Annotated in this window: 57 protein-coding genes, 1 tRNA gene, 6 pseudogenes and 1 riboswitch (1 of these 65 cut by a window edge); of the genes and pseudogenes, 43 read left to right on the top strand and 21 right to left on the bottom strand. The window is 39.1% G+C overall.

The genetic code is table 11. The features are described 5' to 3' along the window. Positions 1–256 precede the first annotated feature (256 nt). Entirely contained in the window at positions 257–892 is a 636-nt protein-coding gene (locus ACZYRN_RS05440; protein WP_488910478.1) for an NUDIX hydrolase, read from the bottom strand. A gap of 161 nt (positions 893–1,053) precedes the next feature. Between ACZYRN_RS05440 and ACZYRN_RS05435 the strand changes: the two genes are divergently transcribed. The 3 genes from ACZYRN_RS05435 (at position 1,054) to ACZYRN_RS05425 (ending at position 2,959) form a co-directional block, all read left to right on the top strand. Next, the gene (locus ACZYRN_RS05435) at positions 1,054–2,139 is read left to right on the top strand and encodes a branched-chain amino acid aminotransferase (protein ID WP_488910477.1); all 1,086 of its coding nucleotides are present in this window, start codon (positions 1,054–1,056) and stop codon (positions 2,137–2,139) included. 61 nt (positions 2,140–2,200) lie between these two features. Further along, a complete protein-coding gene (locus ACZYRN_RS05430) occupies positions 2,201–2,344 on the top strand; it encodes a hypothetical protein (RefSeq protein WP_488910476.1) in 144 nt (47 codons plus the stop codon). Positions 2,345–2,509: 165 nt separating this feature from the next. Beyond that, a complete protein-coding gene (locus ACZYRN_RS05425; RefSeq protein ID WP_488910475.1) occupies positions 2,510–2,959 on the top strand; it encodes a PepSY domain-containing protein in 450 nt (149 codons plus the stop codon). 707 nt (positions 2,960–3,666) lie between these two features. Here ACZYRN_RS05425 and ACZYRN_RS05420 read toward each other — a convergent pair. Further along, positions 3,667–3,945 carry a hypothetical protein gene (locus tag ACZYRN_RS05420; RefSeq protein ID WP_488910474.1) on the bottom strand — a complete coding sequence of 93 codons (279 nt, stop codon included), beginning with the start codon at positions 3,943–3,945 and terminating at the stop codon, positions 3,667–3,669. A gap of 410 nt (positions 3,946–4,355) precedes the next feature. Between ACZYRN_RS05420 and ACZYRN_RS05415 the strand changes: the two genes are divergently transcribed. Next, complete coding sequence (locus ACZYRN_RS05415) at positions 4,356–4,535, top strand: DUF3954 domain-containing protein (protein WP_488910473.1); 180 nt, start codon at positions 4,356–4,358, stop codon at positions 4,533–4,535. Positions 4,536–4,608: 73 nt separating this feature from the next. Here the strand turns inward: ACZYRN_RS05415 and ACZYRN_RS05410 are convergent. After that, a pseudogene (locus ACZYRN_RS05410) lies at positions 4,609–4,914 on the bottom strand (cupin domain-containing protein); the annotation flags it as partial. 205 nt (positions 4,915–5,119) lie between these two features. Between ACZYRN_RS05410 and ACZYRN_RS05405 the strand changes: the two are divergent. From ACZYRN_RS05405 to ACZYRN_RS05390, 4 genes and pseudogenes are all read left to right on the top strand, one after another. Continuing rightward, positions 5,120–5,632, top strand: a pseudogene (locus ACZYRN_RS05405) (DUF3189 family protein). Positions 5,633–5,880: 248 nt separating this feature from the next. After that, a riboswitch (cyclic di-GMP riboswitch) is annotated at positions 5,881–5,965 on the top strand. A gap of 38 nt (positions 5,966–6,003) precedes the next feature. Beyond that, the gene (locus ACZYRN_RS05400; RefSeq protein ID WP_488910472.1) at positions 6,004–6,132 is read left to right on the top strand and encodes a hypothetical protein; all 129 of its coding nucleotides are present in this window, start codon (positions 6,004–6,006) and stop codon (positions 6,130–6,132) included. 474 nt (positions 6,133–6,606) lie between these two features. Beyond that, complete coding sequence (locus tag ACZYRN_RS05395) at positions 6,607–7,353, top strand: MBL fold metallo-hydrolase (protein ID WP_488910471.1); 747 nt, start codon at positions 6,607–6,609, stop codon at positions 7,351–7,353. 90 nt (positions 7,354–7,443) lie between these two features. Continuing rightward, on the top strand, positions 7,444–9,402 hold the full coding sequence (locus ACZYRN_RS05390; RefSeq protein ID WP_488910470.1) for an FUSC family protein: 1,959 nt from the start codon (positions 7,444–7,446) through the stop codon (positions 9,400–9,402). Between the two features lie 110 nt (positions 9,403–9,512). Here the strand turns inward: ACZYRN_RS05390 and ACZYRN_RS05385 are convergent, their stop codons facing one another. After that, a complete protein-coding gene (locus ACZYRN_RS05385; RefSeq protein ID WP_488910469.1) occupies positions 9,513–10,592 on the bottom strand; it encodes a tyrosine-type recombinase/integrase in 1,080 nt (359 codons plus the stop codon). Between the two features lie 915 nt (positions 10,593–11,507). Here ACZYRN_RS05385 and ACZYRN_RS05380 point away from each other — a divergent pair. From ACZYRN_RS05380 to ACZYRN_RS05365, 4 genes and pseudogenes are all read left to right on the top strand, one after another. Next, positions 11,508–12,374 carry a PfkB family carbohydrate kinase gene (locus ACZYRN_RS05380; protein WP_488910468.1) on the top strand — a complete coding sequence of 289 codons (867 nt, stop codon included), beginning with the start codon at positions 11,508–11,510 and terminating at the stop codon, positions 12,372–12,374. A 265-nt stretch (positions 12,375–12,639) separates the two neighbouring features. Continuing rightward, a complete protein-coding gene (locus tag ACZYRN_RS05375) occupies positions 12,640–13,332 on the top strand; it encodes a hypothetical protein (RefSeq protein WP_488910467.1) in 693 nt (230 codons plus the stop codon). Positions 13,333–13,371: 39 nt separating this feature from the next. Continuing rightward, entirely contained in the window at positions 13,372–16,557 is a 3,186-nt protein-coding gene (locus ACZYRN_RS05370; RefSeq protein ID WP_488910466.1) for a biotin/lipoyl-containing protein, read from the top strand. A gap of 91 nt (positions 16,558–16,648) precedes the next feature. Further along, positions 16,649–16,847, top strand: a pseudogene (locus tag ACZYRN_RS05365) (DDE-type integrase/transposase/recombinase); the annotation flags it as partial. 91 nt (positions 16,848–16,938) lie between these two features. On the opposite strand, the gene ACZYRN_RS05360 reads toward ACZYRN_RS05365, so the two are convergent. Then, positions 16,939–17,937 carry a heme-dependent oxidative N-demethylase family protein gene (locus tag ACZYRN_RS05360; protein WP_488910465.1) on the bottom strand — a complete coding sequence of 333 codons (999 nt, stop codon included), beginning with the start codon at positions 17,935–17,937 and terminating at the stop codon, positions 16,939–16,941. A 235-nt stretch (positions 17,938–18,172) separates the two neighbouring features. Beyond that, complete coding sequence (hxlA, locus tag ACZYRN_RS05355) at positions 18,173–18,814, bottom strand: 3-hexulose-6-phosphate synthase (RefSeq protein ID WP_488910464.1); 642 nt, start codon at positions 18,812–18,814, stop codon at positions 18,173–18,175. Between the two features lie 378 nt (positions 18,815–19,192). On the opposite strand from hxlA, the gene ACZYRN_RS05350 reads away from it, so the two are divergent. From ACZYRN_RS05350 to ACZYRN_RS05335, 4 genes are all read left to right on the top strand, one after another. After that, entirely contained in the window at positions 19,193–21,145 is a 1,953-nt protein-coding gene (locus ACZYRN_RS05350) for an S-layer homology domain-containing protein (protein ID WP_488910463.1), read from the top strand. Between the two features lie 204 nt (positions 21,146–21,349). Beyond that, positions 21,350–22,285, top strand: a complete 936-nt coding sequence (locus tag ACZYRN_RS05345; protein WP_488910462.1) for an ABC transporter ATP-binding protein — start codon at positions 21,350–21,352, stop codon at positions 22,283–22,285. Next, on the top strand, positions 22,282–23,799 hold the full coding sequence (gene opuFB / locus ACZYRN_RS05340) for an osmoprotectant update ABC transporter permease/substrate-binding subunit OpuFB (protein ID WP_488910461.1): 1,518 nt from the start codon (positions 22,282–22,284) through the stop codon (positions 23,797–23,799). Before ACZYRN_RS05345 ends, opuFB begins: the two co-directional genes overlap by 4 nt. A gap of 341 nt (positions 23,800–24,140) precedes the next feature. Next, on the top strand, positions 24,141–24,302 hold the full coding sequence (locus ACZYRN_RS05335) for a hypothetical protein (RefSeq protein WP_488910460.1): 162 nt from the start codon (positions 24,141–24,143) through the stop codon (positions 24,300–24,302). A 222-nt stretch (positions 24,303–24,524) separates the two neighbouring features. On the opposite strand, the gene ACZYRN_RS05330 is transcribed toward ACZYRN_RS05335, so the two are convergent. Then, entirely contained in the window at positions 24,525–25,019 is a 495-nt protein-coding gene (locus ACZYRN_RS05330; protein WP_488910459.1) for a L,D-transpeptidase family protein, read from the bottom strand. Between the two features lie 161 nt (positions 25,020–25,180). Between ACZYRN_RS05330 and purT the strand changes: the two genes are divergently transcribed. After that, positions 25,181–26,347: a formate-dependent phosphoribosylglycinamide formyltransferase gene (purT, locus tag ACZYRN_RS05325; protein WP_488910458.1), complete on the top strand. Its 1,167-nt coding sequence runs from the start codon at positions 25,181–25,183 to the stop codon at positions 26,345–26,347. Positions 26,348–26,384: 37 nt separating this feature from the next. Here the strand turns inward: purT and ACZYRN_RS05320 are convergent, their stop codons facing one another. Continuing rightward, positions 26,385–26,948: an SLOG family protein gene (locus ACZYRN_RS05320; RefSeq protein ID WP_488910457.1), complete on the bottom strand. Its 564-nt coding sequence runs from the start codon at positions 26,946–26,948 to the stop codon at positions 26,385–26,387. 83 nt (positions 26,949–27,031) lie between these two features. On the opposite strand from ACZYRN_RS05320, the gene ACZYRN_RS05315 reads away from it, so the two are divergent. Continuing rightward, positions 27,032–28,906, top strand: a complete 1,875-nt coding sequence (locus ACZYRN_RS05315) for an ABC-F family ATP-binding cassette domain-containing protein (RefSeq protein ID WP_488910456.1) — start codon at positions 27,032–27,034, stop codon at positions 28,904–28,906. 119 nt (positions 28,907–29,025) lie between these two features. On the opposite strand, the gene ACZYRN_RS05310 is transcribed toward ACZYRN_RS05315, so the two are convergent. Next, entirely contained in the window at positions 29,026–29,730 is a 705-nt protein-coding gene (locus ACZYRN_RS05310; protein WP_488910455.1) for a hypothetical protein, read from the bottom strand. A 159-nt stretch (positions 29,731–29,889) separates the two neighbouring features. After that, positions 29,890–30,129 (bottom strand): hypothetical protein, encoded by a 240-nt coding sequence (locus ACZYRN_RS05305; RefSeq protein ID WP_488910454.1) that lies wholly within the window; start codon positions 30,127–30,129, stop codon positions 29,890–29,892. A gap of 252 nt (positions 30,130–30,381) precedes the next feature. Between ACZYRN_RS05305 and ACZYRN_RS05300 the strand changes: the two are divergent. From ACZYRN_RS05300 to xylB, 3 genes and pseudogenes are all read left to right on the top strand, one after another. After that, positions 30,382–30,846 (top strand): annotated as a pseudogene (locus ACZYRN_RS05300) (ATP-binding cassette domain-containing protein); the annotation flags it as partial. A 101-nt stretch (positions 30,847–30,947) separates the two neighbouring features. Further along, entirely contained in the window at positions 30,948–31,961 is a 1,014-nt protein-coding gene (locus tag ACZYRN_RS05295) for a zinc-dependent alcohol dehydrogenase family protein (protein WP_488910453.1), read from the top strand. 25 nt (positions 31,962–31,986) lie between these two features. Continuing rightward, positions 31,987–33,471: a xylulokinase gene (gene xylB, locus ACZYRN_RS05290; protein WP_488910452.1), complete on the top strand. Its 1,485-nt coding sequence runs from the start codon at positions 31,987–31,989 to the stop codon at positions 33,469–33,471. Positions 33,472–33,594: 123 nt separating this feature from the next. Here xylB and ACZYRN_RS05285 read toward each other — a convergent pair whose 3' ends face one another. Further along, complete coding sequence (locus tag ACZYRN_RS05285) at positions 33,595–33,840, bottom strand: YkuS family protein (RefSeq protein ID WP_488910451.1); 246 nt, start codon at positions 33,838–33,840, stop codon at positions 33,595–33,597. Positions 33,841–34,014: 174 nt separating this feature from the next. Between ACZYRN_RS05285 and ACZYRN_RS05280 the strand changes: the two genes are divergently transcribed. After that, positions 34,015–34,143 (top strand): YuzL family protein, encoded by a 129-nt coding sequence (locus ACZYRN_RS05280; protein WP_488910450.1) that lies wholly within the window; start codon positions 34,015–34,017, stop codon positions 34,141–34,143. A 112-nt stretch (positions 34,144–34,255) separates the two neighbouring features. Here ACZYRN_RS05280 and ACZYRN_RS05275 read toward each other — a convergent pair whose 3' ends face one another. Beyond that, on the bottom strand, positions 34,256–34,633 hold the full coding sequence (locus ACZYRN_RS05275) for a cytochrome-c oxidase (protein ID WP_488910449.1): 378 nt from the start codon (positions 34,631–34,633) through the stop codon (positions 34,256–34,258). Between the two features lie 219 nt (positions 34,634–34,852). Here ACZYRN_RS05275 and ACZYRN_RS05270 point away from each other — a divergent pair, with 219 nt between their 5' ends. Next, a complete protein-coding gene (locus tag ACZYRN_RS05270; protein WP_488910448.1) occupies positions 34,853–35,836 on the top strand; it encodes a cation diffusion facilitator family transporter in 984 nt (327 codons plus the stop codon). Positions 35,837–35,842: 6 nt separating this feature from the next. On the opposite strand, the gene ACZYRN_RS05265 is transcribed toward ACZYRN_RS05270, so the two are convergent. Then, positions 35,843–36,166 (bottom strand): hypothetical protein, encoded by a 324-nt coding sequence (locus ACZYRN_RS05265; protein ID WP_488910447.1) that lies wholly within the window; start codon positions 36,164–36,166, stop codon positions 35,843–35,845. A gap of 198 nt (positions 36,167–36,364) precedes the next feature. Here ACZYRN_RS05265 and ACZYRN_RS05260 point away from each other — a divergent pair, with 198 nt between their 5' ends. Then, positions 36,365–36,943 carry a spore coat protein gene (locus ACZYRN_RS05260; protein ID WP_488910446.1) on the top strand — a complete coding sequence of 193 codons (579 nt, stop codon included), beginning with the start codon at positions 36,365–36,367 and terminating at the stop codon, positions 36,941–36,943. 71 nt (positions 36,944–37,014) lie between these two features. Here ACZYRN_RS05260 and ACZYRN_RS05255 read toward each other — a convergent pair whose 3' ends face one another. Further along, positions 37,015–37,605: a YitT family protein gene (locus ACZYRN_RS05255; protein ID WP_488910445.1), complete on the bottom strand. Its 591-nt coding sequence runs from the start codon at positions 37,603–37,605 to the stop codon at positions 37,015–37,017. Between the two features lie 90 nt (positions 37,606–37,695). On the opposite strand from ACZYRN_RS05255, the gene ACZYRN_RS05250 reads away from it, so the two are divergent. The 12 genes from ACZYRN_RS05250 to ACZYRN_RS05195 all read left to right on the top strand — a co-directional run bounded on the left by ACZYRN_RS05250 (position 37,696) and on the right by ACZYRN_RS05195 (position 46,529). Then, entirely contained in the window at positions 37,696–37,944 is a 249-nt protein-coding gene (locus ACZYRN_RS05250) for a spore coat associated protein CotJA (protein WP_488910444.1), read from the top strand. Then, positions 37,937–38,200 carry a spore coat protein CotJB gene (locus ACZYRN_RS05245; RefSeq protein ID WP_488910443.1) on the top strand — a complete coding sequence of 88 codons (264 nt, stop codon included), beginning with the start codon at positions 37,937–37,939 and terminating at the stop codon, positions 38,198–38,200. The genes ACZYRN_RS05250 and ACZYRN_RS05245 overlap by 8 nt, the downstream gene beginning before the upstream one ends. A 24-nt stretch (positions 38,201–38,224) precedes the next feature. Next, entirely contained in the window at positions 38,225–38,794 is a 570-nt protein-coding gene (cotJC, locus tag ACZYRN_RS05240; RefSeq protein ID WP_488910442.1) for a spore coat protein CotJC, read from the top strand. Positions 38,795–38,903: 109 nt separating this feature from the next. Then, positions 38,904–39,935 (top strand): FUSC family protein, encoded by a 1,032-nt coding sequence (locus tag ACZYRN_RS05235; RefSeq protein WP_488910441.1) that lies wholly within the window; start codon positions 38,904–38,906, stop codon positions 39,933–39,935. Between the two features lie 126 nt (positions 39,936–40,061). Continuing rightward, positions 40,062–40,916 (top strand): dimethylarginine dimethylaminohydrolase family protein, encoded by an 855-nt coding sequence (locus ACZYRN_RS05230; RefSeq protein WP_488910440.1) that lies wholly within the window; start codon positions 40,062–40,064, stop codon positions 40,914–40,916. 236 nt (positions 40,917–41,152) lie between these two features. Then, positions 41,153–42,340, top strand: coding sequence for an acyl-CoA dehydrogenase family protein (locus ACZYRN_RS05225; protein ID WP_488910439.1), 1,188 nt, complete (start codon positions 41,153–41,155; stop codon positions 42,338–42,340). Between the two features lie 244 nt (positions 42,341–42,584). Beyond that, positions 42,585–42,950 (top strand): hypothetical protein, encoded by a 366-nt coding sequence (locus tag ACZYRN_RS05220; protein WP_488910438.1) that lies wholly within the window; start codon positions 42,585–42,587, stop codon positions 42,948–42,950. A gap of 609 nt (positions 42,951–43,559) precedes the next feature. Then, the gene (locus ACZYRN_RS05215; RefSeq protein ID WP_488910437.1) at positions 43,560–43,763 is read left to right on the top strand and encodes a DUF1657 domain-containing protein; all 204 of its coding nucleotides are present in this window, start codon (positions 43,560–43,562) and stop codon (positions 43,761–43,763) included. A 96-nt stretch (positions 43,764–43,859) separates the two neighbouring features. Further along, the gene (gene spoVAC / locus ACZYRN_RS05210) at positions 43,860–44,339 is read left to right on the top strand and encodes a stage V sporulation protein AC (RefSeq protein ID WP_488910436.1); all 480 of its coding nucleotides are present in this window, start codon (positions 43,860–43,862) and stop codon (positions 44,337–44,339) included. Beyond that, positions 44,339–45,349, top strand: a complete 1,011-nt coding sequence (spoVAD, locus tag ACZYRN_RS05205) for a stage V sporulation protein AD (RefSeq protein ID WP_488910435.1) — start codon at positions 44,339–44,341, stop codon at positions 45,347–45,349. Before spoVAC ends, spoVAD begins: the two co-directional genes overlap by 1 nt. Before the next feature lie 77 nt (positions 45,350–45,426). Continuing rightward, entirely contained in the window at positions 45,427–45,633 is a 207-nt protein-coding gene (locus ACZYRN_RS05200; protein WP_488910434.1) for a DUF1657 domain-containing protein, read from the top strand. 35 nt (positions 45,634–45,668) lie between these two features. Beyond that, a complete protein-coding gene (locus tag ACZYRN_RS05195; protein ID WP_488910433.1) occupies positions 45,669–46,529 on the top strand; it encodes a DUF421 domain-containing protein in 861 nt (286 codons plus the stop codon). Between the two features lie 70 nt (positions 46,530–46,599). Here the strand turns inward: ACZYRN_RS05195 and ACZYRN_RS05190 are convergent, their stop codons facing one another. Further along, the gene (locus ACZYRN_RS05190; protein ID WP_488910432.1) at positions 46,600–47,283 is read right to left on the bottom strand and encodes a DUF421 domain-containing protein; all 684 of its coding nucleotides are present in this window, start codon (positions 47,281–47,283) and stop codon (positions 46,600–46,602) included. Positions 47,284–47,422: 139 nt separating this feature from the next. Here ACZYRN_RS05190 and ACZYRN_RS05185 point away from each other — a divergent pair, with 139 nt between their 5' ends. Next, positions 47,423–48,052: an MBL fold metallo-hydrolase gene (locus ACZYRN_RS05185; RefSeq protein ID WP_488910431.1), complete on the top strand. Its 630-nt coding sequence runs from the start codon at positions 47,423–47,425 to the stop codon at positions 48,050–48,052. A gap of 250 nt (positions 48,053–48,302) precedes the next feature. Here ACZYRN_RS05185 and ACZYRN_RS05180 read toward each other — a convergent pair whose 3' ends face one another. Next, complete coding sequence (locus ACZYRN_RS05180) at positions 48,303–48,452, bottom strand: ribbon-helix-helix domain-containing protein (RefSeq protein ID WP_488910430.1); 150 nt, start codon at positions 48,450–48,452, stop codon at positions 48,303–48,305. Positions 48,453–48,535: 83 nt separating this feature from the next. Here ACZYRN_RS05180 and tnpB point away from each other — a divergent pair. From tnpB to ACZYRN_RS05155, 5 genes and pseudogenes are all read left to right on the top strand, one after another. Further along, positions 48,536–49,489 (top strand): annotated as a pseudogene (gene tnpB / locus ACZYRN_RS05175) (IS200/IS605 family element RNA-guided endonuclease TnpB); the annotation flags it as partial. Between the two features lie 205 nt (positions 49,490–49,694). Further along, complete coding sequence (locus ACZYRN_RS05170; RefSeq protein WP_488910429.1) at positions 49,695–50,654, top strand: aldolase catalytic domain-containing protein; 960 nt, start codon at positions 49,695–49,697, stop codon at positions 50,652–50,654. A gap of 225 nt (positions 50,655–50,879) precedes the next feature. Continuing rightward, positions 50,880–52,100 (top strand): annotated as a pseudogene (gene helD, locus ACZYRN_RS05165) (RNA polymerase recycling motor HelD); the annotation flags it as partial. Positions 52,101–52,150: 50 nt separating this feature from the next. Further along, on the top strand, positions 52,151–52,498 hold the full coding sequence (locus ACZYRN_RS05160; RefSeq protein WP_488910551.1) for a DUF559 domain-containing protein: 348 nt from the start codon (positions 52,151–52,153) through the stop codon (positions 52,496–52,498). Positions 52,499–52,651: 153 nt separating this feature from the next. Next, positions 52,652–53,485 (top strand): 3'-5' exonuclease, encoded by an 834-nt coding sequence (locus ACZYRN_RS05155; protein ID WP_488910428.1) that lies wholly within the window; start codon positions 52,652–52,654, stop codon positions 53,483–53,485. A 208-nt stretch (positions 53,486–53,693) separates the two neighbouring features. Here the strand turns inward: ACZYRN_RS05155 and ACZYRN_RS05150 are convergent, their stop codons facing one another. After that, positions 53,694–54,284, bottom strand: a complete 591-nt coding sequence (locus ACZYRN_RS05150) for a branched-chain amino acid aminotransferase (protein ID WP_488910427.1) — start codon at positions 54,282–54,284, stop codon at positions 53,694–53,696. A gap of 329 nt (positions 54,285–54,613) precedes the next feature. Here ACZYRN_RS05150 and ACZYRN_RS05145 point away from each other — a divergent pair. Beyond that, positions 54,614–54,687 (top strand) — tRNA-Arg (locus ACZYRN_RS05145). Between the two features lie 96 nt (positions 54,688–54,783). On the opposite strand, the gene ACZYRN_RS05140 is transcribed toward ACZYRN_RS05145, so the two are convergent. The 4 genes from ACZYRN_RS05140 to ACZYRN_RS05125 form a co-directional block, all read right to left on the bottom strand. Continuing rightward, the gene (locus ACZYRN_RS05140) at positions 54,784–54,984 is read right to left on the bottom strand and encodes a site-specific integrase (RefSeq protein ID WP_488910426.1); all 201 of its coding nucleotides are present in this window, start codon (positions 54,982–54,984) and stop codon (positions 54,784–54,786) included. Positions 54,985–55,656: 672 nt separating this feature from the next. Then, the gene (locus ACZYRN_RS05135) at positions 55,657–56,559 is read right to left on the bottom strand and encodes a sulfite exporter TauE/SafE family protein (protein ID WP_488910425.1); all 903 of its coding nucleotides are present in this window, start codon (positions 56,557–56,559) and stop codon (positions 55,657–55,659) included. 18 nt (positions 56,560–56,577) lie between these two features. Then, positions 56,578–57,198 (bottom strand): precorrin-2 dehydrogenase/sirohydrochlorin ferrochelatase family protein, encoded by a 621-nt coding sequence (locus ACZYRN_RS05130; RefSeq protein ID WP_488910424.1) that lies wholly within the window; start codon positions 57,196–57,198, stop codon positions 56,578–56,580. After that, a protein-coding gene (locus ACZYRN_RS05125) for a sirohydrochlorin chelatase (RefSeq protein ID WP_488910423.1) crosses the window boundary here: on the bottom strand, positions 57,183–57,671 show its 3' portion. It continues 261 nt past the right edge of the window; 489 of the gene's 750 nt are visible here — the last part of the coding sequence; the start codon falls outside the window, past its right edge; it ends in the stop codon at positions 57,183–57,185. The genes ACZYRN_RS05130 and ACZYRN_RS05125 overlap by 16 nt, the downstream gene beginning before the upstream one ends.

Here is a 57,671-nt window from a genome sequence, read left to right as displayed (position 1 = left end):
CACACCTCACCATCCAATAAAGGACGGGGTATGCTTGCCGTGGTACCACCTTTTTTGACGCCAAAGTGCGCCCGCTTAAGTCCTTAACGCGGAGAACGGCTTATGTTTGCATAAGCAATGTACGTACAGGGCAGGTTCAATGGTGTTTACCGCAGGAGCCTTTCAGCCGGGTGGGTTCCTTCTCTTATCCGGTTACATGCCATCTACTAATCCCATCATTTTGATATCCAGTTCTTTTTATTATCGTATAATCTAATTATTTGTCAAGTCTATCTGGGGACACTCGGATAATATCTAAAAAATGCTTTAATACACGAGCTGTCAATCCCCAAATAATTCGATTTTCATAAAAATAAAAGTATTCTTCCATTGATTTTGTTTGCCAGTTATAATCTTTGCCCTTGGCAATTAAATGGTAGGGAAAATCTTCTTCTGGTTCGGGTCGAAGTCTGACGTGATGCAGGGCAGGTTCTGTCTCTAACAAAAAGGAAAGAGGGACAGTGAAAATCTCATCAACTTCTGCTTCATTTAAATTTATTTCTTTTAAATCAATGAATCCTACATAGCTGAATATTATAGTACCAAACGGTGATAAGATAAAATCAAGTGGAAATAAGACCTGGATACTATCCATCGAAACCCCAAGCTCTTCATGTGTTTCGCGCACCGCAGCGTGATCGGGTCCTTCGTCATCCGGATCAATTTTGCCGCCTGGAAAACACACTTCACCTGGTTGACGCCGCATGAAGCGAGAGCGCACTTCAAATAATAGATGAATCCCGTCTTCTTTTTGGATCAGTGGCAGAAGCAAAGAAAATTTCGCCAAATTGTCAGCTCCAAGAATATCCGGTGTCCGGTGTTCAAAAATCATTTTTAACTCATTAATATCCATACTAGCAACTCCAGGTCATTTTCTTCTATTATAATGCAAATAGACAAGATAGTGAAAAAAATGATTTTATAGTGTGAAAATAGACGAAAGAATTGTAAAATGAGATAAGCACATACATCAGCACTTTGCTGACGAATATTTACAATGAGGAGTCCTTGATCATGACAGAACAAATTAACGTACAATTAGCAGCGACGAAAAGAGAAAAACCAGATCAAACGAATCTTGGGTTTGGCCGTGTTTTTACTGATCATATGTTTATAATGGATTATACGGAAGGAAAAGGCTGGCATGATGCACGGATTGTCCCGTATCAACCAATCACACTTTCTCCCTCCGCTATGATATTCCATTATGGACAGACCGTTTTTGAAGGTATGAAAGCTTACTTAACAGAAGATAAACGTGTTTTTTTATTCCGTCCTGAAAAAAACATGGAGCGCTTAAATCGTTCCAATAATCGACTTTGTATTCCACAGATTGATGGTGACTTTGCGATTGAGGCATTAAAGAAATTAATTGAAGTAGATCAAGAATGGATTCCGACAGCGGAAGGTACATCTTTATACATTCGTCCGTTTATTATTGCAACTGAGCCATTTTTAGGAGTTGCTCCGTCCAAAAATTATACATTCATGATCATTATGTCACCGGTTGGCCTTTATTATAAAGAGGGCATTGCTCCGGTTAAAATTTTAGTAGAAAATGCCTTTGCACGTACTGTAAAAGGTGGAACAGGAGAAGCGAAAACAGCTGGCAACTATGCATCTAGCTTAAAAGCCCAGGAAATAGCAAATGAAAAAGACTATTCACAAGTATTGTGGCTTGACGGTGTAGAGAAAAAGTATATTGAAGAAGTTGGCAGTATGAACGTTTTCTTTAAAATTGATGGAGAAGTTGTCACACCTGCATTGAATGGAAGTATTCTGCATGGGGTAACGCGTGATTCAGTTATTCAATTATTAAAGCATTGGAATGTACCAGTATCAGAACGTCGTTTGTCTATGGAAGAAATCGCCAAGGCGCATCACGATGGTAAATTGGAAGAAGCATTCGGTACGGGTACAGCTGCCGTTATTTCACCGATCGGTGAATTTTTATGGGGAGAAGAAAAAATAATCCTGAATAACGGTAAAACAGGTGAGCTATCAAAAAAACTTTATGAGACGATCACAGGCATTCAATACGGGACGCTTGAAGATCCATTCAATTGGGTAACAGAGGTACCGATTGCTTTATCAAAATGATTCACATAAGACGAACTGCTTAATAGCAGTTCGTCTATTTTTTGAAAAGAGGTGCACTCTATTGAAGACAGTCTCATTAGGATTTGGTGTGTCATTAATTGATCTTTACGATTCTGGATTTGTGAAACGGACCGGTTCGTACGTGTTTCATGAATCAAAAAAAGCCATTATCGAAACAAGTGCGACCTTACTACATTTTAATTAGCTAAACCCCTTAAGCCGTATACTGGTACGGTTTTTTTACTATTAGTAAAATGAAAAATTTTTAATGTAAATATTAAGCTGTTTTTATTTTGGATTCATAAGCACTTCATGATAAGGAGTTATGATCATAAAGCACGACAAACAGGTTATCAGGAGGAAGAAAAAAATGAAAAAGAAACTTTTAGTCCCAGCATTAGCAGTTACGGTTCTTGGAAGTGGTATCGCAGGTTCCGTAATAGACTTTTCAGCATTTGCATCAGATAGTACACAGACAGAAGTCTCTGAAAAAGTGGAACAAAAGCAATTAGAAAAGAAGACGAAACTAACGAAACAAAAAAGTATCGATATTTCCTTAAAAGAAGTCCAGGGTAGTGCATCAGATGTAGAACTTGAAGACGAAGATGGAGTAATTATCTACAGTGTGGAAGTCACGGATGATCAAGGTCAAAAACATGAGGTCGCGGTAGATGCCAATACCGGTAAGGTTTTGAAAATAGAAGCAGATGACGAAGATTCTGAGAAAGAGAACGGCGAAGAAAACGATAAAGAAGAGCAAAAACAACTTGAAAATGTACAGAACGCTTGTGTCGAGGTTCATTTTTTGTCTGGGAAATAGTGGAGTTACGCCGCGGAAAAGATATGGTAATGAGTAAATAATAAATATAACAAAAACATAATTAACAATGTGCAAAATTCAAATAATAAAATGAAAAAACAAAGAAATATTACATTCTTTTGTTGAGTTAAAGAAAATATAAAAGGCCAGGACTCTGTCCGGCCGTTAAATAGTGCTCGCAATTCTATTTTAACCTGTGAGGAAAATTCACTTTCAGTTTCACGTAACGATCTTTGTTTTCTTAATAAAGCCACTAAAGAAAAAACGAAACTAATAAATAAAACTATTGATAGTATCCACGCAACAATATCGATTAGCATCATACTGTGATGATCTCCCTCGCTGAGTAAAATTGAATTAGTTACTAATCATATCCAATTAGGAAAGAATTAAACATAAAGTATTCCTTCAAAAAAGAAATTAAGCACAAAACCTTATAGAAGAGGTGTAAGGGAGAGTGATCAACAGTAGACACAAACTGTGAAGGAGTAAATTTCAATGAGTGTAAAAGGAGTTTTTGAGAATTGGAATGGAGATCAGGTATTAAGCGATTTGCATAATTATCAAGACTAAAAAGGGTTCATGGGACAAGCTGAAAAGTACGGGAGGGAAAAGAGAAGTTAGCGCGTTTCAATAATTCGAAAATTCATTACGAATAGTGATCATTTTCAAATGTCAAAATGTAATGAAAATCTATACTATGTAGCTTAATTCTTCCGTCTATTATTATTTGATAATTGATCTATTAAGTAGTCAATTTGTTTTTGCATCCTTATCAACTGCTTGTCTCGGTCAGATTGACTTTTTTGATCTTGTGTATTGGAGTTATTAGCAGCCTCTTCCAATGCTAATACTGCTGCAACAGTTGCTAAGGCATCACCGAACGTAGTAATTACTGAAGCAATGACGGCGAGCTTATCAGCATAATTTTCTGGTAATGATGAATTTGGGCCTTTTTGATTATTGTTTAAATTATTTTCATTCATGGATTTCACCCCTCAATAATAAAACGATGTTAAATGAATCATCGTATCAATCTTATTTTATGCTAAAAATTACATTTTGGTACAATACCTTAACAAATCTCAAACGAAAGAGTAAAGGAAAATGGTTAAATAATCAATCATTGAAAAGAGACAATTTGCTACTGAGAGTTAATTTTTAATCAACAGTACGACAAAAAGCAACTATTCCAGGATAAGAATAGTTGCTGAAGAAGAAATGGAAAATGCTTTTAAATAGGAGGGAGAAAGGGCTTCTATTTGTATTTAATATATACAACAACGATTCAAACGATGAAAATCCGATCAGTTAAATGAACAGTTCAAAGATATTATGGCATAAAAAAATCCAGGAGAATATCCCCGGCTTTAACAGACTAGGGGCGTCCTGCGCTATGAAGATTGACCACGAAAAAATGACAGCTGAAATAGATCTGATGAGCAACAAAACAATGTACGTGGTGAGGGACGGCAAACTGATTCTTTATACGCTACCTGACTATGGTTCGACCGTTGTTGTTATGGTCGGTGGCAGAGTAGATCGTCTTGAAGATAATACGAAAAGAAAAATTTAATGAATAGTAGACACAAACTGCGACATAAAAAAGACATCGATTTTCCATGCCAATAGTTTTATTAGTTTGTCTATTAGCGCCAATATTGATAATACTGGGGAATGTAAGGAATTCGTGAGTATTGCTGAATATATTGTGGCTGTTGATACTGTGGATGTAAATATTGATTAGGCGTATTTTGCTTTACTCTATTGCAGTTCTTGTATGGATCTATATATGTTGATGATTTAACCGGTTCAATTGCTTGTGTCCATTGATTTTCATCGATGCAATAAGTATGAGACATGATATTTGCAGGAGTGAATTTTAAGATATCAGAGCCTAAAATCACTTCTGGAGTTGGTGCATTGAAAATTGCCAAAAGATGAGTGTTATCAACAACCAAAAGGATGGTTCATTTTCCACAATAAGGACAAACGAACGGTTATGTGTTCGGATTCCCGATATACCATATAAATACGCAGGTTACGATTTAACAAGTAGTCGGAACATGCAGTGTAATAAGAGTTAAAAGATATTCAACTGAATGGAAACTAGAATAAATGACCATAATAACCATAGATAAAAACATAAAGGATGATATCATGATTTATATCTATAATGACTATGGTGGGACACATACAACGGCTCTGGCAGCCGCTTATCATTTAAAAGAAATTGTCCAATCAGAACGAAAACTAACTAAAGAAGAAATATTAAATGTTAACTATTTCAATAAATTATCTAAAGATGATTCAGGAAAAATCATTTTTCACGGGATAGATGAAAATGGGGACTCGGTATATACATTAGGGCGAAAATCCTCCAAACTTGTTGTTCCAGCATAAAAAAACTTAAGCTTATTGCTACAAAGCAAACATCAATTTCAAGAAAAAATAATATTCTCTAATACATCACCAACTGTACCGTTTGTCATGTCAATTGGGGGGTTTTTCTCAAGAGGATTAAAAATTGATTTTATAGGTGTACCATTATTAATTATAGGTGCCAAACAATGCTGTGATAATATTTTTCAGTTGGTTGAAAATACGAAACAAATAGGGAAATCCTCAAATGAGGAAAAAGTGATTATTTTAGAAAATGAAATATATAAGTAATAATATTTAATGGTTTATCTCTGTTAGTAAAAGATTGCCTTAGCACATAGGAAATCGGTTTTTTACATTTTAATAGACTAAGGTCAAATTGGATACGTTGAGTCAACCATTAATGTTAGTTTCACATACGGATTAAACTGTTAATTAAGCGCTTCGTAATCGGAGCGCTATTTTTACAGAGATTTGTCGAACGAATAAGCTTAATATAATAGGAGCTAGATATTATAATGGACATGTACTTCAAGTATTATGTGAAAGGGCAAGACTACCAAAAAACGGTGATGCAGATCTACAGGGGCTAAGGTGTTAAAACTATGTCAGCCAGTTATTGAATATGATTTCCAAACCATATCTAATAGGAGGTATACTGTATGCCATTATACAGTATGAAAGAAATCTGGTCGCCGTTGAAATGGATTGGGGTTAAGTTTTTTAGAACTCTTGATGAAGATGGTGCTTATTATATTAAGGTTGGAAACAAGCCTAGAAAGAGAATATAACAATGTGGAGTAACAAAAAGGAAATAGCATTTCAAAGAGCGCCCATTTCGGGCGCTTTTTTATTTATAAGGAAAGCAAGGAGGCCGTACGATGGATTTTACGCAACTGCCACCGGAGTTATGGGCGCAGGAAGTATTCTATGTCCTTTTCGTATGGCTTTTACGGTTCCTGATGACGGAATCAAGAGAGTGAGAAAACAAGCTCACGGTACAGATTGATAAACAAAACGAAACACAAGATAAAATTGTTTGTTCATTAGAAAGATTAGAAAAAGACATCTACGAAATTAAAAGTAACGAGCGAGAGTGATTTATATGCAAGGCATTAAAAATATCGATAATGGAACCATCGTCCGCACGGTGGTTCTTTATGGTTCTTTTTGTTGCGCTTTTGAATCAGTTTCTAGTGTTAGTATAATATAAATAATAGATGATCAAAAAACGACCAAAATTTTTGATCAAGGATTGATGAAATTTGAAAAATGAATTTACTAAACACATATTTGTCACACACATTCATCTCGATCATTCCGGCGGGGCGGGGTTGTTTTTAACGTCGTGTCCAAATGCAAAATTGATGGTTCATCCGAAAGGAGCCCGTCATATAGTTGATCCATCTCGATTAATTGCCAGTGCTAAAAGGGTGTACGGAGATCAGTTTGATGAATTATTTGATCCGATTTTACCAGTACCAGCTGAACGGATTGTTGAAATGGAAGACGGTGGGACGATTGCTCTTGACGGACGCGTATTGAAATTTATACATACACCAGGACATGCTAATCATCATTTTTCGATTTACGATGAAAAATCAAATGGGATTTTCACAGGAGATACAGCTGGTGTTCGTTATGCGGAGCTGACAGACGAGGGAGAAGCCTTTTATTTGCCTACAACATCACCTAATCAATTTAATACAAATGACATGAGGTTGTCCATTGAAAAAATGATGTCATTTAACCCGGACCGTATTTATTTTGGACATTATGGAATGAGTGAGGAACCGGAATTGGCAGTTGGAATGGTATTGACATGGCTGGATATCTTTATGGATATAACAGAAGAGAATAAAGTAGTACATAATTTAGTAAAAGCATTGTTGGAAAACATAACTCGATATTTGTCAGGAAAAGGAATTCCTATTTCTAATCCTGTGTATGACATTATCAAAATTGATTTAAATGTCTGTGCTCAGGGAATCATTCTTTATAAGGGACAATAGCTATAGTTTGACGTAAAGCCTGCTTGATAAGCACATTATTTCACAAACATCATTTTAGTGGAGTACACTATTTAGGAAAGGGGCTTTTGAATGGATAAAAAGAAACAAAAAACGTCTTCTCCATCTTTCTCAACTAAAGCTGCTGTGATTCATTCAACAATAAAACAGGCTTTTGAAATTAAAAAGAATCCATTTCCGTGGATAAAGGCTTTTAGTGCGGGAGTAAGTGCATCGCTGCCAGTCTTTATTGGATTATTATTTGGCAGTTTACAATATGGATTGTTGGCGGGAATTGGCGCTTTTACTTATCTTTATGTATTTAATCAGCCATATGCACAGAGAGCTAAAAAGCTCTTTTTTGTTATGATGGGAATTTCCTTATCGGTGGGAATAGGCACACTTATTGCTCCATACCCGCTTGCATCTGCTATTATGATGGGTGTGATTGGGGCTATAGCCATTTTTATTTTTGGGGCATTAAAAATTTCTGGTCCTTCTGCTATCTTTTTTGTTTTAAGTTACGCCATGGCGACCGGTATGCCTGTTGATCCATCACTTGCTCCGCTGCGCGCTGGTCTTGTTTTTCTCGGAGGGGCCTTATCGTGGGTGATTGCTATGCTCGGCTGGTTTATCAGTCCTCGTGAACCTGAAACGAATGCGGTAAAAAAAGTGTACATAGAATTGGCGGCATTTTTAGATTCAGTCGGTACAGAGAACTTTAATGAGGCAAGACAGAAAACGGTATCAGCGATGAAACAAGCGGAAGAGATTCTTTCAGCAGGGTTTATATCTTGGCAAAGTTCAGATAGGTTTAAACGACTGTATTTATTAAATGAACATGCAAATACGCTCTTTTTAGATGTACTTGAAATAGCATTAGAAGAAAAGGGGAAACTTCCGCGGGAATTAGGGGAATCTGTCCGGGCGCTCGCAAACTCGATTGAGCATAAAAAGAAAAACAATACAAAAATTCTTCAGCCAGATCAGGTTAATAAAGCTGAAGAGCATTTATTCGTCAAAATTTATAATGCGGATGCCATCACGAATGAACCTATTTCTAGGATTAATCAAGAAGTTCGAATTTCGAAGCGATCATTAAAAACCATTTTTTTAGGTGCTTTCGACAAAAATTCGATTGTCTTTCTGTCATCTGTCAAATATGGAACGGTCCTTACGATTGCAGCGATTATTGCGTACACATTTGACTTTGACCGCTCGTATTGGGTTCCATTATCCTGTGCAGCTGTCATGTCTGGTGCGACGATTATTGCGACGTTTCATCGCACCGTTCAACGATTTTTTGGAACAATCATCGGCATTCTTGTCGCAAGCATCATTCTGTCATCCACACCTCAAGGATATATTATCGCCATTATCATTTTAGTTTTGACATTTTTTACAGAACTTTTTATTGTGCGAAACTACGGGCTTGCTGCGATGTTCTTTACACCATCTGCTTTGATCATGGCAGAATACACAACTCAAGTACATGACTTCACTTTTTTTGCCACCGTGAGAGTGACGGATATTTTTATAGGTTGTGTTATTGGTCTTATTGGAACATTGTTGATAGGCAGACGATCTGCTTCTAGTCTGCTTCCGCATTTTATTGCTAAAACAATTCGAAGCGAGGGACAGTTTCTGCTCAGATTGTTTTCTGAACATAATAGCCATATTGACTATGAAAACAGCAGAGAAAGAAGCAAAATGCAAACTAATTTAACTAATTTAAAAACAATATACAATACAGCAACAGGGGAATTATTTAACAACAAAACTGCATTAGAATCTCTTTGGCCTGTCATATTTTCCATGGAACAGATGGGTTATTTACTTGATTCAAGCTTAAAATATGATAAACGACCTGTTCTTTCAGATGAAAGTCTCGCTCGATTGCTTTATACTTTTGAAACGATGGCAATGGCTGCTGAACAAAATCAGCCGCATGCACAAAAAAATATCCCTGATATTCAAGGCTTTTCAAAAATACAAAAAGAGATTATCGCTCTCCAGAACGCTCTTCAAATCCGTGAGAGAGCCCCTAGCTAAAAATGAATGATCAGTCGGGGCTTTTCTTCCATTAAATGTTTTTGCATTGAGATGCATAGTTACTCAACTTTATCATTTTCGATGCGCGAGAAAGCGAATCTCAAGCATCATTAAAAACGCACATTTTTTAAATGATCGTGCATTCGATCTTCTTGAATCCGTTCTAAATATAAGTTGGTAATGGAAATATCCGCATGACCTGCTAAATCTTTTACAACGGCAAGCGGCACATCCTGTTCTAAAAGCGATGTCACAAATGTGTGGCGGAACCAGTGTGGACTGACCGATGGATTGCTTCCGGCGAAATGTACCGCTTCTTTTACAATTTTATAAAGCGCCGCGTAGGAAAGACGTTTTTTATCCGCGCTGGGATCGATCTTGTTGTACATGGAATAAAAAAGAGGCTCTGTTACATTCGGGTTAATGTCTGTTGAATCACCGCAAATCGTACGATATTCAAATAAAATAGATTCTGTTTCAGCCATAATAGGTAAAGTCCGTTCTTTCCCGCCTTTTCCGAGCACATCCACAAGTAAATCGCCACGATTGTTGCGGCGGAAACTTCCCCAATTTAATTGGATTAATTCTGATGCCCGAATGCCAAGCGTCAATAATAGAAACCCGATCAACCGGTTGCGTGCTTCAATTTGCGGCCGGTTTTGTTGTGTTTTCACTGCTTTTGAAAAGCAGTCGATAATCGTTTTTGCTTCAAGGACAGACAACTCACGCATCGTTGTCCGATTTCCGTTTGAATCCGCGACATGTCCTTTTTGGATGTGCGGTTTTTGAATCCAGACAGACAAGCGAGTTGAATAAAAGTGTGTATTAAAGCCAAATTCAAGAAAACGGCGAAAAAATTCAAGTTTACGGAGCGCACTTTTTGGTTTATATGATTCAATCATGAACCGGTTGAATGCTTTCACTTCCGGGAATCCAATATCATGAAAAGAGAGTGCATGAGCAGCTAGGTAAGAAAGAAGGGTCTTCGCATCACTACGATACGCTTTGATCGTATGCGGTGAAAATGTGCGATTGTCTTTTAAAATGCCGATCGCAAAAAAATACTCCAAAAACTCTTCGTCTGTACAGTTTTCGAACGATAAATTACGGTCATCATCCAATAAATGCTTTTTTGACTGCAACATTTCTAAAAAGGCATCTTGCGGTTGAAAAATGGACAGTTCAAACATGAAATCCCTCATTTACTGTAATTATATTATGTATAGTATAGATAATTAAGAGTTATCTTGACTTCTCAAGTGTAGCTTTTTAATGAATCGGAAGCAAGTATATGGTAAAAAAAATAGGAGAAAAAGGGCTGACGCCAAAAACATATATAACGTGATCTTTTGGCAGTAGCCCTTTCTTTTATCCATACCAGGAAAAATATTTACATTATTTACATGAATTAATATGATGGAAATTTGAACTACCCACCACTTAGCTAACGCTTGAAGTAGGGGATTCCTACGAACACCAGTGTATCCACCAGTTATTGAGTAGGCTCTACCCGTAGTCCCCACGGTGAAAGCAAAATATCTTGTACGTTGACTCACCACATGCCCTACTTTAGCTTGGTTTTCGCCACTTCGGTACGTGTGGATACGATTAGAACGTTGAAGATTTTACATGACAGACGAGTTTCCTGTCACAACCTCTTATCTTCAGTTTTCAAAGAACAGCTTGTACAGAAATACTATACAATACAAACAGGTGTTTCACTACGTAAAAAGGCGATGCATCTCCCACCTATTCATTGGGTCTATTGCCCTTCACATTCCTTGAGGTGGGAGTCTTCTCGCCTAAAATGATAAACAATTGTATAATAACTAGTGATAACATTTTAATTTTTTCAATTATAAACTGTACTTATGGATAAAACAAAATGAACCAACTTTTGGTCGAATTTTAGATGCAAATAAAATTTTGAATATTTTAAATGTACATAAAGAAAACATCGATAATGGATTTCCTATTCAAGAAGTTTCAACTTAACTAACGCTTGGAGTGGGAGATTCTCATTCCCAAGGTTCATGTTTGTAAATGGGATGAAAGAATATTTTTCTGAGCAAGTAGATATTATATGATAAGGGGAGAAAATGGATATGGTTCACGGGATATTTACTGGAATAGCGGGCTTAGATATTGCATTCTATCAGAATGAGTTCCCAAAAGAAAACTTTAAAAGTAAGACGAACGATTATCAAACATTCGTTGGCGGACCTGCTGCGAACGCAGCGATTACATACGCTATTTTAGGCGGTAATGCGACGCTCATCACTTGCCTTGGAGATACAACCATTGCTAAAGCAATTAAGTCTGAATTATTCGATGTTTACAATGTCACTGTCATTGATATGGCAGCCGATTCTAAACTTTTACCTAGTTTATCTAGTGTGTTAGTTAATATAGAAAAAGCAACTCGTACCATTTGGAGTGGGCAGCAACAATTTTCTATTCAGCAAGAAACCAGCTATGAAAAGTTAATTAGTGAGGCGAGTTTCTGTTTTTCAGATTGCAATCTTCCTGAAGTATCTATCGATTTTTTGAGAAAATCTAAAACATTAAACAAAAAAATTATTTTAGATTCTGGTTCATGGAAACCGCATTTCCCGGAATGTCTAGGACTGGCAGATGAAGTGATTGCATCAGTAAACTGTCAACCGCCGGAAAGTGATCTACTCACATATTTGGAAAATACACAGGTCCATAATATAGCCATTACAGACGGCGAAAATGATACGTTATGGTTTGAAAAATCGAATAGGGGCGTTATTAAAGTGCCGAAAATTCAAGCGGTGGATTCATTAGCCGCTGGAGACGTATTGCACGGTGCGTATTGCTACTATCGTTATCATGAGGGGTTATCGTTTGTAAAGGCATTGGAAAAAGCTACAATAGTCGCCTCAGAAAGTGTAAAATATTATGGTGCCCGTAAAGGTGTCTATCGTGTTGCAGAACAACTAAAGTAAGTGCAACATCATATATAGTGGAAATACGATCGACATGGTTATTCTCTTTATACTTTGCCCGGCTTCAAATAGGACTAGCTATAGACCCGTAGCAGCATGGACAAAATTATTTGGTGTTATAACTATGACAGCAAAAGCCCAATTTTTCATTGTTGTAATAGAGAAATTGGGCTTTAATGAAAAACAAATATGTAACTGAAACATAGGGGTACTTTACTTAACTTAGTATGTCGGTGTTGATTAACGCGTTGAAAGGAATATAAAGATGGATAAAGAATTAGATGACAGTTTTATTGAAGCTTTGATGGTTTCTCTTCAAGACGAAAGGGTCATTAAAAAGATAAAAGAAATAGCAGAAGCCGGCTTGTTTAGTCAGATAAGGGAACCTAAGGAGCTGCTGAAAGAAAAAGAAAAAGAAATAGCAAGGCTCCAGCAAGAGATCGAATCTAAAAAAGAGGAAATTACTGAGTACCAAATAAAGGTCTATAATCTAAATCAAAAAATTGATTCCTATTTTAATGAATTGCAAAAGAGAAGAGCAGACTACCAAGAGGCAGAAGAACTTTATGGGGCTGTTCAACAGTTATCAAAAACCACAAGAAACTCCTTAAAAGGAATTTTCAAAGGGAAAACAGTGCAAGAATTTATTATTTGTGGTGTACAGTATGAAAACATTTCATCTTTGTGGGATTTTATTAAAAATGAGATTATGGAAGGGCGAGAGCAAGAAAGAGAAACCTTGCTCGCTCTTTTTCACTATTTCTTTCAGGAATACAGTAAAACATACGATACTCCTTTATATAAAATACAGGAAGTGAAAATTAATGAGGTCTTCAGAGAAGACCTGTATATAAGAACCCTCAATAGCAAAATATCCGGCAACGTTACGGAAATCCTGCTGCCAGGATATACAAGCATTAATGGAAAAATCATCAAAAAATCAATTGTGAGAATATAGCAGGCGAAAAAATAGAATGATAATAAAGGGGAAATTGAAATGACATCGATTACTATTCCCGAGCTTGGAGAAGATATTGAAAAAGTTCTTCTTGTGCAATGGTATAAACAGCCCGGAGATTATATTAAGATAGGCGACGCTTTAGCCCAATTTAGCAGTGGGGATATCAGGTTTGACCTCTTTGCAGAAATAGAAGGTACTCTTAAAGAATTAAGTGTAGCGGAAGACACTTTAGTCAAGATCGGTGATGTGATATGTTACATGAAGTCTGGTGATGCTCTATCTGCAGAATCTTTAACAGAAGCCGAAAAAAAGGAAACAATAGAGGATAAAGAACCCCTTGAGAGTGTAACAAGTTTGGTTGAAAAAAATTTGGAAGACAATTCTATTCACTTAATAGATAACAATGATAAGCAGATTCTCTTTTCACCTGAAGCTCAGACGGTTCCTATCTCTTCTATTTCAATGACTTATAAAGAAGTGAGATCTTTAATTAACCTTTTATATCAGAGGGCAGAAGAAACCTTTTTTAAGGATGAAGCGAGCTTCTTCCAAGAAATTAAAAAGATGCTCCATTCTAGATGGGTTTACATGAACAACGCAACTATTGTTTATGATCATAACATTGCATCTTTATTTCCTTATAGAAAGCACTATAAATTAATTGATGAAGACTTTGACTACAAAAAGCATCTAGATGTTGCCGGTTTTACAGGTGATGCTATGACACATGAAGAAGCTGTCAAAAGTTTTAATACAACCGATCATCCTGTATTTAAGAAAATAATAGCTTTAGATGATTTCTCCACGAGTAAAAATCCTTCCGTTTCAAGGATATTTACCAATCCAACAGCCCACTCTTCTAAATCAATAGCGTTTAAATTGAACGAGGAAGACATTCAAAGCTTTGATGTAGTAAATCAAAAAATCGATTTGCAAGGGAAAGGATTTTTTGTTCCTATTTTCCGTTTAAATGGGAAAAACGCTTTTGAAATTAATGATCAAATGGCTCTCTATCTATGGCTGGAAAACGGATTAGTACCAAGTGGATTAAGTACAGAGCACCAAAAAGATTATGATTATTTGCTGGCATTGTATCAATTAAAGGGTTTAGATCATGAAAATTTCCAAAAAGAATTGCCATCCGTCGTTATCGATTCCGAGTCGTTTTTTGAGAAACTTTTAAACTCTGAAAAAGTAAGGGCTGATATCGATACATATGATAAAAAGATGTTAACGGATCCAAATCGAGGACATTGGGATTTATGGCCTATCTTCAATGAGGAAAAACCTTTAACGATAAAACTAAATGATGAAATAATGGCCAGAAACCCTAAAATGGATATTAGGGAAGACGGCATAGTTGGAATTGATTTTGGTACGAAAAGTACAGTGGTCGTTCATCAAGAAGAAAGTGACTTTACTCTTCCAATGCGTGTTGGGGTTGGCTACTTTAACACTGAAGTACAAGAATGGCATTATGAAAATCCAACTGTGATTGAATTTATTGATTTAGAACATTTCTTGGAGCTTTATCTAGAGAAAGAAGGAAGACCGGATACAAAATGGCAGGATGTTACGGTTTCTCATACTGCTTTTAATAGTTTGATGAATGGAAAGAGTGACCATTATTATTCTATATTGAATAATTTAAAGCAGTGGGCTGGAGAAAAGAAAAACCATCTCCGATTAAAAGACAAGAAGGGATATGCCGTTGTACTGCGTTCTTTTTTGGACTTAACGGAGCAGGAAATTAACCCAATTGAATTATACGCTTACTACCTTGGTTTGTATATTAACAACCAGCACAATGGAATTTACCTAGACTACACTTTATCTTTTCCAGTCACGTATGAAAAAGAGGTAAGAGAAAAAATTCTAAAGAGTTTTGAGCGTGGGCTGAAAAAGACGCTCCCTATTCCAATTCAGCAAGATGAAGAATTGATGGAAAAATTCCGCGTCACGAGTGGTGCAAGTGAACCTGCCGCATATGCTATTTGCGCCTTACAGGAATACGGATTTGAACCGGAAGAAGATGAAAAAACGTATTACGGTGTGTTTGATTTTGGTGGAGGGACGACAGATTTTGATTTTGGTATTTGGCGTGAAGCAGACCAAAAAGAAAGAAGATATGACTATGTCATTGAACATTTTGCTGCGGGCGGGGATCGTTATTTAGGTGGGGAGAACCTGCTAGAGTTATTAGCATTCCAAGTGTTTAAAAACAACCAAAAAACAATGCGTGAACTTAATATCTCTTTTACTCTCCCAGCAGAATGTATGAAGTTTCCCGGAAGCGAGACGCTGATTAATGAGTCACAAGAATCCTATTTAAATACGAAACAATTGGTAGAAAAATTAAGGCCTCTTTGGGAAAGACATGAACGGTATGAAGAACAGTTTGAAAAAGGGATGATCCGGGCAGACTTGTTTGACAAAGCCGGCCAAGCAAAACTCAATGTTGAACTTTTAATCGATCAAGATGAAATGGAACAATTGATCGAGAAAAGAATTGAAAAAGGAATTAAAAATTTCTTTGAGTCTTTACGACGCGCTTTTGCCCGGTCAGAATCCGGCGAAATGAATAAAGTAAATATACTGCTTGCGGGCAACTCAAGTAAATCCCCGGTCGTTATGAATTTATTTAATAAAATGATAGAGAAGGAAGTACTGAATATTCAAAACTGGGGAGAGGTGTCTGATAATTTTTTTGAGGTTTTTCCACCGCTGGGGACAGAATCCGCTTATTTAAAACAAGAAGAAAGAAATAGAGTAGTTAACCGAAATAATTTAACAGCTCCTACTGGAAAAACTGGAGTGGCCTTTGGGCTTGTACAAAGTAGAAAAGGCGGAAGTATAAAAGTTATTGACCGTAATATTATCGATGATAAATCAAAATTCAAGTATTTTCTTGGCAAAGGAAAAAAAGGGAAATTCAAATCGGTGATTGATCAAGAAGAAAAGTATAACATATGGCATTTATTCATTGATGCATCAGAAGAAGATTTTGAAGTTTATTATACAAGCCTCCCGGAAGCTAGTACCAACCAACTTGATATTAAGCAAGCTCAGCGGAAAAAGTTTCGAATTGAGCATGTAGACGATTCAGCTTTTGTTTATATTCGAACAGTAAGCCCGACCGTTATTGAATATGTTGTTGCCTATGAAGACTCAATTATAAATGAAGTTTATTTAAGTGAAATTACCAGAGTGGAATTAAGCTGATCTTTTATCAAAAAAATTTATGTGGAAACGTTAAATGAAAAATCTTTGGTTCTGGTACAAAGAATGCCGGTCCAGAATGATGAACTCAATGCAGAGGATATACCTGTACTGTGCAGTGAAGATCAAAGGAAGCACAATTGATTTTATCTCAGTAAAACAGCAAGGGACAAACAGGCTGCAATGTGCTTTTTCGAAAAAGCACATTGCAGCCTGTTCAAGTTTCTAAGCCTAGTGTCATTACAGTAGATAAAAATCCAACTTATTCTTATATATTGAGGGCATTGAAGCAATGCATATGATAAAAAAAGAGCAAGTTTCCCAAGGGTGAAATCTGCCCAAAATGAAGTTGAATTCACACAATTTAACGGTATTCATATATTCTTAATTTGAAGGTACCCCTTTTATCTTGCTTTCCAAATATGTGACTAGTTTATCCTTATAGGATAAGAATCCTTTGTATTCGGTTATATCGTCTGCCATAGTAACCAATATATTATATAATTGTTTCGTCCACTGAGGGTTTTTGGCTGCTTCATCTAATCTAATTAAATGTGTATGGATACTGAATAAAATTCCGTTGCTGCGCGGAAGTCGAAAGAGTTTTTGATCTTCTACCCTGAAATAAACTAATTCTCCTGCATTTTCACTTGTTACGTTGTCTTTTTTTACTCCCCATTCGTCAAACGCTTCAGGAGAAGAATCAAGAATGGGCTCAACAGTCACTGTCCAATTAAATCGTGTCCACGGTTTTCCTGGCTCCATTCTCATAATGAAATTGCGAATTTTCTCAGCCAAACCGCTTGTTGTAAAACGTGATGGCACAGGAAAATGGATGGCCATAAAGTCCATCCCGAAATCAAACTTAAGCGACCAATTGGCCGGAAAACATAATTGTCCTGCGTCTAAAAAAAGATCTCCGTCTCTTTGTGCAAGATAAATGAGATCGGCTTGAACATGACGCCCTATAAAGTCCAACGGCTCATACGGTAAAGTGGAAGGATCTCCGAAAGTGAAAGATTGTTCTTCCCCCAGTATGTGATTTTGAAATGTCCACTCCTGTCCGTTTTTTAGAACGGTGAAATAGTGCGGATAGATTAAAGCCATTTCATCCATTGTAAATTCTAAAATTTCCCACTGGGCTTCAATTGAATGAGGAGCAGATTGATACGTTTGCTCTTTTCTCGTGTCTAAAAGCTCCCTTTTTAGTTTAATTTCTTCAACGTATTCAGGAGTGATATCTAGCATAATTGGGGGCTCTAGTGGTTTGGAATTATTAGCAAAATCATGCGTGTCTCCTTTAAACGGCCAAGGGAAACGGTCTGCTATAGGCCGATTTGGAATTTTTACGACTTGAACAGGTTTAGGAGTAATCTTTTCCATTCTATTCCCTCCTTCTTAAAATGTTGGTCTTTTTAGAAAATGATAGACATTCTATAAGGAATACTTACTTATAGAATGTCTTTTCATTTGGGCTACTCAATTTCGGTTTATCTATAGTTCGTTTAACTTCACTATCGGAAATCTCTTGTAGAAGATACCTGCTTTAAAAATTTGAATTTCTGATGTTTGACACTCCTAATCGCTTATTTATTTAGTTTAAAGCCGTTTGTTTCCTTTACGCTTTGCCTGCTTCTTTAATGAGTCGCTGCATTTCTGCCGCAACTGCTTTTTTGTCGTCTGCGCCTGTGATACCGCCGCCTACGATGACAAGATCCGGTTGTGCTGCAATAACACCTGGAAGTGTTTCCAATTTAATGCCGCCTGCTACTGCTGTTTTCGCGTTTTTCACGACACCTTTGATTGTGTTCAGTTGTTCAAATGGTGTTTCACCTGCAGCTTGAAGATCGTAACCTGTGTGTACACAGATGTAATCTACGCCAAGTGCGTCTACTTCTTGTGCACGTTGTGCAAGGTTTTTAATGTTGATCATATCGATCAAGATTTCAGAACCGTGTTTTTTCGCTTCTTCTACCGCACCTTTAATTGTTGCATCATCTGTTGCACCAAGAATCGTTACGATGCCTGCGCCTGCTTCTGATGCTTTCATGACTTCGTAACCGCCTGCGTCCATTACTTTCAAGTCTGCAAGAACGGTCAAGTTAGGGAATGCTTCTTTCATTTCTTTTACTGCACGAAGGCCTTCGTTAATAATAACCGGTGTGCCGATTTCAACGACATCAACGAATTGTTCTACTTCTTTCACGACTGCGATACCTTCTGGAATGTTGACAAGATCAAGTGCTAATTGTAATTTCATGGATATATCCCCCATTCTGATGATTACTATAGGAGCTTTTGCCGTAGCCTCTTCCAATATTGGATGCCCCATCTATAGCAGTGCTTATTCTTGCTCTAAATTTCGATAACATACATTCTTTTTAAAATTTTTAGAGGAACACTCATCTAAACGAATCGAACAAAAGGGACTGGAATACTAGCTAGAAGAACCTTAAATGGCTTCAAGCTTTTTTTATTTATCTGCTTGTTTTTCTTTTGGCGGCCTGAAATCATCTATTTATTGTAAAACATATGAATATGTATTATTTTTCTTTTAATGTTAGATATTGTACAGCATCGACAATTATTATAAGATTAAAATGATAGGGAAATTTTTAATTGGGGGTATGTGGAAAAAATGGGGAAATGGAAGAAATCGAAAAAAGCAGGAGTTGCCGTCCTGGCAGCCATGATAGGAACTGGCGGCATCATTTTGCCTGTAGAAGATAAGGCAAATGTGCAAGCAGAAGAGCCAGTCGTCACCATCGCTCCGATGAATGCGGAACAAATAGCTAGCGCATTTATGACAGCGGTTACGAATGAAAAGTGGGAAGAGGCTTATGCCTTATTGAATGAAAATTTCAAACAACATGTATCAAAAGATATGCTGCCGATCATTTGGGAAGCAAAAACGGCTCCTTTCGGTAAAGTGGGAAAACAATTGTCCATCAAGAGAGAAACGAATAGCATACACACCAATGTTGTGATGACGTATGAAGGCTCCTTGTCCCCGATGGATGTGACGATTAATCTGGATCAAGCGGGAAATATTGATGATTTTTATATGCCGTTTTATTATACGCCGCCGAGTCAGTACAAGGAGCCTTCTTATGAACAGAAAGAGAATTACGTAGAGCGGCAAATGAAAATTGGTGAAGGAGAATTTGCCCTTCCAGGCACGCTAACGTTACCAAAGGGAGAAGGGCCTTTCCCTGCAGTAGTCCTTGTACACGGTTCAGGGCCAAATGACCAGGACGAATCTCTTTATTCCACAAAAGCTTTCCGTGATATAGCAGTCGGTTTAGCAAATGAAGGGATTGCCGTCCTTCGCTATGAAAAAGTGACAAGGGAGCACCATATTAAAACAGCGATGAATATGAAGTTCAGTATTTACGAGGAGACAATCATCGATGCAATAGAGGCCGTTCATCTTCTTCATTCTCTCCCGGAAGTAAGTGATGAAGTCTATGTATTAGGGCACAGCCAAGGCGGATATGCATTGCCGCGCATTTTAGAAGCGGATCATGAGCACCAAATTGATGGGGGCATTATCGTATCAGGACCAAGCGACAAGTTCCAGGATGTCATGTTATGGCAGCAGCAAGAAGCAGTGAAAAGAGCAGAAACACAAGGACTGCCTGCCGAACAGATCGAAGCGTTACGAGCAAATCTCGATTTATGGCAGCAGCAAATAGCCCTTCTCAACAATCCAGCCTACTCAAAAGACAATATACCAGAAACATTTCTCCTCTCTAATGCTTACTGGTGGTACGAACTTCGTGATTATGTCCCATCACAGTTAGCAGCCAAGCAAAACGTTCCTCTTCTTATTATGCAAGGAGGAAAAGACTTGCAAGTGCCGCCGGCCTATTTGAATAAGTGGGAATCCGCCTTAAAAACATGGGATAATGTTACGTACAAAATGTACCCGAATTTAATTCATTTGCTTGTTGATTATGAAGGAGAGCCCAATTTTTCAGAGTACGCAATCCAATCGAACGTACCGGAGACATTTATTCAAGATACTGCTGATTGGATCAAAGGGACAAAAGGTTCTGTAGCCTTTTCAGATGTAAAAACAGATTTCTGGGCGTATGAAGAAATTATGTTTTCAGCCGAAAAAGGCTATTTAAATGGCTATTCTGATGGAAAGTTCCAGCCAAATATAGCGATAACGAGAGCTCAAGCTGCTAAAATCGTAGCGAATGCTTTACAGTTCGAGAAGGGCAGTGTAACAGATCAGACGGTCTTTAAAGATATACAGTCAAACAATGAGTTTTTGCCGTACATTCGCTTTTTGAAACAAAAAGACATTATGTCTGGCTACAAGGATGGAACCTTTAAACCGAATGAACCATTGACTCGTGCTCAAATGGCGCGACTGTTATCAACAGCCTTTCAGCTAGACGGACATTCGGCCAAGTCTTTTAAAGACGTAAGAAAAGACCACTGGGCTGCGCATTATATTGATGCTTTAGCGGCTAACAACATTACAGTCGGAAATTCGAACGGGACATTTGGCCCTGCCCAACATGTAACGCGTGCTCAAACAGCTGCCTTTTTATATCGTGCGATCAACCAGCCAAACTAACTTGTTCGTGTATCAGGGAAAAATCAAAAACGCCAAAACGAAAAGGTTATGGCGTTTTCTTTCCATGGTTTTATTCCATACAATCATTTTTAAAAAGGAGATTCAACCGATCTTAATGAAGACAGGTGTACACAGAAATTTAAAAACCTGTGTTAAGAGAAGAGGAAACAAGGGTAATAGGGAATAGAAATGGAGCGTGATCCAATGATACGATTTGATCAAGTGGAAAAGAAATACGAGGACGGTACAATTGCTGTCCAAAATCTTAACTTACATATACGAAAGGGGGAATTTTTCGTATTGATCGGGCCAAGCGGCTGCGGCAAAACGACAACATTGAAAATGATTAATCGGCTCATCCCGTTATCAGACGGAACGCTGTTCATTAATGAGAAAAAAATAAGTGAATTCAACATTCACGAGCTGCGCTGGAACATTGGGTATGTCCTCCAGCAAATCGCCTTGTTCCCGCACATGACGATTGCTGAAAACATTGCCGTTGTCCCGGAAATGCGCAAATGGAGTTCTTCTAAAATTAAAAGCCGGGTTGATGAACTTTTGTCGATGGTTGGCCTCGATCCTGCTACATACCGAAATAGAAAACCGTCTGAATTATCCGGCGGCCAACAGCAGCGAATCGGCGTTATCCGGGCACTCGCGGCTGATCCTGAAATTATTTTAATGGATGAACCATTTAGTGCACTTGATCCGATTACGCGGGAAAAATTACAGGATGATCTTCTCGCATTACAGCGTCAAATTCAAAAAACGATTGTTTTCGTTACGCATGATATGAACGAAGCAATGAAACTAGGCGATCGTCTTTGTCTGCTGAAAGACGGAAAAGTTGTTCAAGTCGATACACCGGACCATATTCTGCAAAATCCGGCTAATGATTTTGTTCAAAGCTTTATCGGTACACAGTCAAATCTAGAAAATAGACCTGTAAAAAACATTGTCGCACGTTTTCCAGCCAAAGCAGAAGCAAGTCAATCAATTTCCGCTTCCATGTCTATTCACGAAACACTTGCACTGCTTGCGGAGTTTGAATCGTTATCTGTTGAAGAAAACGGACAGCTAATCGGCCATGTGAACAGGCAGACTGTCATTCAGTATCTGGCTGAGGAGGAGCAGTCATGAGCGATTTTGTGAACGTATTTTCGGAGCGGAAAGACCAGCTATTAAGCGCTCTTATTGAACATATTCACCTTTCATTTGTTGCCTTATTCTTTGCCGTATTAATCGCCATTCCACTCGGCGTTTATTTAACGAGAAAGCAGAAAGCGGCAGAAAGCATTATCGGTATGACAGCAGTCATGCAAACAATTCCATCACTTGCTTTGTTAGGCCTCTTAATTCCCTTATTCGGAATCGGGAAAATCCCTGCTGTCATTGCCCTCGTCGTGTACGCGCTACTGCCGATTTTGCGTAATACATATACAGGAATTAAAGAAGTAGATTCATCCTTAATTGAAGCAGCACTCGGCATGGGAATGAATAATAGGAGACGACTGATAAAAGTGGAGCTTCCGCTTGCGATGCCGGTTATAATGGCCGGTATTCGGACAGCGATGGTCTTAATTGTTGGTACCGCAACACTCGCCGCTTTAATCGGCGCCGGCGGTCTCGGTGACATTATCCTGCTTGGAATTGACCGGAACGACACTGCCTTAATTGTTCTTGGAGCAATTCCAGCTGCACTGCTCGCCATTTTATTTGATTTACTGCTGCGTCGTTTTGAGTATTTATCTTTTAAAAAAGCAGGTACCCTTATTGGAATAATGCTTGCTATAGCTGTGTTGATCATTGTTATTCCATTCTTTGCAAAACAGGATAAAGAAATCGTCATTGCCGGTAAATTAGGGGCAGAACCGGAAATTTTAATCAATATGTATAAATTACTTATTGAAGAAGAAACGGACCTATCTGTTGAATTGAAGCCAGGACTCGGCAAAACATCCTTTGTCTTTAATGCCCTGGAATCAGGGAGTATCGATGTCTATCCGGAATTTACCGGCACGGCCATTTCAGAATTTTTGAAAGAAACAGCGGAAAGCACGGATAGCCGGGATGTATATGAGCAAGCGAAAGAAGGCTTGACCGAGCAATTTGATATGGAGATGCTGAAGCCAATGCAATATAACAATACGTACGCTATAGCCATTCCAACAGCAGTCGCAAAACAAAATGCGATTACCTCCATTTCAGATGTAAAGAAAATTGAAAATCAAATAAAGGCGGGCTTCACACTTGAATTTTCGGACCGTGAAGATGGCTATTTAGGAATTCAAAAACGCTATGATCTTGCATTCCCAAGCGTTGTGACAATGGAACCGAAACTGCGCTATCAAGCGATTGAAAGCGGGGATATTAACTTAATTGACGCTTATTCGACAGACAGCGAGCTGCAAGTGTATGACTTAACCGTTTTAGAAGATGACAAGAATCTATTCCCGCCATATCAAGGCGCACCACTCTTGAGAAAAGAAACAGCGGATGAGTATCCGGAACTTGTTGCCGCATTGAATCAACTTGCCGGGAAGATTACGGACGATGAAATGCGCGATATGAACTATCAGGTGAATGTAGAGAGGAAAAGCGCCGCAGAAATAGCACGGGCATTTTTAACAAGTGAAGGATTATTGAACGATTAAAGGTTTGGCATGTTGTCAAAGCAGCTGTGTAAAACAGGCTGCTTTTCCTTGTGTGGGAAAGGCTTAAATACTGTTTTAAGATTTTATGATCTATTAGGCAGCCCCTTCATTTATCATTTACAGGGAGAGGATAATGTACTATTATTATGAATAATTGAATTATTTAATAAGTTAAGAGAAAAGAAAGGTTTAAGTAAGCTGCCTGTTCTCAATCGAATATTGAGAACAGGCAGCTTTATTTTTCCTGATCGTATCTATAAAGGTTAATCCTCTTTAGGAGTAATAAATCGATACAATCAGGTATATAAATCTATCTTTTTTAAAGTTGAGGAGGAGAATAAGTGGGAGCATTAGGTGAATCTTTATCATTTATCGGTACGGTTATTATGTTGGCGGGTATTCTTTCTTTTTTTATGAAGCGGATGAGAAGGCGGCCAGGTGCAAAAAGAAGTTTTTATATGATTATTGCAGGCCTCATCCTTGCTTTCATAGGGGGCCTTTAAATGAAGGCTTGACATTTAAATCAAGTTCCTCAAAAGGTTTTAGAACATCAAACTTTTTGCCGTAACAATAGCGAATAGGATCAAATGAAATAAAAAAGCAGCCTATTATCTGGTTGCTTTTTTTTATATAAGAAACGGTTTATTCAACTGCTCCAAAATTATTCATTTTATCGGCCTGTAAGTGGCCTAACTGCAATGTTTCTTTTGTTTGCATTAGAGGGGTCACGGTCGAATATTAACAGAAGTACCGTTTGGAACGGTTTTTGCCAGCTCCTCCACATCTTTATTGTGCATACGGACGCAGCCCAGTGATACATATTTCCCGATTGATGACGGATCATTTGTGCCATGAATGCCATAGCCTTTTTTAGATAAGCTCAACCACATCGTTCCATAAGGGCCGCCAGGATTTGGTGCTCTATTAACAATGATAAAGTTACCAACAGGTGTGTCATGAAGCATTCTGCCAACGCCAATCGGATATACTTTTCTCGTCTGTCCTTGATAGAGTAAAGTGAGTGTTCTTTTTAAAAGTGAGATATGGATGGAAAAAGGAATCGTGGCGGGAGAAGGAAGGCCTGGAATTCGGATTCTTTGCCCTACATAAATCATATTTGGTGTGATCCCTGGATTTGCTGCAATAAGTGAGGCTAATGAAACACGATAATCTCCAGCGATTGATGAAAGAGTTTCGCCTGCTTTAACAATATGGATCATATTAAAACCCCTTTATGCCTTAATACTTCATCTTATTCAGAGCAAGTTGAAAATTGCATCGATGCACGTAGATCGTGTAGATATTCATGCTTATTTATATTGAAACGCATTTTCCTGTGCGCTATGATGAAGGAAAGAATGTACGTCAAGGAGTGGTTTGGATGAGTGGACTTAAAGCGAAAAAAATAATGCTGCTTGGCTCCGGGGAACTGGGGAAAGAAGTGGTAATCGAGGCGCAGCGTTTAGGCGTAAAGACAATAGCTGTTGACCGGTATGAAAATGCACCGGCGATGCAAGTGGCGCATTCCTCTTACGTGATCAATATGCTTGATGGTGCAGCGCTTCGTGAACTTATTAAACAAGAACAACCGGATTACATTATTCCAGAAATTGAAGCCATTGCGACGGAAACATTAATTGAACTCGAAAAGGAAGGCTATACGGTTATTCCAACGGCAAAAGCAGCGAATTTGACGATGGACCGAGAAGGGATTCGCCGTCTTGCCAGTGAAACACTGGGATTGCCAACCGCAAAATATGAATTTGCGGATACGCTTGAGGAATTAAGAGAAGCCGTGCAGATCATTGGCACGCCGTGTGTCATTAAACCGATCATGAGTTCATCGGGAAAAGGACAAAGTATTTGCCGCTCGCTCGATGATATCGAAATATCATGGAAGGAAGCGATGGAAGGCGGCCGTGCGAAAAAAGCGCGTGTGATCGTTGAAGAATTTATCACGTTTGAATCAGAAATTACACTTTTAACGGTCCGCTCTGTCTCAGGTACAATGTACTGTGCCCCCATAGGACACATTCAGCAGGACGGCGACTATATTGAATCGTGGCAGCCTCATCATATGACTGAAGAACAAATCGAAGAAGCAGAGAATATGGCAAAAAAGATCACGGATGCCCTTGGTGGATACGGATTGTTTGGTGTAGAGCTATTTATCACACGAAACGGCATTTATTTTAGTGAAGTATCACCGCGCCCTCATGATACTGGCATGGTCACGATGGTTACACAAGACTTATCCGAGTTTGCTCTTCATATCCGTGCGATTTTAGGTTATCCAATTCCAGCGATCCGTCTCGTAAGACCAGGTGCGAGCCGGACGATTAAAGCAGCGGAAGAAAGCACAATTTATCACTTGGAAGGTGTCGGGAAAAGTTTAGAAACACCGGACACGCAAGTGCGTCTTTTCGGCAAACCCGAAACGAAAACCGGGCGACGAATGGCGGTTGTATTAAATGCAGCGGACTCCGTTGAACAAGCACGTGGACAAGCGAAACAGGCGGCTTCCCACATAACGATCTCGTATAAATAACGAAAAAGCTGTTCCGCTTTTCCCGGAGCAGCTTTTATCACCAATCTGACCGCTCTTTTTCTTGAATTTCTTCCGCAACTGTCTGTAAATCATACATGTTAATCGTTATGACAGAATAATTGCTAGACTCAATCCGTCGGTCAGCCGCTTTTTTTAAAAATAGTGGAGAGCCTTCTTTTTCTTCATCGTAGACGAGCAGAAGAGCATCTGTATGATCAAGCGAGAACTCGTCGCGTGCTTTAAATTGCCAAGGGGCGATGTATGGCTTTTTCGAGACAACATCCACAAAATCAGCCTGATCCATAATCATTTGATAAAATTCTTTCCGTTCTTCTTTCCAGTTTTTCTCCTGTTCTAAAAAGGGCATAAGCACACCCAGTTTCAACTGGGGAAACTCATTTTTTAACTCGAGGACTACTTCTGCTGCCCATAACTCAACCCCAGGCTGACCGCCAATAATGACCCATTCAAGACCTTCTTCTATTAACACACGCAGCTGCTTTTCAATCGCTGCCTTAATAATTAAGATGCCTGGATTTTTCGTGTCCCAAATGCCTAGTTCATGGCTTTTGTAGCCTGAAAGCAAAATCGATTTGATCAAATACATCACCTCTCGTTAATTATACACGCATTGAACATAACAATGTTAGAATAGAAAAAAGACTATGGATGAAGGAGCTCAACATGAAAGTTTATACAATGGACGGTTTAACAAAAACACTTGGAGAAAAAACGTTATTTAATGCTATTTCTTTTTCGATTGCAGAAGGGGATAAGATTGGGGTTCTTGGAATTAATGGAACCGGAAAGTCAACGTTGCTTAACATCATCGCAGGACTCGATGATTATGATAAAGGTGCAAAAGATCATCCAAATGATTATTCGATATCGTATTTATCACAAAACCCACAGTTTAATGAAGAATTGTCGATTATGGAATTTCTTTATGCAAGTGAATCACCGGTGTTTACAGTCATAAAAGAATACGAAAAAACGCTGTTACAGCTACAAAATCAGCCTGATCATACAGACTTGCAAAGTCAATTAATGAATCTTCAGCAACAAATGGATACGTTAAATGCATGGGACACGAGTGCGAATGCCAAAACGATTTTGACAAAACTCGGTCTGCCTGATTTTACGAAAAAGCTGGCTGAGCTATCAGGCGGGCAGAAAAAGCGGGCAGCTCTTGCTAAAACGCTTATTGAAACTCCTGATTTGCTCATTTTGGATGAACCGACCAACCATCTCGATTATGACAGCATTAAATGGCTGCAGGAATACGTGCAAAAATACCAAAAAGCGGTCTTGTTTGTGACACATGACCGTTACTTTTTAGACGGTGTGTCAAGTGAAATATGGGAACTTGAAAAAGGACATCTCTTTGAATATAAAGGAAATTACAGTGACTTTTTAGAATCCAAAGCAATAAGAGAAGAAAATGAATTGCTGGAACAAGGAAAAAAAGAAAGTTTGTTTAAAAAAGAACTCGCGTGGATGCGAAAAGGGGCTAAAGCACGGACGACGAAACAAAAAGCCCGTATCCAGCGTTTTGAAACACTTGATGAAGACGTGAAAAATAAAACAAATCAGGATTCACTCGAAATTGAGCTAAGCGGCGCACGTCTGGGCAAAAAAGTACTTGAATTAAAAAGTGTGGCCAAATCCTTCGGCAGCCAGCCCATTCTTCATGATTTCTCTTTCTTATTCAAACGGGGCGACCGGATTGGCATTGTCGGGCGCAATGGCTCCGGCAAGTCGACATTGTTAAATATCGTTTCAGGCAGGGAGATGATTGATTCTGGGGAGCTGGATATTGGCCAGACGGTCAAAATTGGCTACTATACGCAGGAAAACGACGATATGAATGACAATTTGCGTATGATTGAATACATTCGTGAAACAGCGGATTCTATTCAATTGAAAGACGGCAGCTACATTTCAGCTGCGCAGATGCTCGAGCGGTTTTTATTTCCGATGCATACACACGGTACGCCGATCCGAAAGTTATCCGGGGGAGAAAAACGCAGACTGTATTTGCTGAACATTTTAATGTCTGCACCAAATGTCTTGCTTTTAGATGAACCGACGAATGACCTTGATACACAAACGTTGACGATACTAGAAGACTATTTAGAAACGTTCCCGGGCGTCGTTATTACCGTTTCCCATGACCGCTATTTTTTGGATAAAGTGTGCCATCAGCTGCTTATTTTTAAAGGAACCGCCGTTATTGATTCTTACTATGGCAGTTACTCAGACTTTTTAGAAGAAAAAGAAGAACCGGCTGAAGTGGAAGTGAAAACAGCACCGATACCGCAGCAGCGTCCTGAACGAAAAAAGAAGATGTCGTATTCGGAAACGAGAGAATGGGAAACCATCGAGGAGGACATGGAAGCAGTGGAACAACGATTGACCGACATTTCATCAGAAATGGCCACTGCCGGAAGTGACTTTGAAAAGCTCCGCCTGCTCATGGAAGAAGAGTCAGAGTTGAAAGCAAAACTCGATCATCTGTTAGAACGGTGGGAGTACTTAGCGGAAATAGCGGAAGGCTAAGCTACTCGGTGCTGAAGTACGAAGGTTTTTGCAAAGATCATACAGGACGCTTAGGCTAAATCATAGACGAAAAAGGCTCCCAATTTAAAGGAAGCCTTTTTCGTCTATGAAAAATTTACTTATCCAGTGATCGTAGCACTCCAATTTCCGCCGCCCCGGTCACATGTGAACTGACCGGTCACCGTTCTGCCATTCGGGCTAAGAGTCCCTCTGTAAGTACAATTATTCCCGTCGCTGCTGTTTCTTCGTTGAACACGGACATTGTTGCCCTCTATCGTAATCGTCAATACAGCGGTAACAGCTGTTTGCCCCGGTTGTGTCCATCTACCATCAAAAACATTGCTGTTGCCCCGTCGAGTCCAAACGGCTCGCCATGCCCCTTCTTGTACATCCCATCTTCTTCCCAATTTGTCTTGCGGTTGGCCCCGGTGTTCAATAACAGCACTCCAATTTCCGCCGCCACGATTACAAATATTCGTACCTGAAGCCGTTCTGCGATCACGACCAAATGTTCCTGTATAGTTACAATTGTTTCCATCACTGCTATTTCTTCGTTCAATAAAGACGAAGTTACCTGATGTATACATGGTCAAAACGGCCGTAATATCCCTTTGTCCAGCCATTGACCATCTGCCGTCAAAAACATTGCTGTTACCCCGTCGAGTCCAAACGGCTTGCCATCCACCTTCCTGTACGATCCACCTTACTCCTAAATCGCCGCCAGGCCGCTGAGCATAGGCGATATTAGTAGGAACGGCCTCATAAGATGGAATTCCTGGGTAGTATGAGTTTCCATAGTAATACGGATACCAATTGTTATACATACACATTCTCCTCCGGTAGAATATAGTTTAAAAAAAGACTTCGAATCATCATATGTAAAAAATGAAAATGGGTACATTTTTAACAAAAAATGAATGAAAAAAACAGCCATTCTATATATGTATATAGAATGGCTAACGGGCGTTTATATAGAAAAAGAATTATTTGTTTGCGATTGAAGAAATAGTTTCATATTCGGATTTTTTTGTCACATTCGTACTCGTGTACGAACGTTCCTCTTTATCTTTTTTTTGAATGGATTGGCTAAGCAATCCCTGTATCCCCATGAGAAAGGCTAGTTCCACTTTCGGGCTAAGTTTCCCCTCGGATTCAATAAGATCGTTTAATTCATCTAGCTTGTCCAATATAATATCATTAATAAATTCAATATTTTCTTTCAAACACATCAGCTCTCCTTCGCATGTAAATTATGTTTGATCTATAATCATCAAGTATATGCAGCTCACTTTAAATATATGCTAAAAAACGAATGAACTTTGGCGTTGTATGAGTTTTGTCTACAAACTGACGAGACCGACCCTTCTGATGGTCTTTTTCTCTTTCTTATTGGGATTACAGCCTTTGCTTGCTTCTTCCCAAGGAGAAAAAGCTTCAAGAAGCATAGATAATAGAGATTGTGTGTCCATTTAACAATATTTTACGGGACCATCATGGAAAGTTATGGCCGTTTAGAAGCAACGGATGAAGAAGTCATGGCTGCGGCAAAAATGGCTTCTGCGCATGGGTACATCAAGCATTTGCCCGAAAAATATCATACATTCATCACTTCCGGCGGCTCCAACTTAAGCCAGGGACAACGTCAATTGCTGTCAATTGCCAGAGCCATTTTAGCGGATTCAGATATATTGATTCTTGATGAAGCCACATCGAGCATTGATACGAGAACGGAAATTGAAATTCAAAAAGGGCTGAATCATTTAACAGAGGGGCGGACGAGCTTTGTCATTGCGTATCGGTTAAAAACCATTGAAAATGCTGACCGGATTTTAGTCATCCATCATGGAGAAATTATTGAATCTGGTACGCATCAGGAACTGTTGCAGGAGAAAGGCTTTTATTATGGATTGTATAATAGTCAGTTTAATTACAGGGCATGATGCAGTTGTGTCATATTTAGCTTTAGCAAAATCTAGTATTATAGAATGAATAATTTTGCTAAAATAGCGGTATGAAAGCGAATTCAATAGGGGGGACGAAATTGAAAGCATTAGTAATAGAAGAACCGTATAAAGCAATAGTGAAAGATGTACCTTATCCGGCACCGTCGTTTGGAGAAGTAACAATTAAAGTAAAGCACACTGGGATTTGCGGTACAGATATTCATATTTTTAAAGGGGAGTTTGTGTCACCCTATCCCATTATTCCAGGGCACGAGTTTTCCGGTGTTATTCATGAAGTCGGCGAGGGAGTGACCGGGTTTGTTATAGGGGAAAGAGTGACGGCAGATCCTTCTTTATTTTGTGGAGAATGTGAATTTTGCTTAACCCATCGCGGCAACCAATGTGAAAATTGGGGGGCTCTTGGAAACACTACGGATGGGAGTATGGCGGAATATGTAAAGGTTCCCGCGAGAAATGTAGTAAAAATTCCAGATTCACTTTCTTTTCAAGAGGCTGCGTTTATCGAACCGATGGCATGTGTGGTTCATGCGATGAATCGTCTTGATTTACAAGTAGGAGACCGTGTTCTTTTATTTGGAGCAGGGGCAATGGGTCAGCAGCTTGTTCAATCATTAAAAATGGCTGGGGCGTCTGAACTTGTCGTTGTGGATATTGATCAAGCAAAACTCGATATGGCACTGGAGTGGGGAGCTACGAAAGGGATACTGAGTCAAGAAATCGACCAATACTTGAACAAGGAAACATATCCAAATGGATTTGATGTTGTCGTAGATGCTACGGGAATACCAGCTGTAATTGAAACAGCATTTGGCTATCTTGGAAAGGCGGCAAAATATTTACAATTTGGTGTCACGCCTCAAGATGCAAAAGTCACCTTGGATCCATTTAAATTATACAACCAAGATTGGACCATTTTAGGTTCTATGGCTATTAATTATACATTTCTTCCTGCTTACCACTGGGTCAAAGAGGGAAGAATTCAACTTGGCCATCTCATTTCCGATCAGTTGTCTCTTGAGGAAACGATTGATTTCTTAAAAGGTCCACGCAGCAGCAGTCAATTTAAAGTACAAGTGCAAATCGATAAATAAATATTCACCCGGTAAGGAGAAAATCATGACCAATCATCCATTTTTATTAGGTATTGATGTAGGAACACAGGGAACAAAAGTTATGGTAATCGATAGCACAGGCCAGGTTGTTTCTACCGCACAAGTCTCTTATCCATTTGATAGTCCTAAGCCTGGATGGACTGAACAAAGCCCTTCTTTATGGTGGGATGCCGTTGTTACTTGCCTCAACATGCTCTGGGAAAAAGGAATTGATTCTACGGCTATTCGAGCAGTAGGGACGACTGGACAAATGCACAGCTTAGTAGTCTTGGATGATCAAGATAATCCCATTCGGCCTGCTATTTTATGGAATGATGGACGCACAAAAGCAGAGTGTAAAGAGATGGAGGATATCATTGGAGCGGATCGGTTATTCAAGGCTGTTCAAAACCCGATTCTGCCTGGTTTTACTGCCCCTAAACTTCTTTGGCTGAAAAAAAATGAACCGCATTATTTTTCTCGTATTAAAAAAATGTTAATGCCAAAAGATTATATCGCATACAAGTTGACAGGCAGCTATTCAGCAGATGTAACAGATGCAAGCGGTACATGCCTAATGAATGTACGAAGAAGAGAATGGGCCTGGGATATAATTAAAGATCTTGGTTTTTCTGAAGAATGGTTCCCACCCGTTTATGAAAGCAGAGAAGTCATTGGGAGGATTTCTGAAAAAGCCGGCCGGTTAACGGGCTTGCCGGTTGGAATTCCCATTGTAGCCGGAGCTGGAGACAATGCTGCAGCCGCTTTAGGTAATGGGATATTTGAAGAAAAGAAAGGCAATATTAGCATTGGAACATCGGGGACGGTCTTCATTCCTTTGAAGGAATTGCCTCATACACAAAGGGATGAAGCAAATACACTTCATTTATTTTGTCATAGTTTACCGGGGATGTGGCATGCAATGGGTACAACGTTATCCGCCGGAATGTCGTTAAGATGGCTTCGGGACATGTTTGAAAAAAGTTCATATGAAGAATTATTACGGAATGTTGATCAAGTGAAGCCAGGGGCGAATGGACTATTATTTTTCCCTTATTTAAACGGTGAGCGGACACCCTTAAACAATCCAGAAGCGAAAGGTGTCTTTTTCGGGTTAACATATGAGCATAATAGAGCAAGTATGGCGCGTGCTGTTATAGAAGGTGTTTGTTTCAGTTTAAAAGATGCTTTAGGGATGATGAGAAAAGCAGGAATTGATGGAAGCAGTTGGACGGTAACAGGCGGGGCCATTAAAAATCCACTCTGGACATCTGTACTTGCAGATGTCTTACAGCAACCGCTTTACGTTCATAATGAACGAGAAGGACCAGCCTATGGTGCAGCTATTCTTGCCGGCTTAGGCAGCGGAATATGGAAGGAACTTTCTGACTTAGCTATTCTTTATAAACAGCCGGAAATAATCAGCTTCCGAGTGGAAAATAAAGAGATATATGATCGTCAATTTGCTCGGTACCAAACCATTGCTCAAACAATCAATCCTCATTTTTAAAGAGGAGATCGTTTAAAGGGATACGTTAAAAAATAAAATATAAAAAACCGGGTGCTTAGGCAAGTTCTAGACCCGGTTTTTTTATTAGACAGGTCACGCCTCTCGGCACAGAGTGGACCATTTTTAGTGCATACTTTCCTCCACTTGTCGGCAAACTTCATTAGCCGACAAACCGCTTGCCTCAATGACAGGGGCCATTGTTGAAATATCTTGTGCTCCCATTACGTTTGAATCCATTCCCGTTACAACACAAGCAGAACAATTTTTTGCGTCCTCAGCCGACTTTAAATCAACCACATCATAGCCTTTTTCTCGAAGAGCCTCGGTAATATTTGTTAATGACTGTTCCACGGCAATTTTTTTCGCCATTCATCATACCTCCCCACGTTAATGTCTAATTGGTGAAACCTCCATCATCAAGAATTTTTTACTTGATGATGGAGGTTTCACCTTCTAGATTGTCTGTTCAATCATATTTTATACGGCCTTTTTCAGAGAATAAAAATAGGAACGAATTGAGACAATAAGAGAGGAGGTGATAATATGGGAAAGCGGAAAAAAGACCCGTCAAAGGCGGAATTAGGTTCACCAGAGGTTAAAGGACAAGGAACGACGAATATAGAAACTGGTGAAAGAATGGTATCTTCAGCCCGGCATAAAAAGAAGAAATAGAATAAACGATCATTAATGGTGCAGAAAATATTTCCATAAAAAAGCAGGAAGGGAGAATCCTTCCTGCAAACAGTATGACTTGTACATTGCAACTTCTGGTTTGTGTATTTTATTATTTGTCCATCTGTTTAAATAAATTAACGGCAAATAATAAAACACTAATTACAACAAGAATGGAACCAATAATCGCCACAGGCAAAAGGGTTGTTTCACCCGTCCATATTTGAACGCCTATAGCGATCATCATGACAGGAACACCGATATTATGAAGCCAAAATTGAATTTTAGCTACTGTCGTGCTCGCTGCATCTGGATAGAAATGATAAATAAGTCCGAATAGAGCCATTGATACCCATCCAAGCAAATTAATATGTGCATGAACAGATGTCAGCCGGAAATCATGAATAATGCCCATCGTAAGGCCCAGTAGGACACCTAGGATAAAATAAACAATAGAAATCTTTACATATAATTTCCCTACTATCTTCATCTCCTCTTTAAAGATTACATCCCTGCAATCGAATATGTATAATACAAACTGCCTTTTAATTATAATAAATAATAAGGAAAAAAGAATCATATTTTTGTTAATTTATCTCATATTTTTGTAAATTTTTTATTTATTTATTTATAAAAATTTTACTAAAGGTGAGGATATAAACAAACACTCCTAGGGTATAGTTACATATAGAAAAATTAGGAGGTTTATATGGCGATCATTCAGTTATTGAAAAAGGGAAATACCAGTTCAGGTATTGCAGCAAGTGGCAATATGGTGTTAGCTGTTTTAAAATTTATGGCGGCAGCATTTAGCGGGAGCGGGACGATGTTTGCCTCGGCTATGCATTCACTAGCAGATGCTGTGAATCAGGGATTTGTCTACTTTGGCAGCGCATTGGCAGAGATGAAACCGTCCAAACGTTTTCCGACCGGGTTCGGACGGGTGGTTAACATCTTTTGTATGATCGCAGTCATTGTCGTCACGATTATGGCATACGAAACAATATTAAAAGGGTGGAAACTGCTTCAGCACCCTGAAGAATCATCGGACTTTTGGTTAAATATAGCTGTTCTCGCGGCGGCGATCATCATTGATGGATTTATTTTGTTTAAAGCGATGAAAGAAATTTTAGAAGAAGCACATGTTAAAAAAAGCGGCAATATTCTAACGCAGGCGTTTCGAAATGTTGGCAAAGCATCACCTGCAACGCGCCTTGTTTTTTATGAAGATCTAGTGGCGACTTCAGGCGCCTTTTTAGCGGTGATCGGGATTACGCTGGCTCAGTTGTTTGGTATTCTAGAAGCAGACGGCGTGATAACCATACTAATCGGGTTGCTGATGGTTTTTGTTGCTTTTCGTGTCGGATATGACAACATGGTAGGACTGATTGGTGTGGCAGCTCCTGTTGAAGTGGAAGAAAAAGTAGCCAAAGTTATTTTAGAAGACGCAGATACCGTAGACATTCGTCATTTACGCATTTTACAGGAAGGCCGCGCGTATCATGTCGATGGTATTATCGAACTACGTAAAGGATTATCACTTGCAGAAGCGGATGATATTAAGTTCCGTGTCAGAGACCGGTTGCTAAACGAAAAAGAAATTACGGATGTCGCGCTCGGCATTATTGAAGATGACGATAAATCAAGCTGGCAAACGCAGCAAACAATAAACAATGAAGCAAACCCGAATTGATCCAAATCAATTCGGGTTTTTCAAGTGCCGGTTATGTTTTGTTTGTTCCATTTTTTCTGTCACGACAAACGCTAAATCGTCATTTCCATAAAGTGAAAGCACATTTAACAATGTTTCATTGGCAATCGTGCCTGCTTCTTCTTTAGAAACAGTTAACTCAACGGCTTGCTTAAGTGCATCGTTAGCCGCTTGATTCGGATAGGCTTGTGTGTACAGTTCAATGGGATTAAAGTCATTGTTAACACACCATTGAGCGAAAATAAACACCATCATTTGTTCATCACGCTGATAATTTTTAATAATATTGTTTTCCAGCTCTTTTTTATTCATTTGTTTTAATCCTTTCCACTTGGTAAATAGTGATTGCTATTGTTCATTTTTGCATAACAAAGGGGAAAAAGACAGTGTAGCGATACACACTATTTTCATTTTATAAGCAGCGCAATGTCAGTAAATAATTCCATCGTATAAAAAAGAATCGATGCTCCATAATAAGCGCGTACCACAATCTTGAGGAGGCGAATACAGATGAATATTTCCCCACAGTTTAACCACGGTGCACATGAGATCTTTGATGTACATGAAGTATTATCATGTACAATCGGCGCATTAAACAAGTACACGGCGCTCCGGTCAAAAGTACAAGATCAAGAACTGCTTGACATACTGGATCGCCAGCATCAATTTATGGAGCAGACGTACAACACGATTGTAGATTGCTTTAGATCCGGTCAAGATCCGGCAGTACCGACAAAAACGTACATGATGAAAGAGGACAACACATTCAAATTTGGCCTAACACCAACTCAGCCAAAAAAACCGATTCAATCAGAAGCCGAAATTAATGATGAGATTATTTCTGGATGGATGCTTGGCACGGCTAAATCATTAGCTACAGTAAAAACAGGTGCTGCGTTGGAAACGACAAATCCAGTTGTACGCCGTGTAATTGCGGATTCGATTCCAAACTGTATCGAAATGGCATATGAAATTTCTCTTTACCAAAATAAAAATGGCTACTATCAAGTGCCGCAGCTTCCAATTACAGACATGCAGGCAATCATGCAATCATATGCACCTGCCGCTATGTCAACTTCGGCACGTTAATTAAAAACAATCCCGCTGTCATAAAGACAGCGGGATTGTTTTGGAGAAAAAAGACGACAGATAAAAATAATTTATGTTGCCCTTTTATTCTTTATGGAAAACAGAGTGGTCATAGTTCCTACACAAAAGACAGTGATGCAAGATAAGAAAGGAGAACGATGTAAAAAGATGAGGCTTCCGTTAAAAATAATGAAGAAATCAATCAGAAAAATCATAATTCCTGGATTCGTGTTTAAATACTTGGCAAACATTTGACCAAATAAATCAGTTCCGCCGATACTCGTATCAAACCGAAGCATAAGGCCAATGCCTGATCCTACAAAGATTCCCCCCATTACCGCATGTACAGAAGGAGATAGAGACCAATTAGTTCCTAAAGAATGCAGTGGATAGAGCACATCAATCATGAGGGAGGAAAACATCATTCCATGAAGGCTGTTATAGAAATAGGAGCGTTTATACAGCCATGCCAACGTAAAAATGGGAATACTCATGATAATCACAACAAATCCGATCTTTATCCCCGTCAAGTAGTGAAAGATCAAGCCAATTCCAATTGTTCCCCCATCCAGTAATTCATAAGGAACGAGAAAAACATTCACCCCAATGCCTACTAAAAAGCTTCCCGCCATAATGACAATTGTTTTGTGTAGAAAGGGCATATTTCTCCGCCTTTGATAAGATATTTTAGCATATACAAGAGAGGGATCGTATATGATTACAAAGTAAGTTATTTAGTGAGGTGAAGAGAAATGAATAACAGTCCAAAGACGTATACAAAAGTAAAGTCGTACGTTCCATTTCATGCTCCTTGTGACCCTTGTCCCCCCATTGGTCGTAAATATTACAGTACACCGCCGCACTTATATTTAGGATTCCAACCACCAAATCTTTCGCAATATTCTCCGATAGAGGCATTGAAAAGAGGGACATTATGGCCTGTTTTTTATGATTTTTATGAAAATCCTTATAAAAAGAAAGCAGGTAAGGATAATGGCTAAAACATTGCCTGAAGAGTACTATAAACAATTGGAAGAAATACAAGCGGCTGACTTTGTTCTAATTGAATTAACTCTCTATTTGGACACTCATCCAACTGATGCGCAAGCGATCCAACAATATAATCAATATGCCCTTTACAGCAAACAGCTTAAGGAAAAATTCGAATCAGTATTTGGCCCTATTCAACAAGGCAGTCTCAATCGCACACCTGAATTTTGGGCATGGAAAGAAGGCCCGTGGCCGTGGCAAGTTTAACGAAATGAAAAAGGTGGGAATCCGATGTGGAATTATGAAAAAAAGCTTCAGTATCCTGTAAAAGTCAGTACGTGTAATCCGACTTTAGCCAAATATTTAATGGAGCAATACGGTGGAGCAGACGGTGAACTTGCGGCAGCACTCCGCTATTTAAATCAACGATACACAATTCCTGAAAAAGTAATCGGATTGTTAACTGACATTGGAACAGAAGAATTTGCTCATTTGGAAATGATTGCAACAATGATATACAAATTAACAAAGGATGCCACGCCACAGCAGTTACGAGACGCAGGTCTCGGTGAACATTATGCCGCTCATGACAGTGCTTTGTTTTATAATAACGCAGCAGGCGTCCCATTTACCGCTGCCTATATTCAAGCGAAAGGTGACCCGATTGCTGATTTGTATGAAGACATTGCAGCGGAAGAAAAAGCAAGAGCGACTTATCAATGGCTTATTGATATATCCGATGATCCCGATTTGAATGATTCGCTCCGTTTCTTAAGAGAAAGAGAAATTATCCACTCCCAGCGTTTTAGAGAAGCGGTTGAAATATTAAAAGAGGAACGTGATCGCAAAAAAATATTTTAATTAATCAATGTTCTAACACGAATGACTTTATTTATATGGACACTTTCACTAAAATCAAGTGAAAGTGTCTCTTCTTATTTAAGAAGGATGACAGAATGGAGATGGAATAATGACTTTAGGGCCGCGTGTACTAAAAACAGGAATTGCCGTGACATTGGCATTATACATATGCTTTATTTTAAAATTAGAGCCTGCTGTCTTTGCAGGAGTAGCGGCGATATTTGCGGTTCAGCCGTCGATTTATCGCACATGGAGACAGTTGTTTGATCAGATCATAACGAATACATTAGGGGCGGCAATTGCGCTCTTTTCCATTTATTTTTTAGGAGATAATCCAATTATGATTGGGCTTGTCATCATATTGGTTATATCCATCAGTTTAAAATGGAAGATGGAAAATACGATCCCGCTGACGCTCGTTACCGTGTTGGCGATTATGAGTGCGCCAAGAAATGAAGAGCTCTTTTTTACGATGAACCGCTTTTTCATTATTATCATTGGAATTGGGTCAGCACTTCTTGTTAACCTTTTCATCTCCCCTCCGAAATACAAGGAAAATTATTTAGGAAAAGCACAATCCATTTTCCAAAATATGTCGTTGCTTTTGCGCACGGCTGTTTCAAATGAAATGACAGAGACATCATTTCAAGAACACAGTAAAAAGTTGAAGACAGATGTTCAAAAGCTAGAAGAGCAATTTAAGATCTTTGATGAAGAAAGAGAAAAAATGGCAAAATTAAAACCAGTCGATGTACGAGAAATCGTTGTATTTAAACAAATGTTAAAAACGCTTCAACAAGGGGAGGAAGTGTTAGAAAATATAGAAGAGCACTATTTCCAAAGCAAGACGACAGATGAAGAAGATCATCTATTCGATGCACACCTTGAACAGCTGACAAGGTATCATGAATATTTATTTCTGAAATATGAAGGAAAAATAAGAGAACAGGGAAGTCCCAGTGAACAGGAGATATGGAGCCGAAGCAGAGTTTTTTTTGAACAAGCATTAGAACGGTACATCGAAAACAAAGACCAAAAATTGCGGCTATTCATTATTGCCTCGTCGATAGTGGAATATACGTTTCATTTACAGCGGTTGGATCAATTAATTGATCAGTATTATAAAACAAGAAATAAGTAAAAAGGAATGTCTCAAAAATATCCTTTAGTGGTGAAGTACGACAAAGAAGGAAAGAAGATTTGTTTACATTTCGGTAACAAAAGGGAAGAATATATTGAAAATGTATCCTTTCTGGGAGGTTGCCGAATGACAGTCGTTTCAAATCAACATAAGCGAATTCAATGCACGAATGAATATGATGAACTCCAAAAAGTCATTTTATGTGAACCCGAGTTTATGGCTATTCATGAAGTAATTAACGAAACACAGGAGCATTATAAAAAAGAAAACATAAATATTGAACGTGCGATGAAGCAGCATGCTCACTTTAGTCAATCTCTCCGTGATCATGGGGTGGAAGTTATTAAACTGCCACCTGTTCAGCGTTATCCGGAACAAGTCTTTACAAGAGATATTGGGTTTACAATTGGACACACTATTTTTGCTGCCGAAATGGCTGCTGACATTAGACAAGGAGAGGAATATGAACTGAAAAAGTGGCTTGAATCAGAGGGTATTTCTTATCACATCCTAAGCGATAATTCGATTGAAGGCGGGGATGTCATTGTTAATGAGAAGACTGTCTATGTCGGGATAAGCAGCCGGACACATGAAGGATCCGTTGATGAACTAATACGTTTATTACCGGGATATGAGGTCGTCCCCATTCCTTTTCATGAAAGATATTTGCATTTAGACTGCGTTTTTAATATTATCTCGCCAGAGGAAGCATTAATTTTTCCGAAATCGCTTGATCAAGACATAATAAATAGGCTGTCGTCACGATTTGATTTGATTGAAGTGTCAGAGAAAGAGCAGTTTACTCTTGGAACGAATGTGCTTTCAATCGGCAGAAAAAAAGTAATCAGTCTTCCCCAAAATAAAAGTGTAAACAGGCAGCTTAAAGAGCGAGGCTACACGGTCATTGAGGTGGATATCACCGAAATTATTAAATCCGGAGGCTCTTTTCGCTGCTGCACATTGCCGATTTTACGTGGATAAGACAAAAAGTTTTTATGTGTTATTTTAAAGAACCTACCCGAAAATTCAACAATTTGTTCAGTTTTCATAACAAAACATTAAATACTAATTGACTTATAGGTTTAATTTGTTTTAAGATACCATTAAAGTTTTTGAAAATTTAGTAGGCCGACTAGATTACTGGAGGCTCTCAATTCAAGGTGGAACTTATCTTGAGATGGGAGCTTCTTTATTTTTTGCAACAGTGAAGGGAGAGAATGGATATAGCAACGATAGAAAAAAAACATGCTTACCTTAAGATCGCTAATGAACTGGCGATAAAATTTGCTAAAACAGCAGTTGAACGTGATAAGCGAGGAGGGACCGCAAAAGTCGAGCGCAATCTACTGCGTGAAAGTGGCTTACTTTCACTTCTTATTCCGACGTCTCTAGGAGGAAAAGGAGAAAACTGGAAAATAGTTTTCGAAATAACACGCGAACTCGCAAAAGTGGATGGATCGATCGCCCATTTATTCGGCTATCATTTTTTATGTTTGACATCTGTCCATCTGTTCGGATCTCAACAACAGAAAGAGAAGCTTTACGCAGAAACAGCCGAAAAGAATTTGTTTTGGGGAAATGCCTTTAATCCTCGAGATGAAAATTTGCTGCTCAAGAAAGAAGGACCTCAATGGCTATTGAGTGGGAAAAAAAGCTTTTGTTCAGGTGCAAAAGATTCTGACCGCTTATTGATTTCAGCAAAGAGCCCAGATTCTGATCGGCCTATTATTGCTGCTATTCCGACTAACCGTACAGGAATTATCATAAAAGATGATTGGGACAGTTTTGGACAGCGGCAAACAGACAGCGGGACGGTTCTTTTTAATGAAGTGTTACTGAAGAAAGAGGAAGTACTTGATTTTCATGAACAACATCTCGAAGGTTTGTTTCCTACAATCCGGACGCACATTGCCCAAACCATTTTAGTTCATGTCATGCTCGGCGTTGCGGAAGGGGCATTTGAAGAGGCAAAGAACTATACAAAAAAAGTGACTCGGCCTTGGCTGACTTCTCACGTAGAGAAAGCAACAAGTGATCCCTATACGATTCGCCAATATGGAGAATTATTCGTTCAATTAAAAGCTTCAGCTGCACTCGCTCAACATGCAGCAGATGCCTTGCAAGATGTGTGGGAAAAAGAGTGGTCGTTAACAGAGCAAGAACGAGGGGAGTGCGGGATCGTCATTGCAACAGCAAAAGTTTCCGTTGCGAAAACGGCCTTAGAGGTAACAAATCGAATGTTTGAAGTGATGGGAGCAAGGGCTACCTCAGCTCAATATCAGTTTGACCGTTTTTGGCGAAACGTAAGAACCCACACATTGCATGATCCGATTGATTATAAAATTCGTGATATTGGAAATTGGGCCCTTAACGATCAGTTGCCGGAAAAGACACCTTATTCTTAATAAATAAAGCAATGAGTCAGTACTATGAGAATATCTTCTGAAGATACGAATTTTCAAAAAATGTAGACAATAAAATTTGAATTTAGTATAAGAGACTTATTTACATTAAAACCACGTTAATAGTGAGAATAATAGGAATGATTTTCCAACAATTGCTCATTTAGCTGGGGCTATAGGGATTGACTTAGGGAATGTCAGTCTAGATACACCGCTTGAAAATATTGAAGCGGAAGGAACAAGAAGCTTGGTCGACTGGGTTCAACAAAGCACACTAGGAAGAATCCCAACAGTTGAAGATCTTGCTCGACTGCAAGGTAAAACGACTCGTATTGTGGGGACTCCTGAAACGATAGCAGACCAGCTCGAGCAATGGCGAGCGGCAGGCGTTGATGGCATCAATGTCATGAATGCGACCATTCCTGGTTCGTATGAAGAATTTATCGATCAAGTGATACCTGTTCTTCGTGAGCGTGGTTTAGCAAGTGATGAGCAGGGTGAACTAGGCACGCTTCGCCATAAACTTTTTGGAGCGGATCGACCCAGTAAACGTCATCCTGCTGCACGATATAGGGGTGCTTTTGGGAGCAGCATTATACGTCAATTTAGCTAATTCTGTCATAGTGTAATCAAAGACAAGCAGATTCTTAGGAGTCTGTTTGTTTTTTGATGAATAATATATATGCTGAATATCTGTCTTACGAAGGGATAAAAAACAGACATTTCGATTCTTTTCCGGAAGCGAAAGGATGTTATAATGGAGAAACAATAGTATAGGTTTTCTCAAGGGTGGTCGGCGCATGCTTTCTCCATGTTTATTGTGGAGAGGAGGTGATGCCGTATGACAGTTTTTCAATCACTTATGTTCGCTGTTGCGTTCGCAGGTCTGATTGTGTCGATATTGTCATTTTATAAAAAAGACTAAAACCGCCCTTGAGTTTCGTCGGCTCAGGCGGTTTTAGCTGCTTTGGTGTCGACTCCTATTAGGGAACCGACTATTGTATGGCCGTTTCGATGCTACAACATCGAAGCGGTCTTTTTTAATGTAATACAGTTATATCATCATTATACCCGGTTTTCCAGAAAAATAAAACCGATTTAATTTAGCGAATGATCGATATGAGAAAATCGGCTTTCATAAGTGGATATATTTTCAATTCATAAAAAAACCTTTTTCCCCCATCCTAATATTGTTCTTAATGATTTAGAGGAGGAATTAAATATGACAGTAATTAATGATGTGAAGCAAACAATGGCTGGACTTAAAACGGTTCAGGCGAGCTTTGAAACGTTTGCGCTTAGCACGGATAATCAACAAGCCAAAACGCTCTATGAAAATGCTGCTCAGCAAACACAAACAATCATTGATAATTTCTCTCCACGCATTGAGCAAATTATGCAAGAAGAACCTCAGTACAATCAGTAATAACGCTTTGAAAAGGTTGGTTATTCTCGCCAGCCTTTTTTCCATTGATCAATTTGAAGGCACATACAAGAAAAAAGAACTGGATGTGGTACAAGTATGCCAAATAATCAAAAGAAAGAATTAACACCTGTGCAGCAGGAATATCAAGTTCTTCAAGATCAGCGAGAAACAAAACGGCCTGTTGTTCGTAATTGCATAAAAGCTTTTTTTGTAGGCGGACTGATCTGTTTAATTGGGCAGGCGATCCAATTTTTTTATATCTTTTTTTTCAATTTCACGGAACAAACAGCTTCACATCCAACAGTAGGAACATTAATTTTCATCGCACTGCTTTTAACGGGCTTTGGTATTTATGATCGAATTGCTCAATTTGCAGGAGCTGGATCGGCTGTACCGATTACTGGCTTTGGAAATGCTGTCATTTCTGCTGCTATTGAACATCGGACGGAAGGATACGTGCTAGGTGTAGGCGGCAATATGTTTAAATTAGCAGGTTCGGTTATTTTGTTTGGTGTTTTTTCCGCTTTCGTAGTAGCAACGATTAAAACAATTTTAATGATGTGGGGTGGTTTTTAATGTTAGCGGGTCATCGTACATGGGTCTTTGACCAAAAACCTGTTATTATCTCCACTGGAACGGTAGGCGGACCGTTCGAGGCAAATGGGATGCTTGCGAATGATTTTGACCTTCTTCATTCTGATTTATGGTTACAACAAGATACGTATGAACAGGCCCATCGCGTGCTTTTTGAAGAAGCTTGCCAAAAAGCAATGGAAAAAGGCGGCCTGCGAAAAGAGCAAGTTCAGTTTCTGCTTGGAGGAGACCTTATTAACCAAATGACGCCGACAAGTTTCACGAGCCGAACATTAGGAACTCCATACATTGGTTTATTTGGTGCCTGTTCAACTTCAATGGAAGGGCTCGCTCTTGGCGCCTACATTGTCAATACGAAGGGAGCCAAATATGTATTAACAGGGGCTTCAAGTCACAATGCAGCGGTTGAAAAACAGTTTCGTTATCCGACTGAATACGGAGCACAAAAACCCCCTACATCACAATGGACCGTAACAGGAGCTGGAGCTGCTTTGTTAAGCGATGAGGGAGAAGGTCCTCATGTAACGTCTGCAACAATTGGCCGCGTTATTGATATGGGGCTGACTGATCCATTAAATATGGGAGGGGCAATGGCGCCGGCAGCCGTCGATACAATAGAGGCGCATTTAAGAGAACGAAATATTGATCCTTCCTACTATGACTTGATTGTAACGGGAGACCTTGGACAGGTTGGACATGAAGTTTCCCTAGATCTATTTAAAAAACATGGCACTCCTATACAAGAAGAGCAATATAAGGACTGTGGACTGATGATTTACCGGGAAGGACAGCCTGTTTTGGCTGGAGCCAGTGGACCAGGATGTTCAGCAACGGTCGTGTATGGCCACTTGTTAAACCGCATGAAAAAAGGCGAATTTAAGCGAATACTCGTTGTTGCGACAGGGGCTTTATTGTCGCCATTAAGCTTTCAGCAAGGTGAAACCATACCATGTATTGCTCATGCTGTATCGATTGAATATGGGGATGAATAACACGATCGTATACCTTTCTTTGCGAGAAAGAAACCTTTAGTAGCTACATGAAGAAAGAAGAAGGGAGATTTTAAAAAATGACTGTTGCGTCAAGTGTAAAACAATGTTTGGCTAGCCTCAAAGGCGCAGAAGCGAGCTTATCCGGTTTAGCATCCCGCACGCAAGATGAAGAATCCAGACGCACTTTGCATGAAGCAATGATGGAAGTGAACGAAATCGTAACCGATTTGAAAAAACGGGTGGGAGAACTGGAACGAGAAGAACCTCAGTACAAAGGATTTTAAGTAAAACACAAGTATATTGCAGGAGGTGCTAAACAGTGCCAGAGTGGTTAGAAGTCGTATTACGGGCTTTATTGTTTTTAGCGGCTCTTTTTTTCATTACAAAGCTGCTTGGGAAAAAACAACTGTCACAATTGTCTTTTTTTGAATACGTCACGGGTATTACCATCGGAAGTATTGGTGCAGAAGTGGTAATGGGCCTTGAACGAAACATTATGCATGGCATTCTGGGACTTGTGATTTTTGCTGCTATTCCCTTTTTAGCAGGATTGCTTTCGTTAAAAAGCAAGACCTTCCGTGATTTTGTGGAAGGTAAAGGGGTTGTATTCATTAAAAACGGAAAAATTATGGAAGATAACTTGAAAAAGGAACGGTACACAACAGATGAACTGTTGGAATTACTTCGGCAAAAAGATGTTTTTCGAGTGGCGGATGTAGAATTCGCTGTACTAGAGGCAGCGGGTGATCTAAGTGTATTGCTCAAAAAAGAAAACCAACCGCTGACTGCGAAAGATCTTAACATACCCGTTGCCCCCATTAAGGAACCTCAAACCGTGATCATGGATGGAAAAATTTTGGATGAACCATTGGCTACCATTAATCAAAGCAGAAATTGGTTGAATACTGAGCTCGACAAACTAGGTGTAACGATTGAAAATGTTTTTTTAGGGCAGGTGGATTCTTATGGGCAGTTAACTGTTGACCTTTATGATGATAAAATTGAAGTTCCACCGCCTACGGAGATGCCATTATTATTCGCGACATTGAAAAAATGCCAAGCCGATTTGGAGCTATTTGCTCTTGGAACAGAAAGAAAAGAAGCCAAGGATATGTACAGCAAAAACAGTGAAAAGTTACAAGAAGTTATTGATAAAGTGACACACATTTTAAAAGGATAAATTCCACCTCTAATAAAAGCCACTATTTCGTGTTCGAATCAGTGGCTTTTTAGCTAAAAAGATAAATATTTCATTTAGGACTTATATGAATGCCTTCACTATCTCGCCAATCGGCAAAGAAAATTCCTTTTTCATCATGATATCCATTAGCCTGTAATTCTTTCTTCAACCATTTTTTATCAAGTCCAATTTCTTGTAAATTATCTAATAAAATTTCACCATCGATAATTAAGCTGACTGGAAGATCTACAGGATTTTCTGTAAGATCAAGGTCTTGTCGATTCGGTTTTTCATACTTGGATTTGAGCAAGATGCTTATATTGCCATTAGGTTCTAATATGCCGTATTTAACTTCACGGACAGAAAATACGTTGTTTTGACGAAGCAAACTTGCTACTTCATTAACATCTAATTTATTTTTACTAAGCATCTTTCGGTCCAAGATGCCATCCCGGATAAGAATAGATGGACGCCCTTCTAATAAAAAACGTGTCGATTTCTTTTTTTGTGTGATAAACTCTATTCCCATCATACAAAGTGTCCATAATCCGACTGCGTATATAAAATGATAAATCTCGACCGTTTGATCATATAAAGTATTTCCTAATAAATCCCCAAGCACTAACACAAAGACCAAGTGATAGGGTGTTAATTGATTGATGGATGTTTTGCCTGTTAGGATAACAATAAAAAATAAGACGGCAAAACCGACGACAACTTTGATTGTCAGCAAACCAATAAAAATGTTTTCCATCCTCCCATCTTATTTTCTTAGCGTTTTATCAGTATGGACATATAAAAGGAATGGTTATACGTCTGCAAAATAATTTAATGCGACAATTCATTAAAATTTTATATAAATCATGGTACTCTTATAGCTAGGAGGTGACATGATGGAATGGATTCAGCTGCCGCTAGGACCGCTTCAAACAAATGCATACATTGTGTATAACGATGAAAGATCTTGTTTAATTATCGATCCAGGCGAAGAGGGACATAAAATTCGTCAGTTCATAAAAAAGAAAGGATTGCAGCCAAAGGCAATCCTGCTAACACATGCTCATTTTGATCATATCGGTGCAGTGGATTCAATCCGTGAATGTTATAGCATACCGGTGTATCTTCATCGAGCCGAAAAAAAATGGCTGTCGAATCCATCATTAAATGGGTCGTCTCATTATGAAGGGATTCAGCCAGTAATTACAAAACAGGCAGATGAATGGTTTACAAAAGAGGAGCAGCTTTTAATTGGAGGTATCTCCTTTTACGTGTACGAAACGCCCGGCCATTCTCCGGGGGGTGTTAGCTTGTATTTTAAGGAAGAGGGCTTTATTATTGTGGGAGATACGCTTTTTGAGAATGGAATTGGCCGTACCGATTTAGCAGGCGGTCAAGAAAAACAACTTTTAAAAAGCATCCATAACAAACTTTTACTATTGCCTAAAGATACATATGTATTGCCTGGACATGATAGTGTTACAACGATTGGCCGGGAATTAGATCATAATCCTTTTTTAAAGTAATCATCAGATGAATAGAAATACATTTTGATGAATATTTTGATGGTATTTAGCGTGGTTGCATTCTAAGGAGTGAATATTAATCCATATCATGTGATGAAAAAGAAAATGCCTGAAATGTAACACCATTCATGAATGAAATGCTGAATGGTGTTACATTAAAATGATTTTATCTAACCCCCATTTTCAAATACGTGAAGGGCACAGCTCAGTATTAAGTGGGGGATGAATCGCCTTCGGACAAGGAAGCGCTTTAGCGGTCTCGATTGTCCGACTGTTCGAGCGCATATTGAATGAGGTAAATAATCGTTTGGGTACGAGTTGTGAACCCCTTCTTTTCTTTGAACTCATCAATACGCTTCAATAATTCTTTGGGGTAACGCATATTTAAAACTTGTGACATGGCGGAATCCTCCTTGTGCATTAAATGATACATGATATACTAAATGTATATTATGATAATACACAAAGAGGAGGTGGAAATCAATGTTGGTAAATAAGGCGTACAAATTTCGTCTCTATCCAAATAAAGAACAAGAAATCTTAATCGCCCAGACAATCGGTTGTAGTCGCTTTGTATTCAATCACTTTTTGGCAAAGTAAAATGACACGTACAAAGAAACAGGAAACGGATTGACGTACAACTCATGTTCCGCCCAATTAACACAAGTAAAGAAGGAATTAGTTTGGTTAAAAGAAGTCGATAGCATTGCGATTCAGTCGTCACTTAAAAATCTTGTTGATTCGTACTCGCGATTCTTCAAGAAGCAAAATAAAGCGCCACGCTTCAAGTCTAAAAAGAACAATGTGCAGTCTTACACCACGAAGCATACGAACGGCAATATTGCGATTGTTGATCATAAAATCAAGCTGCCTAAACTTGGATTGGTCAAGTTTGCGAAGAGTCGTGAAGTCGAAGGTCGTATTTTGAGCGCTACCGTGAGACGCAATCCGAGTGGTAAATACTTTGTTTCTATCCTTGTTGAAGCAGAAGTGAAAGAAAAACCGAAAACAAATTCTTCCGTTGGTGTTGACGTTGGACTCAAAGACTTTGCTATAGTATCAGACGGAACGGTGTATAAAAATCCAACGTTTTTTCGTTCACTTGAAAAGAAACTGGCGAAAGAGCAATGTATTCTTTCACGCCGAAAAGACAGGGCGATCAAGCAGAAACGCCCGTTGTCTGAATCAAAAAATTATCAAAAACAGCGCATAAAAGTGGCTCGCATTCACGAACGCATAGTAAGCGCACGAACAGACTACTTGCATAAGATCAGCACCGGCATCATCAAAAACCACGATGTGATCGGGATTGAAGATTTGCAAGTATCCAATATGCTCAAGAACCACAAGTTAGCCAAAGCCATCAGCGAAGTAAGTTGGTCACAATTTCGTACTATGCTTGAATATAAGGCGAAGTGGTACGGGAAACAAGTGGTGGATAGTTCAACGGTTCTTTGTTAATCAACGAGAGAAGAATGGAAGATAAAACCAATGTACGTAATTGTCAATTCTCCCATTACAGTTTAGAACGTTCACCATTTGAAAAATAAGTTTGACACCTTTAAATGAATCATGATATAAAGCATAAATATTCAAAAATAATTTGATTAATGAGCATAATCAACAGGAGGAAGTTACCACTATGGAACACCGCAGCAATATTTTAGACTGTACCATCCGTGATGGAGGTTTAGTCAACAATTGGGATTTCAGCATTGAATTTGTTCAAGACCTGTATAATGGCCTAAGTGCAGCAGGTGTTGAATACATGGAAATCGGCTACAAAAATTCAGCGAGGCTTCTTAATGCGACTGAGCCCAATCCATGGAGATTTCTTGACGATAATTTCCTGAAAGAAATTATCCCTGAGAAAAAGTTCACGAAGCTATCTGCATTAGTAGATATCGGGCGTGTAGACTCAAATGACATTCTGCCACGTGAGCAAAGTGTTTTAGATATGATTCGAGTAGCATGCTATATCCGTGAAGTGGATAAAGGCTTAGAGCTTGTACAAATGTTCCATGATTTGGGTTATGAGACTTCGCTCAACATTATGGCTTTATCCAGCGTGCCTGAGCATCAGCTTATTGAAGCGTTTGAAATGATAAAAGAAAGCCCCGTAGATGTTGTGTATATCGTGGACTCCTTTGGGAGCTTGGATCCTGCGGATATTGAACATCAAGTAAAAAAGTTTCATTCGATGATTCCTAACAAACAGCTCGGGATCCATACGCATAACAACATGCAGCTGGCATTCGCCAATACATTAACTGCGATGAAAAATGGGGTTACTTTCCTTGATTCGTCTGTTTATGGCATGGGTCGTGCGGCGGGTAACTGTAACACAGAGCTTCTCGTTAGCTACATACAAAAACCACGTTATGAAATTAAGCCAGTTTTAGGCGTCATTGAAAAGCACATGTTAGAAATGCGTCAAAAGTGGGAATGGGGCTATATCATCCCTTACATGATATCTGGTGTGCTCAACGAACACCCACGTGTCGCCATGGCTTACCGTGGCAGTGCAGATCGGGATAAATTTGTAGATTTTTATGACAAGGTAACAATACCCGAAACCACTTCGGCCTCAGCGTCGAAGTAAATTAGATTATTAACTGTAATTCATATTGGTATTTTACAGTTGCCTGCGGGCGGTTCTTTTTATTATGAGACCAAGGGGCAGGTTAGCATGATTATGAATGATTGTACTTGAATGAACGGATGCTTTACTTCAATAAAAGAGGTTGCTGAGGCAGCCTTTTTCTTATGGCACTAACAGGGCAGCAGGTTAGTACTATAAGTATTGTATTAAAATTCGGATAGAAAAGCAGAAAGGTTTTACAGTCATGACACTTCACTCCGCTTCCATAATAGACTTGAAAAATTGAAGGATTGGCTAATAAAAAAAATAAATGAGGTCCAAAGGGTCGAAAGGGAAAAACCATGGGTACAGGAGGAAATCGAGCTGCTTAGCAACGATGATTACCATAAGGCACATATCTACTTGGCGGAAAAACGAGGCTTTAAAAGAGAATCGATTGCCGACTATGAGATCGAGCCAGAAGCACTTGCCCGATTGATTGTTCACCAAAAATTGAAGCCGTTACGAAAACGAGTCCGAGCGTTTCGTTTCGTCGACTTTAAGGGGATGTACAAGCAGCTTTTTGCTGATCCCTTGCAGATCAAACAGTGGATTAAAGGGGAGACACCAGCTTCGTCATCGGCTATTTGTCAAGCGTCGCTGAAAATGCTAGATGAAGATAAACTATTTTATGAGGATGCTACTCCGTTTTTACTTTTGAAAGAGCTGATTCAAGGCTTTCAGACGAACAGCTCGATCAAACATATCGTTGTTGATGAGGCTCAGGATTATTCCCCATTTCAATTTGAGTTTTTGAGGCGTTTGTTTCCTGCGGCAAGGGTGACAGTGCTCGGCGACTTTAATCAGGCGATATTTGCCCATGCTAGCGAAAAGGTTGATTTCAACACACTTACCAGCCTTTACGGACCGAATGAAACGGAAGTGATCAATATGGCACGGAGCTACCGATCCACAAAACCGATCATTGAATTTACACGAAGACTCGTTCCTAATGGAGAAAGGATTATTCCTTTTGAACGCGACGGTGAGCGACCCGTGCTGAAACAATTGTTAGATCATGCAGAACTGCACAGCTGCATTGCCTCCAAAGTCGCAGAATGGCGAAGTCTAGGGCTTAATAGTATTGCGATAATATGCAAATCTGCTGAGGAAAGTATAAGTGCATATGAATCCCTGTCCAGCATCGATGAAATTAAACTCTTAAAGAGCAGCTCGATTGAATATGAGCAAGGAGTAGTTGTAGTACCGTCGTATTTGTCCAAGGGTATCGAATTCGATGCCGTTATCATTTATGATGCATCGGAGCATGTATACGGTGATGAGAGCCTGCGCAGAGTTTTCTACACTGCCTGCACCAGAGCTATGCATTATTTGCAGCTTTACAGCGTAGGTGAACCGAGCCCATTTTTACGAAACGTTTTGCGGGAAAGCTTCATCCAAGCTTGACTTAGTTGGATTTATACGATATATAAACGAGAGCTTTAACCTAATAAGGAATAAAATTAATAAGCCTACAATATGCAAGTTTTTATTCACGACTTACATATTGTAGGCTTTTTCACATTCAAAAAATATACTGCCATAAACAGCATTTTTTAATTGCCAAATACAATTTAGCGGTAGTAGATCCAAAACAACTAGGTAAATACATTTTGGGGATTGAATGTGATGGTGCAACTTACCACTCTTCAAAAACTGCGAGAGATCGTGATCGGTTAAGACAAAATGTTTTAGAGTCATTAGGGTGGAGTATTGAAAGAATTTGGTCTCAAGATTGGGTGAAGAGGAAGAAGGAAATATCTGATTTAATAGTCGATAAGGTGCAAAACAAATTAACCATATGAAAATTTCTGTTTAGCAAATCGAGTATTTATTATACAAAGAGTACCAATTTGTATTCCTGTTTCTTTCGAAGAGTCCGAAAAACACATTTTCCCCTGTTTCTTTTTTCAAATGGCTGTATAATGAGAAACAGACAATGAGAGAGGCAGGATACTGTGAATTACATCGTACTTGATATTGAATGGAATGCATCGAAATGGAACCCGCACCACCTGGAAGAAATTATCGAACTCTCAGCCCTGAAAGTGTCGCCCGCTACATTAGACGTGGTGGATGTCTTTTCATCCCTGGTGAAGCCAGCAGAACGGTTAACATCGTTTACGAAAAAACTAACAGGCATCACGCAGCAAGATTTGTCTTCCGCCCTGCCTTTTCCGCACGTATTAAAGGAATTTAAGGCGTTTCTTGGCACAGAGGAATCTTGTTTTGTGGCATGGGGGAAAGAAGATTTTCGGTTCTTGGAAAAGGAATGCGGACGTTACAGACTTCCTTCCCTGAATCTGTCCAGCTATATTGATATATTGCCGATTCTTCAGTTTGGCCTGTACGATACCTTCAATGGCAACACCCCCAGCCTAGCCAAAACTATGGAGGTGTTCCAAATCGAAGCAGACGGGCAGGCACACAACAGCTTCGATGATTCGATGAATACCTTAAAAGTGTTTCGCTATCTTCACGGAAAACTGGATGTTCATGCGACGTACAAATCAAACAAAACACCTGAAGAACGGTATCTGTATGAGGATGCACTGAAATCCAGCGGGAAAAGGCAATTAATGAAATGCATCTTTGCGTATATGAAGAAGCATGACGTAGACGATGTGGCATTTGATGCCTTCTTTACCAGTCCCATCTGGCTGGATCGTGCCGCTGCACTTGATCTGAATGAACACGTAACGGCTGTTTTTAAAACCGAGTTTGACGCGCAAAAACAAGAGGCATCCGAGAAATATATATCCCAGAAAGCATTGCTGCTTGTCAAATGCTGAAAGGTCAACACGATAGTCTGAGTGAAAGAGATGTCTGAATAAGGCACCTCTTTTTATTTATAAATTATTTGCACTTATTCTAGCCGTGCAAACTTAAAAAACCTTCCTAGATTAATTACAGGAAGGATTCTCACTATACGCTGACTATAAAGTCATATGAATGCAAAACAGCCCTCATCTTTAGTTGGTGGGCGACGTTTATAATTACTTAATTATCTTCTTCGATTGTTTCAACAAGAATAAACAGAAAATGATAGATGAGGCTTAAAGCATCGCCTAAAGACATCTCTTCCTGAAATCCTTCTACACTATTCAAGGAAAAATTGACATCCCATAGTCCATCACCTTGGTTGAACATTAAACTGTATGTTCCAATCTCTCCTTGGAGTTCCTTATTTAAGTAAGCCTTTAATACATTCCCCATTTTCTTCTGGAATTTCAAGCCTAACAAGGCATTGTATGTTCCAAACACATCATCGACTTCCAATGAAAGTGTCTCAACTCCGATTAATTCAAACCATGAAGATTCGAAGTAAAGGAATTCGCTTTTATTGATTTTTAGGTATTCAAGGGGTTGTGATAAAAATGCAGCTGATTCTTCCGAAATCAACTCTTCGTTTTCTTTATTACTGCGCTCGATATAAGCATCAGTAAAGCGGGTACTATTTTCTTTTTCTACTATAGTAAGATCATTTATCAAGTGATGCCTTTCTGCATATTCCTTTTCCTCTTTAAACAATTCAACTTTATTCTCACTTAAAGCTTTTGATATGTATATTTCCATTTGTTTTTTTAACATGGTGAGTGTCCTCCTAGTATCTTTTCATACCTGTTTCATTCAATCATAGCATATAGACCACGGGTTAAATAACTATAACCGATATTTAAGAAATAAGGGTAAGAAATAAGGGATGGAAAGCCTTCAATATAAGCCTTTTTATTGTATTTTTAAAAAATCAACATTGAAATTTAACAGAGCCATTATATAAAGAGTACCATTTTGCCTCAGTTCATCAGGCCGGTCAGAATTTCCACAGTCTCGATCATAATAGACAAGTTAGTTAATGCCGATTACTTGAAAAGTTTTCTTTTTAAAAATATACTGGAGCAGTTCATATTATTTTGTATGTCCCAGTAGCTCAGTAGGATAGAGCAACAGCCTCCTAAGCTGTAGGTCGTAGGTTCGATTCCTATCTGGGACGCTTTTTTTGAGAAAAGGGTTGATATAATAAGGTTCTCAAGGTTAGAAATAATCTGGAGTGTCCGACATATATCAGGGAATACGCTGATGTATCGTTTTAGCGCTGACTTTGTGCGGCAAGACCTGGTTCTGTACAAAATGGCGAATTGTGTGATACATCGAGCGGCCGGTTATGCGCAAGAAGAAATTGTTCCAGTGATTTTAAATCGTACGCGTAGCCACTGAGCGTATTGGCTGCATAGTTTTTTTCGACTTGTAAATACAATAAAAACTCGTCGACAGCATGATGAAAGTCCAAATTCAAAACCTCCTTGAGAAATGATAAATGGTTATCGGCAAAAATAAGCAGATTATCGAAACAAGCCGGGTTGTATGGAGAGTTAAGGGGATAAAGCCTGATTCAACAAAATTCTTTTGAAGTTTACATAATATTTATTATAGAAAGTTATAAATTAATATCTCATTTCAAAAGTAAACTTCTAATATTGAGAAAAAAGAAATTTTTACTATAACTATTTTACTGACAGCAAATTAACCTATGCTAACAGTGCTAACAGTTTTTATTTACTTCGCACGTATACAGGTGCCATCTTTAATTGCTCTAGCCTGTAAATATTAAAATAAAGATCTTGATGAAGTCCTTAACTGTCGCACTTGAGCAAAGAACTACATATGATTACCTGTGTCTCCCAAGGCAGTTATAAAATCGGTCATAGAAACAGGAGTAAGATGTTCATGTATTTGTTGCTCTAAAACAAGAATTTAAGTGCTTCATCCTCTTTACTTCTTTGAATAAACGTTCTGTAAGCAAAAGTTTGCCCCTTTTTTGTCCATATATAAAAAGGACTTGTCTATTTCATTAAATTTCAACACATATTTTTCCAACCTATCTTCCGTTAGGGATTTGTTTGTTTGGCACCCTCTGTTAGAGAAAGCTAATTTCTTTGAAAAGCAAAAGAAAAAACACCCATTAGGATGTTTTCTCTTTTGCTTTTATAGTCATTTGTTTATTCATTTCAGGTTTTCGCTCTTTTTTGATCATGTAACCAATAAGAGGAAGCCAGAGAATAACAAGTACTATAAAGATGACTTTCTCTGCTGAAGCAGAAACGCTTGTGTAGTTTAAGACAGCATTTAAGTTTGTCAGGATCAGCATACCGCTGACGATAACAGCCAAAATGCGCGTTGGCAGGCTTTTAACGATCCATGCTGCTAATGGTGCTGCGATAATGCCCCCAAGCATAATCGCTCCGGCCCAAAGCCAGTTAATCTGTGATGGTCCTAAAGAAATCATAAAGCCAATTGTGGCAGCTGCCGCAACAGCAAATTCGCTCGCTGCAACAGTCCCGATTACCATACGCGGCTGCATTCCTTTTTGAGATAAAAGAGCCGGTGTCGCAATCGGTCCCCATCCTCCCCCGCCGCTGGCATCGAAAAATCCACCTACAAAGCCAAGCGGGACATAAAAGCGGTTTGTCAACGGTTTCGGATTTTGTTTGCGGGCATCCTGGAAAAATAAAAATCGTGCCAGAATGTAAAGTCCAAGACAAAGAAGAAAAGAGGATACGTAGAGCCGGACGTTATCTCCCGTTAAATTGCTCAAAAAAGTTGCACCGGCAAATGCACCGATTGAGCCCGGGATAATTAACTTTTTAAGCATCGCTTTATCTACGTTGCCAAAACGCCGATGGCTCATGCCAGATGCGGCAGTTGTAACGACTTCTGCCATATGGACAGAAGCAGATGCAATGGCCGGTGCAATACCTGCTGAGAGCAATAATGTGGTTGATGTGAGGCCGTAGCCCATTCCAAGTGACCCGTCAACAAGCTGAGCAGCAAGTCCGACGAGTGCAAGAATTAAAAAACGTTCCATAACTGTTCCTCCTGTTGTCTACGAATCGGGATAAGCAGATGTCAATTCTGCCATGTACAGCTCCCGCTCTTCCGGGTAATTGAGATAATGTGTATCTGCTGCTTTTTTTAGCCATAACTGTCGTTCACGGCGGATATCGACGTGTTTTTTAATATACTTTCTTGTCTCATATAAAAAATCAAGATACTCTTCATATCGTTCATCAAATTGATCTTCAAGATGATTGCGGATGTTTTTCGATAAAGTAGGACTTGCGCCTCCTGTTGAGACGCTGATCATGAGTTTGCCGCGAATAAGAACGGCTGGAATTTGCGCATTGCCAAGGTCAGTATGCTCCGCATGTACGACAAGCTTTCCGTGCTCCTTGGAAATCCTTGACATTTTCTCGTTTGCTTCTTTGTCATCTGTTACAAGCATAATTAAAAAAGCATCTTTTAAATCGTTCCATTCTACTTTTTTTCGATGTAAAATGACTTTTTCTTGAGCAGCGAGCTGTTCAATAGAAGGATGAAAATCAGGGCTAATAATATGTGCACAAATCCCGAAACGAAGCAGGTTTTCAATTTTATGAAGTGCGATTGGTCCGCCTCCTGCAATTACAACCTTTTGATCGGTAAGGTCAATCATAATTGGGAACATAATGGCTCCTCATAGAATGTTTCTTCTACACGCTGTGCCAGTATTTGGCCAAGTACCGGGTCGTAGCCAAGATGTCGGCATAAATGAACCTCTGCTTCTGTTTGAAGTTTTCTTACTGTACGCTCCATTGTTTTCGTTAAAATGCCTGTAAAAAGCAAGTATGGAACGATAAACAGCTGTCTTGACTTTGTAGCAGCTAATTCATGCAAGGCATCTTCAAACGCAGGTTCACAGGCCGCTAAATATCCGATATGTACATCGGATAACTTGGTTTTTTCCTTAAAAAGATGGATAATCTGGTCAAAGTCCTGTTTCGTTTCCGGATCACTGCTTCCACGTCCAACGAGCAATACACATGCATCTTCTTGAAAAGGTGCCGCTTCTTTCATTCGTTCGATCAGTACATCAACAATATGTTCATGCACACCGAGCGGGCGTCCATAGCGAATCATAAGATCAGGATATTGCTGTGC

This window comes from Domibacillus sp. F004, from assembly GCF_057814295.1.
Note: the sequence above shows the minus strand (reverse complement) of the source record. Positions and strands in the feature narration are given on the sequence as shown.

Excerpts from the sequence above, each read along its gene's own strand:
- ACZYRN_RS05440 (WP_488910478.1), bottom strand. The coding sequence starts at position 892 with ATGGATATTAATGAGTTAAAAATGATTTTTGAACACCGGACACCGGAT.
- ACZYRN_RS05435 (WP_488910477.1), top strand. The coding sequence starts at position 1,054 with ATGACAGAACAAATTAACGTACAATTAGCAGCGACGAAAAGAGAAAAA.
- ACZYRN_RS05425 (WP_488910475.1), top strand. The coding sequence starts at position 2,510 with ATGAAAAAGAAACTTTTAGTCCCAGCATTAGCAGTTACGGTTCTTGGA.
- ACZYRN_RS05420 (WP_488910474.1), bottom strand. The coding sequence starts at position 3,945 with ATGAATGAAAATAATTTAAACAATAATCAAAAAGGCCCAAATTCATCA.
- ACZYRN_RS05415 (WP_488910473.1), top strand. The coding sequence starts at position 4,356 with ATGAAGATTGACCACGAAAAAATGACAGCTGAAATAGATCTGATGAGC.
- ACZYRN_RS05400 (WP_488910472.1), top strand. The coding sequence starts at position 6,004 with ATGCCATTATACAGTATGAAAGAAATCTGGTCGCCGTTGAAATGGATT.
- ACZYRN_RS05390 (WP_488910470.1), top strand. The coding sequence starts at position 7,444 with ATGGATAAAAAGAAACAAAAAACGTCTTCTCCATCTTTCTCAACTAAA.
- ACZYRN_RS05385 (WP_488910469.1), bottom strand. The coding sequence starts at position 10,592 with ATGTTTGAACTGTCCATTTTTCAACCGCAAGATGCCTTTTTAGAAATG.
- ACZYRN_RS05380 (WP_488910468.1), top strand. The coding sequence starts at position 11,508 with ATGGTTCACGGGATATTTACTGGAATAGCGGGCTTAGATATTGCATTC.
- ACZYRN_RS05375 (WP_488910467.1), top strand. The coding sequence starts at position 12,640 with ATGGATAAAGAATTAGATGACAGTTTTATTGAAGCTTTGATGGTTTCT.
- ACZYRN_RS05370 (WP_488910466.1), top strand. The coding sequence starts at position 13,372 with ATGACATCGATTACTATTCCCGAGCTTGGAGAAGATATTGAAAAAGTT.
- ACZYRN_RS05360 (WP_488910465.1), bottom strand. The coding sequence starts at position 17,937 with ATGGAAAAGATTACTCCTAAACCTGTTCAAGTCGTAAAAATTCCAAAT.
- hxlA (WP_488910464.1), bottom strand. The coding sequence starts at position 18,814 with ATGAAATTACAATTAGCACTTGATCTTGTCAACATTCCAGAAGGTATC.
- ACZYRN_RS05350 (WP_488910463.1), top strand. The coding sequence starts at position 19,193 with ATGGGGAAATGGAAGAAATCGAAAAAAGCAGGAGTTGCCGTCCTGGCA.
- ACZYRN_RS05345 (WP_488910462.1), top strand. The coding sequence starts at position 21,350 with ATGATACGATTTGATCAAGTGGAAAAGAAATACGAGGACGGTACAATT.
- opuFB (WP_488910461.1), top strand. The coding sequence starts at position 22,282 with ATGAGCGATTTTGTGAACGTATTTTCGGAGCGGAAAGACCAGCTATTA.
- ACZYRN_RS05330 (WP_488910459.1), bottom strand. The coding sequence starts at position 25,019 with ATGATCCATATTGTTAAAGCAGGCGAAACTCTTTCATCAATCGCTGGA.
- purT (WP_488910458.1), top strand. The coding sequence starts at position 25,181 with ATGAGTGGACTTAAAGCGAAAAAAATAATGCTGCTTGGCTCCGGGGAA.
- ACZYRN_RS05315 (WP_488910456.1), top strand. The coding sequence starts at position 27,032 with ATGAAAGTTTATACAATGGACGGTTTAACAAAAACACTTGGAGAAAAA.
- ACZYRN_RS05310 (WP_488910455.1), bottom strand. The coding sequence starts at position 29,730 with ATGTATAACAATTGGTATCCGTATTACTATGGAAACTCATACTACCCA.
- xylB (WP_488910452.1), top strand. The coding sequence starts at position 31,987 with ATGACCAATCATCCATTTTTATTAGGTATTGATGTAGGAACACAGGGA.
- ACZYRN_RS05285 (WP_488910451.1), bottom strand. The coding sequence starts at position 33,840 with ATGGCGAAAAAAATTGCCGTGGAACAGTCATTAACAAATATTACCGAG.
- ACZYRN_RS05280 (WP_488910450.1), top strand. The coding sequence starts at position 34,015 with ATGGGAAAGCGGAAAAAAGACCCGTCAAAGGCGGAATTAGGTTCACCA.
- ACZYRN_RS05275 (WP_488910449.1), bottom strand. The coding sequence starts at position 34,633 with ATGAAGATAGTAGGGAAATTATATGTAAAGATTTCTATTGTTTATTTT.
- ACZYRN_RS05270 (WP_488910448.1), top strand. The coding sequence starts at position 34,853 with ATGGCGATCATTCAGTTATTGAAAAAGGGAAATACCAGTTCAGGTATT.
- ACZYRN_RS05265 (WP_488910447.1), bottom strand. The coding sequence starts at position 36,166 with ATGAATAAAAAAGAGCTGGAAAACAATATTATTAAAAATTATCAGCGT.
- ACZYRN_RS05260 (WP_488910446.1), top strand. The coding sequence starts at position 36,365 with ATGAATATTTCCCCACAGTTTAACCACGGTGCACATGAGATCTTTGAT.
- ACZYRN_RS05255 (WP_488910445.1), bottom strand. The coding sequence starts at position 37,605 with ATGCCCTTTCTACACAAAACAATTGTCATTATGGCGGGAAGCTTTTTA.
- ACZYRN_RS05250 (WP_488910444.1), top strand. The coding sequence starts at position 37,696 with ATGAATAACAGTCCAAAGACGTATACAAAAGTAAAGTCGTACGTTCCA.
- ACZYRN_RS05245 (WP_488910443.1), top strand. The coding sequence starts at position 37,937 with ATGGCTAAAACATTGCCTGAAGAGTACTATAAACAATTGGAAGAAATA.
- cotJC (WP_488910442.1), top strand. The coding sequence starts at position 38,225 with ATGTGGAATTATGAAAAAAAGCTTCAGTATCCTGTAAAAGTCAGTACG.
- ACZYRN_RS05235 (WP_488910441.1), top strand. The coding sequence starts at position 38,904 with ATGACTTTAGGGCCGCGTGTACTAAAAACAGGAATTGCCGTGACATTG.
- ACZYRN_RS05230 (WP_488910440.1), top strand. The coding sequence starts at position 40,062 with ATGACAGTCGTTTCAAATCAACATAAGCGAATTCAATGCACGAATGAA.
- ACZYRN_RS05225 (WP_488910439.1), top strand. The coding sequence starts at position 41,153 with ATGGATATAGCAACGATAGAAAAAAAACATGCTTACCTTAAGATCGCT.
- ACZYRN_RS05215 (WP_488910437.1), top strand. The coding sequence starts at position 43,560 with ATGACAGTAATTAATGATGTGAAGCAAACAATGGCTGGACTTAAAACG.
- spoVAC (WP_488910436.1), top strand. The coding sequence starts at position 43,860 with ATGCCAAATAATCAAAAGAAAGAATTAACACCTGTGCAGCAGGAATAT.
- spoVAD (WP_488910435.1), top strand. The coding sequence starts at position 44,339 with ATGTTAGCGGGTCATCGTACATGGGTCTTTGACCAAAAACCTGTTATT.
- ACZYRN_RS05200 (WP_488910434.1), top strand. The coding sequence starts at position 45,427 with ATGACTGTTGCGTCAAGTGTAAAACAATGTTTGGCTAGCCTCAAAGGC.
- ACZYRN_RS05190 (WP_488910432.1), bottom strand. The coding sequence starts at position 47,283 with ATGGAAAACATTTTTATTGGTTTGCTGACAATCAAAGTTGTCGTCGGT.
- ACZYRN_RS05185 (WP_488910431.1), top strand. The coding sequence starts at position 47,423 with ATGGAATGGATTCAGCTGCCGCTAGGACCGCTTCAAACAAATGCATAC.
- ACZYRN_RS05180 (WP_488910430.1), bottom strand. The coding sequence starts at position 48,452 with ATGTCACAAGTTTTAAATATGCGTTACCCCAAAGAATTATTGAAGCGT.
- ACZYRN_RS05170 (WP_488910429.1), top strand. The coding sequence starts at position 49,695 with ATGGAACACCGCAGCAATATTTTAGACTGTACCATCCGTGATGGAGGT.
- ACZYRN_RS05150 (WP_488910427.1), bottom strand. The coding sequence starts at position 54,284 with ATGTTAAAAAAACAAATGGAAATATACATATCAAAAGCTTTAAGTGAG.
- ACZYRN_RS05135 (WP_488910425.1), bottom strand. The coding sequence starts at position 56,559 with ATGGAACGTTTTTTAATTCTTGCACTCGTCGGACTTGCTGCTCAGCTT.
- ACZYRN_RS05130 (WP_488910424.1), bottom strand. The coding sequence starts at position 57,198 with ATGTTCCCAATTATGATTGACCTTACCGATCAAAAGGTTGTAATTGCA.